The sequence below is a fragment of the Kitasatospora albolonga genome, from assembly GCF_039535905.1.
Lineage (GTDB): Bacteria > Actinomycetota > Actinomycetes > Streptomycetales > Streptomycetaceae > Kitasatospora > Kitasatospora albolonga.
The window spans coordinates 1-55,663 of the sequence record NZ_BAAAYB010000157.1; the positions used below are offsets into that span (position 1 = coordinate 1).

General features: G+C 73.2%; 54 protein-coding genes and 3 pseudogenes (1 of these 57 cut by a window edge). 19 read left to right on the plus strand and 38 right to left on the minus strand.

The window, feature by feature from the left end; genetic code table 11:
* The coding region (locus ABD946_RS40555) for an outer membrane protein assembly factor BamB family protein (protein ID WP_345290730.1) at positions 1–668 on the minus strand (668 nt) is incomplete at its 3' end.
* A 355-nt stretch (positions 669–1,023) separates the two neighbouring features.
* On the opposite strand from ABD946_RS40555, the gene ABD946_RS40560 reads away from it, so the two are divergent.
* The gene (locus ABD946_RS40560) at positions 1,024–1,191 is read left to right on the plus strand and encodes a hypothetical protein (RefSeq protein ID WP_345290804.1); all 168 of its coding nucleotides are present in this window, start codon (positions 1,024–1,026) and stop codon (positions 1,189–1,191) included.
* 391 nt (positions 1,192–1,582) lie between these two features.
* On the opposite strand, the pseudogene ABD946_RS40565 reads toward ABD946_RS40560, so the two are convergent.
* The 5 genes and pseudogenes from ABD946_RS40565 to ABD946_RS40585 all read right to left on the minus strand — a co-directional run.
* Positions 1,583–1,756 (minus strand): annotated as a pseudogene (locus ABD946_RS40565) (4a-hydroxytetrahydrobiopterin dehydratase); the annotation flags it as partial.
* A gap of 35 nt (positions 1,757–1,791) precedes the next feature.
* Positions 1,792–2,549: pseudogene (locus ABD946_RS40570) on the minus strand (sulfite exporter TauE/SafE family protein).
* 171 nt (positions 2,550–2,720) lie between these two features.
* Positions 2,721–3,755 carry an SPFH domain-containing protein gene (locus ABD946_RS40575; RefSeq protein WP_345290731.1) on the minus strand — a complete coding sequence of 345 codons (1,035 nt, stop codon included), beginning with the start codon at positions 3,753–3,755 and terminating at the stop codon, positions 2,721–2,723.
* Positions 3,756–3,765: 10 nt separating this feature from the next.
* Entirely contained in the window at positions 3,766–4,188 is a 423-nt protein-coding gene (locus tag ABD946_RS40580; RefSeq protein WP_345290732.1) for an NfeD family protein, read from the minus strand.
* A 134-nt stretch (positions 4,189–4,322) separates the two neighbouring features.
* Entirely contained in the window at positions 4,323–5,114 is a 792-nt protein-coding gene (locus tag ABD946_RS40585) for an ABC transporter ATP-binding protein (RefSeq protein ID WP_345290733.1), read from the minus strand.
* 123 nt (positions 5,115–5,237) lie between these two features.
* Here ABD946_RS40585 and ABD946_RS40590 point away from each other — a divergent pair, with 123 nt between their 5' ends.
* Together ABD946_RS40590 and ABD946_RS40595 are read left to right on the plus strand one after the other, a co-directional pair.
* Complete coding sequence (locus ABD946_RS40590; protein ID WP_345290734.1) at positions 5,238–6,038, plus strand: hypothetical protein; 801 nt, start codon at positions 5,238–5,240, stop codon at positions 6,036–6,038.
* A gap of 93 nt (positions 6,039–6,131) precedes the next feature.
* The gene (locus ABD946_RS40595; protein ID WP_345290735.1) at positions 6,132–7,892 is read left to right on the plus strand and encodes a glycosyl hydrolase family 28-related protein; all 1,761 of its coding nucleotides are present in this window, start codon (positions 6,132–6,134) and stop codon (positions 7,890–7,892) included.
* A gap of 31 nt (positions 7,893–7,923) precedes the next feature.
* On the opposite strand, the gene ABD946_RS40600 is transcribed toward ABD946_RS40595, so the two are convergent.
* From ABD946_RS40600 to ABD946_RS40610, 3 genes are all read right to left on the minus strand, one after another.
* The gene (locus ABD946_RS40600; protein WP_345290736.1) at positions 7,924–8,571 is read right to left on the minus strand and encodes a response regulator; all 648 of its coding nucleotides are present in this window, start codon (positions 8,569–8,571) and stop codon (positions 7,924–7,926) included.
* A complete protein-coding gene (locus ABD946_RS40605; protein ID WP_345290737.1) occupies positions 8,564–9,715 on the minus strand; it encodes a GAF domain-containing sensor histidine kinase in 1,152 nt (383 codons plus the stop codon). Before ABD946_RS40605 ends, ABD946_RS40600 begins: the two co-directional genes overlap by 8 nt.
* A 144-nt stretch (positions 9,716–9,859) precedes the next feature.
* A complete protein-coding gene (locus ABD946_RS40610) occupies positions 9,860–12,268 on the minus strand; it encodes an FHA domain-containing protein (protein WP_345290738.1) in 2,409 nt (802 codons plus the stop codon).
* A 173-nt stretch (positions 12,269–12,441) separates the two neighbouring features.
* On the opposite strand from ABD946_RS40610, the pseudogene serB reads away from it, so the two are divergent.
* Positions 12,442–13,690: pseudogene (gene serB / locus ABD946_RS40615) on the plus strand (phosphoserine phosphatase SerB).
* Positions 13,691–13,863: 173 nt separating this feature from the next.
* Here serB and ABD946_RS40620 read toward each other — a convergent pair.
* The 3 genes from ABD946_RS40620 to ABD946_RS40630 form a co-directional block, all read right to left on the minus strand.
* Entirely contained in the window at positions 13,864–14,394 is a 531-nt protein-coding gene (locus tag ABD946_RS40620; protein ID WP_345290739.1) for a SixA phosphatase family protein, read from the minus strand.
* Positions 14,395–14,467: 73 nt separating this feature from the next.
* Complete coding sequence (locus tag ABD946_RS40625) at positions 14,468–14,590, minus strand: SGM_5486 family transporter-associated protein (RefSeq protein ID WP_345290740.1); 123 nt, start codon at positions 14,588–14,590, stop codon at positions 14,468–14,470.
* A 44-nt stretch (positions 14,591–14,634) separates the two neighbouring features.
* A complete protein-coding gene (locus ABD946_RS40630; RefSeq protein ID WP_345290741.1) occupies positions 14,635–15,897 on the minus strand; it encodes an MFS transporter in 1,263 nt (420 codons plus the stop codon).
* Positions 15,898–15,982: 85 nt separating this feature from the next.
* Here ABD946_RS40630 and ABD946_RS40635 point away from each other — a divergent pair, with 85 nt between their 5' ends.
* Positions 15,983–16,651, plus strand: coding sequence for a FadR/GntR family transcriptional regulator (locus tag ABD946_RS40635; protein WP_345290742.1), 669 nt, complete (start codon positions 15,983–15,985; stop codon positions 16,649–16,651).
* Between the two features lie 171 nt (positions 16,652–16,822).
* Here the strand turns inward: ABD946_RS40635 and fabI are convergent, their stop codons facing one another.
* Positions 16,823–17,593, minus strand: a complete 771-nt coding sequence (fabI, locus tag ABD946_RS40640; RefSeq protein ID WP_345290743.1) for an enoyl-ACP reductase FabI — start codon at positions 17,591–17,593, stop codon at positions 16,823–16,825.
* A 2-nt stretch (positions 17,594–17,595) separates the two neighbouring features.
* Positions 17,596–18,315: a 3-oxoacyl-[acyl-carrier-protein] reductase gene (gene fabG, locus ABD946_RS40645; RefSeq protein WP_345290744.1), complete on the minus strand. Its 720-nt coding sequence runs from the start codon at positions 18,313–18,315 to the stop codon at positions 17,596–17,598.
* A gap of 374 nt (positions 18,316–18,689) precedes the next feature.
* Here fabG and ABD946_RS40650 point away from each other — a divergent pair, with 374 nt between their 5' ends.
* The 4 genes from ABD946_RS40650 (at position 18,690) to ABD946_RS40665 (ending at position 23,479) form a co-directional block, all read left to right on the plus strand.
* Complete coding sequence (locus tag ABD946_RS40650; protein ID WP_345290745.1) at positions 18,690–19,820, plus strand: MBL fold metallo-hydrolase; 1,131 nt, start codon at positions 18,690–18,692, stop codon at positions 19,818–19,820.
* 126 nt (positions 19,821–19,946) lie between these two features.
* Positions 19,947–21,500, plus strand: a complete 1,554-nt coding sequence (locus ABD946_RS40655) for a TldD/PmbA family protein (RefSeq protein WP_345290746.1) — start codon at positions 19,947–19,949, stop codon at positions 21,498–21,500.
* Positions 21,500–22,912 carry a metallopeptidase TldD-related protein gene (locus tag ABD946_RS40660; protein WP_345290747.1) on the plus strand — a complete coding sequence of 471 codons (1,413 nt, stop codon included), beginning with the start codon at positions 21,500–21,502 and terminating at the stop codon, positions 22,910–22,912. The genes ABD946_RS40655 and ABD946_RS40660 overlap by 1 nt, the downstream gene beginning before the upstream one ends.
* A gap of 15 nt (positions 22,913–22,927) precedes the next feature.
* Complete coding sequence (locus ABD946_RS40665) at positions 22,928–23,479, plus strand: RNA 2'-phosphotransferase (protein WP_345290748.1); 552 nt, start codon at positions 22,928–22,930, stop codon at positions 23,477–23,479.
* Positions 23,480–23,497: 18 nt separating this feature from the next.
* On the opposite strand, the gene ABD946_RS40670 is transcribed toward ABD946_RS40665, so the two are convergent.
* On the minus strand, positions 23,498–23,764 hold the full coding sequence (locus ABD946_RS40670; RefSeq protein WP_345290749.1) for a GlsB/YeaQ/YmgE family stress response membrane protein: 267 nt from the start codon (positions 23,762–23,764) through the stop codon (positions 23,498–23,500).
* 199 nt (positions 23,765–23,963) lie between these two features.
* Between ABD946_RS40670 and ABD946_RS40675 the strand changes: the two genes are divergently transcribed.
* Positions 23,964–24,293, plus strand: a complete 330-nt coding sequence (locus ABD946_RS40675) for a DUF3099 domain-containing protein (protein ID WP_345290750.1) — start codon at positions 23,964–23,966, stop codon at positions 24,291–24,293.
* Between the two features lie 219 nt (positions 24,294–24,512).
* Positions 24,513–24,770, plus strand: a complete 258-nt coding sequence (locus tag ABD946_RS40680) for a hypothetical protein (protein WP_345290751.1) — start codon at positions 24,513–24,515, stop codon at positions 24,768–24,770.
* Positions 24,771–24,852: 82 nt separating this feature from the next.
* Here ABD946_RS40680 and moaA read toward each other — a convergent pair whose 3' ends face one another.
* From moaA to ABD946_RS40700, 4 genes are all read right to left on the minus strand, one after another.
* Positions 24,853–25,842 carry a GTP 3',8-cyclase MoaA gene (moaA, locus tag ABD946_RS40685; RefSeq protein ID WP_345290752.1) on the minus strand — a complete coding sequence of 330 codons (990 nt, stop codon included), beginning with the start codon at positions 25,840–25,842 and terminating at the stop codon, positions 24,853–24,855.
* Positions 25,843–25,982: 140 nt separating this feature from the next.
* A complete protein-coding gene (locus ABD946_RS40690; protein ID WP_345290753.1) occupies positions 25,983–27,608 on the minus strand; it encodes a solute symporter family protein in 1,626 nt (541 codons plus the stop codon).
* Positions 27,605–27,961 carry a DUF485 domain-containing protein gene (locus tag ABD946_RS40695; protein ID WP_345290754.1) on the minus strand — a complete coding sequence of 119 codons (357 nt, stop codon included), beginning with the start codon at positions 27,959–27,961 and terminating at the stop codon, positions 27,605–27,607. Before ABD946_RS40695 ends, ABD946_RS40690 begins: the two co-directional genes overlap by 4 nt.
* 201 nt (positions 27,962–28,162) lie before the next feature.
* Complete coding sequence (locus ABD946_RS40700) at positions 28,163–29,206, minus strand: zinc-dependent alcohol dehydrogenase family protein (protein WP_345290755.1); 1,044 nt, start codon at positions 29,204–29,206, stop codon at positions 28,163–28,165.
* Between the two features lie 175 nt (positions 29,207–29,381).
* Between ABD946_RS40700 and ABD946_RS40705 the strand changes: the two genes are divergently transcribed.
* The 3 genes from ABD946_RS40705 (at position 29,382) to ABD946_RS40715 (ending at position 32,180) form a co-directional block, all read left to right on the plus strand.
* Positions 29,382–30,371 (plus strand): DEDDh family exonuclease, encoded by a 990-nt coding sequence (locus ABD946_RS40705; protein ID WP_345290756.1) that lies wholly within the window; start codon positions 29,382–29,384, stop codon positions 30,369–30,371.
* Positions 30,372–30,578: 207 nt separating this feature from the next.
* On the plus strand, positions 30,579–31,391 hold the full coding sequence (locus ABD946_RS40710; RefSeq protein ID WP_345290757.1) for an SURF1 family cytochrome oxidase biogenesis protein: 813 nt from the start codon (positions 30,579–30,581) through the stop codon (positions 31,389–31,391).
* Between the two features lie 27 nt (positions 31,392–31,418).
* Entirely contained in the window at positions 31,419–32,180 is a 762-nt protein-coding gene (locus tag ABD946_RS40715) for an SDR family oxidoreductase (protein ID WP_345290758.1), read from the plus strand.
* A gap of 135 nt (positions 32,181–32,315) precedes the next feature.
* On the opposite strand, the gene ABD946_RS40720 is transcribed toward ABD946_RS40715, so the two are convergent.
* From ABD946_RS40720 to ABD946_RS40760, 9 genes are all read right to left on the minus strand, one after another.
* Entirely contained in the window at positions 32,316–32,939 is a 624-nt protein-coding gene (locus ABD946_RS40720) for an Asp23/Gls24 family envelope stress response protein (RefSeq protein ID WP_345290759.1), read from the minus strand.
* Complete coding sequence (locus ABD946_RS40725; protein WP_345290760.1) at positions 32,936–33,481, minus strand: DUF6286 domain-containing protein; 546 nt, start codon at positions 33,479–33,481, stop codon at positions 32,936–32,938. Before ABD946_RS40725 ends, ABD946_RS40720 begins: the two co-directional genes overlap by 4 nt.
* Positions 33,471–33,788, minus strand: coding sequence for a hypothetical protein (locus ABD946_RS40730; RefSeq protein ID WP_345290761.1), 318 nt, complete (start codon positions 33,786–33,788; stop codon positions 33,471–33,473). The genes ABD946_RS40725 and ABD946_RS40730 overlap by 11 nt, the downstream gene beginning before the upstream one ends.
* Positions 33,785–33,976, minus strand: coding sequence for a hypothetical protein (locus tag ABD946_RS40735; protein WP_345290762.1), 192 nt, complete (start codon positions 33,974–33,976; stop codon positions 33,785–33,787). Before ABD946_RS40735 ends, ABD946_RS40730 begins: the two co-directional genes overlap by 4 nt.
* 23 nt (positions 33,977–33,999) lie before the next feature.
* Entirely contained in the window at positions 34,000–34,476 is a 477-nt protein-coding gene (locus tag ABD946_RS40740; protein ID WP_345290763.1) for an Asp23/Gls24 family envelope stress response protein, read from the minus strand.
* Between the two features lie 308 nt (positions 34,477–34,784).
* Positions 34,785–35,591, minus strand: coding sequence for an enoyl-CoA hydratase/isomerase family protein (locus ABD946_RS40745; RefSeq protein WP_345290764.1), 807 nt, complete (start codon positions 35,589–35,591; stop codon positions 34,785–34,787).
* 260 nt (positions 35,592–35,851) lie between these two features.
* On the minus strand, positions 35,852–36,085 hold the full coding sequence (locus ABD946_RS40750; RefSeq protein WP_345290765.1) for a helix-turn-helix domain-containing protein: 234 nt from the start codon (positions 36,083–36,085) through the stop codon (positions 35,852–35,854).
* A 357-nt stretch (positions 36,086–36,442) separates the two neighbouring features.
* Positions 36,443–38,041: an ABC-F family ATP-binding cassette domain-containing protein gene (locus ABD946_RS40755; RefSeq protein ID WP_345290766.1), complete on the minus strand. Its 1,599-nt coding sequence runs from the start codon at positions 38,039–38,041 to the stop codon at positions 36,443–36,445.
* A 312-nt stretch (positions 38,042–38,353) separates the two neighbouring features.
* Complete coding sequence (locus tag ABD946_RS40760; RefSeq protein WP_345290767.1) at positions 38,354–39,262, minus strand: PQQ-binding-like beta-propeller repeat protein; 909 nt, start codon at positions 39,260–39,262, stop codon at positions 38,354–38,356.
* A gap of 187 nt (positions 39,263–39,449) precedes the next feature.
* Between ABD946_RS40760 and ypfJ the strand changes: the two genes are divergently transcribed.
* Positions 39,450–40,337, plus strand: coding sequence for a KPN_02809 family neutral zinc metallopeptidase (gene ypfJ / locus ABD946_RS40765; protein ID WP_345290768.1), 888 nt, complete (start codon positions 39,450–39,452; stop codon positions 40,335–40,337).
* A gap of 130 nt (positions 40,338–40,467) precedes the next feature.
* Positions 40,468–41,541: a glycoside hydrolase family 26 protein gene (locus ABD946_RS40770; protein ID WP_345290769.1), complete on the plus strand. Its 1,074-nt coding sequence runs from the start codon at positions 40,468–40,470 to the stop codon at positions 41,539–41,541.
* On the opposite strand, the gene ABD946_RS40775 is transcribed toward ABD946_RS40770, so the two are convergent.
* The 9 genes from ABD946_RS40775 to ABD946_RS40815 form a co-directional block, all read right to left on the minus strand.
* Positions 41,518–42,681, minus strand: a complete 1,164-nt coding sequence (locus ABD946_RS40775) for a GNAT family N-acetyltransferase (protein ID WP_345290770.1) — start codon at positions 42,679–42,681, stop codon at positions 41,518–41,520. The genes ABD946_RS40770 and ABD946_RS40775 overlap by 24 nt on opposite strands.
* Positions 42,678–43,385: a YveK family protein gene (locus ABD946_RS40780; protein ID WP_345290771.1), complete on the minus strand. Its 708-nt coding sequence runs from the start codon at positions 43,383–43,385 to the stop codon at positions 42,678–42,680. The genes ABD946_RS40775 and ABD946_RS40780 overlap by 4 nt, the downstream gene beginning before the upstream one ends.
* Before the next feature lie 102 nt (positions 43,386–43,487).
* Positions 43,488–44,678, minus strand: a complete 1,191-nt coding sequence (locus ABD946_RS40785; protein WP_345290772.1) for a glycosyltransferase — start codon at positions 44,676–44,678, stop codon at positions 43,488–43,490.
* Entirely contained in the window at positions 44,675–45,490 is an 816-nt protein-coding gene (locus ABD946_RS40790) for a polysaccharide deacetylase family protein (protein ID WP_345290773.1), read from the minus strand. The genes ABD946_RS40785 and ABD946_RS40790 overlap by 4 nt, the downstream gene beginning before the upstream one ends.
* A complete protein-coding gene (locus tag ABD946_RS40795; RefSeq protein ID WP_345290774.1) occupies positions 45,480–47,159 on the minus strand; it encodes a lipid II flippase MurJ in 1,680 nt (559 codons plus the stop codon). The genes ABD946_RS40790 and ABD946_RS40795 overlap by 11 nt, the downstream gene beginning before the upstream one ends.
* A complete protein-coding gene (locus ABD946_RS40800) occupies positions 47,156–48,493 on the minus strand; it encodes an O-antigen ligase family protein (protein ID WP_345290775.1) in 1,338 nt (445 codons plus the stop codon). The genes ABD946_RS40795 and ABD946_RS40800 overlap by 4 nt, the downstream gene beginning before the upstream one ends.
* Before the next feature lie 34 nt (positions 48,494–48,527).
* Positions 48,528–50,018 (minus strand): sugar transferase, encoded by a 1,491-nt coding sequence (locus ABD946_RS40805; protein ID WP_345290776.1) that lies wholly within the window; start codon positions 50,016–50,018, stop codon positions 48,528–48,530.
* A gap of 333 nt (positions 50,019–50,351) precedes the next feature.
* On the minus strand, positions 50,352–51,530 hold the full coding sequence (locus ABD946_RS40810) for a glycosyltransferase (protein ID WP_345290777.1): 1,179 nt from the start codon (positions 51,528–51,530) through the stop codon (positions 50,352–50,354).
* Positions 51,531–51,831: 301 nt separating this feature from the next.
* Entirely contained in the window at positions 51,832–52,272 is a 441-nt protein-coding gene (locus tag ABD946_RS40815) for an SRPBCC family protein (protein WP_345290778.1), read from the minus strand.
* A gap of 92 nt (positions 52,273–52,364) precedes the next feature.
* On the opposite strand from ABD946_RS40815, the gene ABD946_RS40820 reads away from it, so the two are divergent.
* The 3 genes from ABD946_RS40820 (at position 52,365) to ABD946_RS40830 (ending at position 55,053) form a co-directional block, all read left to right on the plus strand.
* The gene (locus ABD946_RS40820; protein ID WP_345290779.1) at positions 52,365–53,234 is read left to right on the plus strand and encodes a HipA family kinase; all 870 of its coding nucleotides are present in this window, start codon (positions 52,365–52,367) and stop codon (positions 53,232–53,234) included.
* A 107-nt stretch (positions 53,235–53,341) separates the two neighbouring features.
* Positions 53,342–54,085 (plus strand): hypothetical protein, encoded by a 744-nt coding sequence (locus tag ABD946_RS40825; protein WP_345290780.1) that lies wholly within the window; start codon positions 53,342–53,344, stop codon positions 54,083–54,085.
* Positions 54,086–54,096: 11 nt separating this feature from the next.
* Positions 54,097–55,053 (plus strand): transporter substrate-binding domain-containing protein, encoded by a 957-nt coding sequence (locus ABD946_RS40830; RefSeq protein ID WP_345290781.1) that lies wholly within the window; start codon positions 54,097–54,099, stop codon positions 55,051–55,053.
* Positions 55,054–55,119: 66 nt separating this feature from the next.
* Here ABD946_RS40830 and ABD946_RS40835 read toward each other — a convergent pair whose 3' ends face one another.
* Positions 55,120–55,663: the final stretch of a vanadium-dependent haloperoxidase gene (locus ABD946_RS40835; RefSeq protein WP_345290782.1), read on the minus strand. The gene runs 974 nt beyond the window's last position; 544 of the gene's 1,518 nt are visible here — the last part of the coding sequence; its start codon lies off the right edge, out of view — the gene reads right to left on this strand; the stop codon is at positions 55,120–55,122.

The following is a 55,663-nucleotide window of genomic DNA, read 5'->3' on the forward strand; positions in this document are numbered from 1 at the left end:
AGTGCGCCCCGGGTGGCTTCGAGGCGGCCGCCGTCGGTGCTGAGCGGGATCTCGGTGGCCGGGTCGCCGCTGTCGCCCCAGGCGAAGATCCGGTCGTCGGCGGGGGCGCCTCCGGTGGTGAGCACCACGGCCGGTTCGGCGGAGAGCACGGTGACGGTCTTGGGCTGGTTGTTGAGCCCGCGCCACCAGTGCACCTTGCCGTCGGCGGCGTTGAGCGCGACGGCCTGGTCGTTGGGGTTGCTGTCGGCACAGGTGCTGTGGAGCAGCACCCGGTTGCCGGCGGCGGTGCCGCTCAGGGTGCAGAACTGGCCCTGCCCGGCGTACGCCCAGAGGTCCTTGCCGTCCGCGGCGGCCCAGGCGGCGGCGCGGTCGTCGCCGACCACCACGATCCGGTCGGCCAGTACCGCGGCGTGGGCGGTGTAGTTGTCCTTGGCGTCCGAGACGGGCTTGGTCCAGGCGTTCTTGCCGGTCTTGGTGTCGACGGCGGCGAGCAGGGTGCAGGGGCTCTTGGGGTCGGCCGAGGTGCGGAACAGCGCGGCGCCCAGGCCGTCGGAGTTGACGGTGGGTGAGAGGGCCGCAGGGGACGGCGCCGTCGGCGGGCGGGGTGACCGTCCAGGTGGGCTTGCCGTCGGCGAGCGCGTAGGCGTGCACGCCGGTGGAGTCGGCACGGACGACCGCGTCGCCGGTGATCCAGCTGCCGAGCAGGGTGTCGTCGGCGCCGGCGGCCGGTGGTGTTGGCCGGCTGGGCGGTCCAGGACTTGGCGTGCGCGACGCTGAAGGTCTTCGGGGGCGGCGGCGGGGCCGGCCGCGGCGGTCTCCTCGTCCTGGTCGCCGGTGACCGTCAGCGCGGCGGCGGACCAGCACGCCGAGGGCGGCGACGCCCGCGCCGGCGCGGATCAGCAGGGCGCGCCTTGCCGGGGGCGTGCTCGCCGGAGAGGGCGGAGCCGACCAGCTCCTTGACCCGGTCGACCGGTGAGCGGCGGAGGTCCTGCCGGTGCCCTTGGCCGGGCCCTTCCCGAACCCTTGCCCGACCCCTTGGCGGCGGCGCGGGCCGCGCGGCGTCCCTGCGTCGGCAGGGCGACGGCCGCCGCGGCGGCGGGCGCCTCCGGCGACGGCGAGGGCGACGGCACGGACACGGCCGCAGGCGGCACCGCGGGCTCGAAGGCCGGTGCGGCCGGCGGCTCCTGGTAGTCGTCGGCGCGTACGGCGAGGGGTCGTAGTACTGCTGATGACCCGCGTACTGCTCCTGCGGCTGGTACTGCGGCTGCTCCTGGGTCGGGTACCAGCCCGGCTGGTAGTCGTAGCCGACCGGGTCCTGCCCGGCGGGGCCGGGGTAGTCCTGGGCCATGCGATCCGTCCGTCCGACTGCGTGGTGCGGGTGCCAGCATCTCACGCCCTCGGGGGCATCCCGCCCGGAACCGGCGCTTTTCGGGCATCCGGGCGGCGTGCGACGGGGCGTCAGAGGGCGCGCAGTGCCTGGTCGATGCGGGCGGCCATGGTGAGGTCGAGGGCGGTGAGGCCAGCCGGCGCTGTGGGTGGAGAGGACGAACCGCAGGGTGCGCCAGCGGATGTCGATGTCCGGGTGGTGGTCGAGCTGCTCGGCGGCCAGGGCCACGGTGTCCACCACGGCGATGGCGGTGGGGAAGCTCGCGGTCTCGGCGGTGCGGACGATGCTGCCGCCCTCCCGGGTCCACTCCGGGAGGGCGGCCAGGCCCTCGGTGATCTGAGCCTCGGTCAGCAGGGTGCGATCGGTCATGCCGTCAGGCTACGCAGGGCGGCACGAGGGCGCGGTCAGGTGAGGAGCATCCGGGTCACGGCGACCAGGCCGACCACGACGATCAGGGCGCGCAGCGCGACCGGCGAGAGGCGGCGGCCGACCTTGGCGCCGACCTGGCCGCCGATGGTGGAGCCGACCGCGATCAGGGCGACCACCAGCCAGTCGATCTCGGAGGTGAAGAGGAAGAAGACCGCGGCCACGCCGTTGACGACCATGGCGAGCACGTTCTTGATGCCGTTGAGCTTCTGCATCGGATCCTGGAGCAGCATGCCGAGCATGGCGATCAGCAGCACGCCCTGGGCGGCGCCGAAGTAGCCGCCGTAGATGCCGGCCAGGAAGACGCCGGTCAGCAGGACCGGGCCGATGCCGCGGGGTTCGCGTCCCGGGTGCGGGCGGCCATCGCGCGGGCGACGCGTGGCTGGATCACGACCAGGACCAGCGCGAGCAGGATGAGCACCGGCACGATCGCGTCGAAGGCGGAGCCGGGCAGCTCGATCAGCAGCCAGGCGCCGAGCAGGCCGCCGAGCAGCGAGGCGGTGCCGAGCCGGAGCAGCTGGGGGGCGGTGCCCTTGAGCTCCTCCCGGTAGCCGATGGCGCCGCTGAGGCTGCCGGGCACCAGGCCGATGGTGTTGGAGACGTTGGCGGTGACCGGTGGCACGCCGAAGGCGAGCAGCACCGGGAAGGTGATCAGGGTGCCGGAGCCGACCACGGTGTTGATGGTCCCGGCGGCGACCCCGGCGAGCAGGACCGCGAGGTCCTCCCAGAGCGTCATGCGTGTTTTCCCCTCCCTGGTCCGGTCCACGGCACTCGGGCGGCTCGCAGCCGGACGTCCGGACGATTCGTCCGCCGATCATGCATCAGGGCGGGGCCCGGCGGATAGTGCCGTCCGATACGCGAACGGGCCCGCTCCCCGGCAGGGGAACGGGCCCGTCGGCGGTGCGGCCTACTCGGGGTCGAGCTTGGGGTACTCGCGGCTGGGCTCCACCCGGGGGCGGGCGGCGCCCTTCTCGGTGTCGACCGGGCGCGGGCCGGCGGTCGGCGGGACGGAGGGGCGGTCGACCGGGACGGAGGTGGCCGCCGGGGCCGCGCCGCTGCCGTTGGCGTTCGGGTTGAGGCCGGTGAAGGCGCCGCCGAGGCCCTTGAGCGCGTCGCCGACCTCGCTCGGGATGATCCAGAGCTTGTTGGAGTCGCCCTTGGCCAGCTCGGGCAGGGTCTGCAGGTACTGGTAGGCCAGCAGCTTCTGGTCGGCGTCGCCGTCGTGGATCGCCTCGAAGACGGTCCGGATGGCGGCGGCCTCACCGTCGGCGCGGAGCACCGCGGCCTGCGCCTCACCCTCGGCCTTGAGCACCTCGGCCTGCTTGTCGCCCTCGGCGCGGAGGATGGCGGCCTGCCGGGCACCCTCGGCGGTGAGGATCGCCGCGCGCTTGTCGCGGTCGGCGCGCATCTGCTTCTCCATCGAGTCCTGGATGGAGGTCGGCGGCTCGATCGCCTTGAGCTCGACGCGGTTGACCCGGATGCCCCACTTGCCGGTGGCCTCGTCGAGGACGCCGCGCAGCCCCGCGTTGATCACCTCACGGGACGTCAGGGTGGACTCCAGGTCCATCGAGCCGATGATGTTGCGCAGCGTGGTGACGGTGAGCTGCTCGATCGCCTGGATGTAGCTGGCCACCTCGTAGGTGGCGGCCCGGGCGTCGGTGACCTGGTAGTAGATCACCGTGTCGATGTTCACCACCAGGTTGTCCTGGGTGATCACCGGCTGGGGCGGGAAGGGGACGACCTGCTCGCGCAGGTCGATCCGGTTCCGCACCCGGTCGATGAACGGGACGACGATGTTCAGGCCGGCGTTCAGCGTGCGGGTGTAGCGGCCGAACCGCTCCACGATGGCTGCGCTGGCCTGCGGGATCACCTGGATCGTCTTGATCAGTGCGATGAAGGCCACCACGACCAGGACGATCAGGACGATCAGGACGGGTTCCACTCGTTCTCCCCTAGACGACCAGGGCGGTGGCGCCCTGGATTTCGACGACGTCGACCTGCTGCCCCGGCTCGTAGACGCTGCCGGGGTGCAGGGCACGGGCCGACCAGATCTCGCCGTTCAGCTTGATCCGCCCTCCCTGCCCGTCGACCTGCTCCTGCACGATGGCGGTGGCCCCGGTGAGCGCATCGACGCCCGTCCTGAGCTGCGGCCCCTTCTCCAACTGGCGGCGCACGATCGGCCGGACGAACACCAGTTGGGCGGCCGAGGTCCCGACGAAGATCAGGAACTGCCCGGTCACGCCGATGCCGAGGGCCGAGGCCCCCGCGGTGATGCCGGCGCCGACCGCGAACATGGCGAACTCCGGCATCGCGGTGAGCACCAGCGGTATGCAAAGTCCGACTGCGGCCAGGAGCCACCAGATCCAGCTGTCCACGGGTCCATCCTAGGGAGGCGAGGTCTCTCCCGGCGGAAAGTTCCCGCAGGTGGACGGGCGGAAACCGGCCGCATGTGCGACCGGCCCCGGTTCAGTCCGTGTTCCGTGCGTTCAGCGCCGTTCAGCAGCCCCGGTCAGCCCAGCGGGAGGCCCTGGGCGGCCCAGCGGTCGCCGTGGCGCTCCAGGGTGAGCGGGAGGCCGAAGCAGAGCGAGAGGTTGCGGGCCGTCAGCTCGGTGTCGATCGGGCCGGCGGTGAGGACCTTGCCCCGGCGGATCATCAGGACGTGGGTGAAGCCGGGGACGATCTCCTCCACGTGGTGGGTGACCATCGCCATCGCCGGGGCGAACTCGTCCTGGGCCAGCGCGCCGAGACGGCGGATCAGGTCCTCGCGGCCGCCGAGGTCCAGGCCGGCCGCCGGCTCGTCCAGCAGCAGCAGCTCGGGGTCGGTCATCAGGGCGCGGGCGATCATGGTGCGCTTGCGCTCGCCCTCGGAGAGGGTGCCGAACTTCCGCTCCACCAGGGCCGACATGCCGAGCCGGTCGAGCAGCGCGAGGGCGCGGTACGAGTCGGTGTTCTCGTACTCCTCGTTCCAGGTGGCGGTCATGCCGTAGGCGGCGGTGAGCACGGTCTGCAGCACGGTCTGCTGGGCGGGGAGCTTGTCCAGCAGGGAGGCGGAGGCCAGGCCGATCCGGGCGCGCAGCTCGAAGACGTCGACCTCGCCGAGCTTCTCGCCGAGCACGGCGGCGGAGCCGGAGGTGGGGTGCAGGTAGGTGGAGGCGACCTGGAGGAGGGTGGTCTTGCCCGCTCCGTTCGGGCCGAGGATGACCCAGCGCTCGCCCTCGTTGATGGACCAGGAGACCTGATCGACCAGCGCGCGCCCCTCCCGGACCACGGATACGTCCACCAGTTCCAGCACGTCGCTCATGCCTACGCCTTCCCCAAAGCAAGAAAAATTGGGCGGTGTCCGAGGGCCCCGGGCGCCGGGCCCTCGGGATTGCTGTCCAAACCTACGCCACGCGGATGGCCGTACTTTCCGTAGGCTGGCCGGATGCCTGCCTTTGCCGCCGACAATCCGTACGAAGAGCCGCGCTCCGGGCGCCTGGCAGCGTGGGGCAATGCGCTGCTGACCGGCCACACCTCCCCCGACCACGCGGCCACCGCCGTGGCCGGGGCCGACGACAGCCACCGGGTGACCGGCCTGCCCGGCGACGCCGAGGGCGAACTGCACGGGCTCACCTGGGCCCTGGGGCGGCTGCGGGTGCTCGGGGCGACCGGGCTGCGGCTGGCCCTGCCGGTCTCCGGCCACCCGCTCGGGCTGACCGGCCCGGCCGGGTTCAACGACGCCGCGATGGTGGCCGGCGAGGCGGTGCTCGTGGTCGGCCTGCCGATCGGCTTCGTGCCCGAGGTGGAGGTCTACGGACCCGCCGGCGACCAGGGCGTCCGGGTGCTCTGGCGCTGCTCTGCGGTGAACGACGCGCCTCCGGCTGACGTGCCGTCACTGCACGAGGCCGAGCGCGAGCTGGCCGACGGGCTGCGCGAGACCACCCTGATGCTCACCAAGCTGGACGTGGCCGGCGCCGGCCCGCAGGCGCTGCGGGCGCTGGACCAGTGGCGCCGCCGGGGCCACACCGAACTGCTGGCGCCGGGCTACCCGCCCCGGGCGGTGCGGGTGCTGGAGTCGGCCCGGCAGATCTCCGCACTGCTCTGGATCGCCCTCGGGCACGGCGACGGCGCGGCCGTCTCCGCCTCCGAGATGGCCGCCCGCCGGGAGGTGCTGGCTCCCCTCGGCCGCACCACGCGGCGGGCCAAGGCGGCGGCGTACAACGCCCTGGTGGACGAGCGGGGCTGAGACCGGCCGGCTGGCCCGAAAGCGGTCGACACCCCGTCAGGTGTGCGTGGCAGACTCCCCCGGCGATCACCGATGACCTCCGGGGGGACCTCCATGCACGCGACCCGACGCAAGCTCCTGTTCGCGGCGGCCGGGGCGGGCGCGGCCGGCCTGGCCGCCGCCTCGCCGGCCGCCGCGGCCACCGCCGCCGCCCCGTGGCTCGACGTGACCGCCGCGCCCTACGGCGCGGCCGGTGACGGCAGCACCGACGACACCGCCGCGGTCAACTCGGCGCTGGCCGCGTGCCCGGTCGGCGGCGTGGTGCTGCTGCCGCCCGGCGTGTACGCCACCTCGGCCCCGCTGGTGGTGCCGCCCGGTGTCACGCTGCGCGGCAGCCACGGCACCCACCTGGACCTGCTGGCCTGCTCGGTCCGGCCGCTGGCCTCGTTCACCGGCGACGCGGTGATCCGCTTCGTCGACCGGGCCACCGGCGGCTACCCGGTGGTGAGCAACGAGCAGCGGCTGACCGAGGTGACCGTGGACGGCTCCCGGCTGCCGGCCGGGAACACCGTGGCCGGCATCCGGGCCCTCGGCCACGTGCACGGCGTGGTGCTCCAGGACGTGGCCGTGTTCCGGGTCGGCGGCAACGGCGTCACCGCCTCGTACAACTCCTCCGGCATCGCCTACAGCTGGCGCGGCACCCGGGTGGTGGCCAACGCCTGCGGCGGCTTCGGTTTCAACCTCTCGATGACCGACTGCACCTGGATCGACCTGGAGGCGATCGGCTGCGGCAAGAGCGGCTTCTACGTCAACAACGCCGCCAACTCGCACTTCGTCAGCTGCCGGGCGGAGTGGAACGGCCACCACGGCTTCGAGTTCACCGGTGCCTGGACCACCGGCAACGGCGCGGGCGGCTGCTCGGCCACCAACCTCTCCACCGACCGCAACGCGTACAACGGCGTGCTGGTGAACGCCACCGGCACCGGCCCGCTGGTGCTCAACGGCCTGATGCTCCGTCGGGACGGCCGCAACGGCGGGGCCGGGGGCGGCGGGTACGCCGGGTTCCAGGCGCTCGGCACCACCCTGCCGGTGGCGGTCTCCGGCCTGGCGGTCTTCCCCGGCACCGACGACGGCGGCGCCAACGCCTCCACCCCGCAGTACGGCCTGGCGGTGACGAACTCCTCCTTCGTCTCCGTCTCCGGCGGCTACCTCCAGGCCGCCGAGGCCCCGGTGCTGGACGGCGGCGGGAACGGGCTGCTGCGGCTGGACCCGGGCCTGGGGCTGGCCACCGGCCCGACCTCCGCCCCGGTGACGGCGGACCGCAACCGCTGGGGCGCCACCGCCGCGTACGGCGTCGCGGTGGCGCAGGACGACCGGACGGCGCTGGCGCTGGACAACAGCGGCTCCAACGTCAACCAGCCGTTGGTCCGGCTGCAGACCGGCACCGCCGCGAGCAACGTGCTCAAGGCCGCCGTGGCCGGCGAGGCCCGGACCCGCTTCGCGCTGGGCGCCTCCGGCCGGATGGAGTGGAGCGACGGCGCGGCGGCGGCCGACACCGTGCTCCAGCGCTCCGGCCCCGGGGTGCTCCGTACCGACCAGGCCCTGAGCCTGGGTCAGGGCCTGCGGGTGAGCGAGGGAGGGAGCAGCGCGCGGATGGGCACGCTGACCCTGAACGGGACCGCCGAGGTGACGGTGCCCACGACGGCCGTGACGGCGCGCAGCCGGGTCTTCCTGACGGCGCAGTCGGCGGCGGGTTCGAGCGCCACCCCCGGGGTCGCGTACGTCTCCGGGCGGACGGCCGGGGTGTCCTTCGCGGTCCGGGGGACGGCCGGGGACGCCTCGGTGGTCGCCTGGCTGGTGGTCGAGCCCGCCTGACGGCCCGTCAGCCAGCCCGTCAGCCGACCCGTCAGCCGGCCGCGTTGCGGACCGCCCAGAGGGCGGCCTGGGTGCGGTCGGCCAGGTCGAGCTTCATCAGGATGTTGCTGACGTGGGTCTTCACGGTCTTCTCGGACAGGTGGAGCGCCCGGGCGATCTCGCGGTTGGAGCGGCCGTCGGCGATGTGCGAGAGCACCTCGCGCTCGCGGTCGGTGAGGCTGCCGCCGCGGCCCTGCGGGGCGCGCGGGGTGTCGTCGGAGAGCAGGGCGGTGGCCAGCTCCGGCTGGAGCAGGACGTGGCCGGCGTGCACCGAGCGGATCGCGCCGGCCAGCGCCTCCGGGTCCACGTCCTTGTAGACGTAGCCGCAGGCGCCGGCCCGCAGGGCGGGCACCATGGTGCGCTGCTCGGTGAAGCTGGTGACGATCAGCACCTTGGCCTCGGAGCCGCCCTCGCGGAGCAGCTTGAGCGCCTCGATGCCGTCCACCGTGGGCATCTTGAGGTCCATCAGCACGACGTCGGGGGCGAGGGCGAGGATCCGCTCCACGCCTTCGGCACCGTCGGCGGCCTCCCCCACCACCTCGATGTCGTCCTGCACCTCCAGGAAGGTGCGCAGGCCCCGTCGGACCACCTGGTGGTCGTCCACCAGCAGGACGCGGATCGGTGACGCGGTGTCAGGCACCGGGGACCTCCAGCTCGATGACGGTGCCCCGGCCGGGGGCGGATTCCAGCGACAGGGTGCCGCCGACGGCAGCCGCCCGGTCCCGCATGGAGACCAGGCCGAGGTGGCGGCCGGCCCGGCGGACGGCGTCCGGGTCGAAGCCCTGGCCGTCGTCGGCCACCCGCAGGCGGGCGCCGCGCGACGGGGTGCCGGTCAGGGTGACCGCCACGGCCCCGGCGCCGGAGTGGCGCAGTGCGTTGTGCAGCGCCTCCTGGGCGACCCGCAGCACCGCCGCCTCCTGGGCCGGGGGCAGCGCGCGGACGCCGTCGGCGGTGAAGCGGACGGAGGCGGTGTGGGCCCGGTCGAGGACCTGGACCTGGGAGGCCAGGGTCGGCACCAGACCGTCCTCGTCCAGTGCGGCGGGGCGCAACTCGACCACCACGGTGCGCAGTTCGTCGGCGGCCTCGGCGGCCAGCCGGGCCACCTCGGCCAGTTCGGCGCGGGCCCGGTCCGGGTCGCGGTCGACCAGCTTGGCGGCGGCCTTGGCGGTCAGGCGCAGCGAGAAGAGCTTCTGCGAGACGGCGTCGTGCAGGTCGTGGGCGATCCGGGCCCGTTCGCCGGCCAGGGTGAGCTCGCGGCTGCGCTCGTAGAGGCGGGCGTTGCCGAGGGCGATGGCGGCGTGGGCGGCCAGGATGCGCAGCAGCTCCTCGTCGTGGGCGGTGAAGCCGCCCTCCTTGTTGGCCAGGAAGACGGCGCCGAGGATCTCGGTGCCGTCCACGATCGGCACGCCGAGGAAGTCCTTCATGTCGGGGTGGGCGCTGGGCCAGCCCTCGAAGTCGGGGGCGTGCCGGACGTCCGCCAGCCGGGTCGGCTCCATCCGGTGCAGCATCGCGGCGAGCACCCCGTGCTGGCGGGGCAGCGGGCCGATCGCCTTCCACTGCTCGTCGCTGACGCCGTCCACCACGAACTGGGCGAAGCCGCCGTGGTCGTCCGGCACGCCGAGGGCGGCGTACTCGGCGCCCAGCAGGGCGCGGGCCTCGGCGGTGATCCGCCGCAGCACCTCGCGCACCTCCAGGTGGCGGCTCATCGCCAGCACGGCGCTGCTGACGGCCTCGATGCCGCTGAGGTTGGGGTCGCAGGCGGGCTGGTCACACGGTTCCGGCATGGGGCCACGCTACCGCCGGGGCCCGGGCGCGGGCATGAGGCATCGGGTCTAGGTCCATGGTCCCGGTCCGGGCGGCGCGTACCTCCGCAGGTCCTCGGCCGCGCTACCGGAGCTCCGGTACTCCCCCCGGGGCCCGCACGGTGCTCAGCCGCGCTGCATCACCTCGGGCTCGTGGCGGCGCTGGAGCCGGGCCAGCAGCAGGCCGAGCAGGACCGCGAAGGCCACCAGGACCGCCCAGTTGAGCAGCAGCTGCCCCGGCTCGTGAGCCCAGAGGCCGTCCGGTTCGGGGGCGGTCGGGGAGATCCGGCCGAGGTCGAGGGTGGTGGCCCCGGCCGCGACGGCCCAGCGGGCGGGCATCAGCCAGGCGAACTGCTCCAGGCCGGGCTCGTCGTAGAGCCGGAACACCGCGCCGGTGAAGACCAGTTGGACGATGGCGAACATCACCAGCAGCGGCATGGTCTTCTCGGCGGTGCGCACCAGGGCGGAGATGACCAGGCCGACCATCATCGAGACCAGGCCGAGCAGGGTCACCCCGATCCCCAGCTCCAGGGCCGGAGCACCCGTCAGCAGCAGCCCCTCCGAGGGGAGTTCGCGCGCCCCGAAGCCGATCGCCGAGATCAGCCCGCCCTGCACCAGGCTGACGGCGCCGAGCACCACCACCTTGGAGGTGAGGTAGGCGGATCTGGACAGGCCGGTGGCCCGTTCGCGTTCGTAGACCGGCCGTTCCTTGATCAGCTCGCGGACGGAGTTGGCCGCTCCGGCCAGACAGGCGCCGACCGCGAGCACCAGCAGGATCATCCGCGCGCCGCCGTTCACCGCCTTGGGGCCCGCCCCCTCGCAGGCGACCAGACCGCACGGGTCCGGGATCACCGCGCTGACCCCGCCGAGCACCAGCGGCAGCAGCAGCGAGAGCGCCAGGAAGCCCCGGTCGGTGCCGAGCACCGCCAGGTAGCGGCGGACCAGGGTCCACAGCTGCGCGCCCCAGCTGCGCGGGCGGGGCGGCTCGGCGCCGCCGCGCCGTACGGGGAGCGCGGGCAGCGGGGTGGCGATCGAGTCGGCGGAGTACTCCTGGTGGTGCGGGGAGCCCCGGTAGCGGCCGGCCCAGTCGTGGCCGGGGTGGTTCTCGAAGGCCTGGAAGACGTCCGCCCAGCTCGGGTAGCCGAAGAAGTACAGCGCCTCGGCGGGCGGCCCGAAGTAGGCCACCGAGCCGCCCGGGGCGAGCACCAACACCCGGTCGCAGAGCCCGAGTTCGGCCACCGAGTGGGTGACCACCAGGACGGTCCGGCCGTCGTCGGCCAGGGTGCGCAGGGTCTGCATCACCTCGCGGTCCATGCCCGGGTCCAGGCCGGAGGTCGGCTCGTCCAGGAAGATCAGCGAGGGCTTGGTGAGCAGCTCCAGGGCGACGCTGACGCGCTTCTGCTGGCCGCCGGAGAGCGCGCTGATCCGCTGGTCGGCCCGCTGGTCCAGGCGCAGCTCGTACAGCACCTCCTCGATCCGGCGCTCGCGCTCGGCCGCCTCGGTGTCCCCGGGGAAGCGCAGCTCGGCGGCGTAGCGCAGGGCGCTGCGCACCGTCAGCTCGCGGTGCAGGATCTCGGACTGCGGCACCAGGCCGATCCGGGCCCGGAGTTCGGCGAACTGCCGGTAGAGGTCGCGCCCGTCGTACAGCACCTGGCCGGCGTCGGCCGGGCGGTAGCCGGTGAGCGCGCGCAGCAGGGTCGACTTGCCGGAGCCGGACGGGCCGACCACCGCGACCAGGGACTTCTCCGGGACGGTGAAGCCGACGTCGTCCAGCAGGGTGCGGCGCTTGCCCTTGTGCTCCACCTCGACGGTGAGGTGGCGGGCCGAGAAGGTCACCGCGCCGTCGTCCACGTACTCCTGGAGCTGGCCGCCGACCAGGGCGAAGCCGGAGCGGCCGATGGTGAGGCGGTCCTGCTCGCCGACCCGGGCGCGCTGCACCGGGAGGCCGTTCAGGTAGACCCCGTTGTTCGCCCCGAGGTCGACCACCTCCCAGTCGCCGTTCGGGAGTTGGCGCAGCTCGGCGTGGTGGCGGGAGACCAGCAGGTCGGTCAGCACCACGTCGTTGTCCAGGGCCCGGCCGATCCGGATGGTGCGGGTGTACGCGGCCAGGCTGCGCACCACCGTCGGGGGCTCCTGGCGCGGGAACGCGGCGGCCGGGAACGCTGCGGCGGGGAACGCTGCGGCCGGGAAGGCCTGCTTGGGCGCCTCGCCGCGCTTGGTGACGGCCGCGTGCCAGGGCACCTGCGGGGCGGCGAAACTCAGCACCGGGCCGCTGGCCGCACTGCCCAGGCGGACCTCGGTACCGGGCCGGAGCGGTATGCGCCCGGTGCGCTCGTTCCGGTGGTAGGTGCCGTTGGTGGAGCCGTGGTCGGTGAGGTGCCAGCCGTCGCCCTGGTGGCCGATGGTGGCGTGCCGCCAGGAGACCCGGGCGTCGTCGATCCGCAGGTCCGCCGCCGGATCGCGTCCCACCGAGTACGAACGCGCCGGATCGAGGACCACCCTCCGCCCGCCGACCACCACTTCGAGCTGTGCCACGTCCCGCTCTTCCCCCCGCCGGTCCCGACCCCTGACGGGGCGCCATCTTTCCAGTACCCCGGTGCGGGCGCTGTCAGCCGGTCACTGTTCCCCCACCGTTCGTCCGCGCGTTGGTCCAGAGGGCGGACGCCGTTGCGGGCGCGGTCAGGCGGCCCGGTAGCGTGGGAGGCACCATGAACGCTGCGCCCCTCCCCCCGCTGCCCCGGTCGTACGACGATGAGCGCACCTTGCTGGTCAAGGTCTTCGGCAAGGACCGTCCCGGGATCACCTCCGGACTGTTCAGCACGCTCGGCGCGTTCGGCGTGGACGTCATCGACATCGAGCAGATGGTCACCCGGGGGCGCATCACGCTCTGCGCCCTGATCGCCACCCCCCCAGGGCGGCCCCGGCGCGGAGGGCGCGCTCCGCTCGACCGTCCACCGCTGGGCGGAGGAGCTCAAGCTCCAGGCCGAGATCATCTCCGGCACCGGCGACAACGCCCCGCGCCGCGAGGGCCGCTCCCACGTCACCGTGCTCGGCCACCCCCTGACCGCCGCCGCCACCGCCGCCCTGACCGGCCGCATCACCGACGCCGGCGGCAACATCGACCGCGTCTTCCGCCTCGCCAAGTACCCCGTCACCGCCGTCGAACTGGCCGTCTCCGGCGTGCCCACCGAGGAGCTGCGCTCCGTCCTGGTCACCGAGGCCGCCGCCCAGCGGGTCGACATCGCGGTCGTCCGGGCCGGGCTGCAGCGGCGGGCCAAGCGGCTGGTCGTCATGGACGTGGACTCCACCCTGATCCAGGACGAGGTGATCGAGCTCTTCGCCGCGCACGCCGGCTGCGAGGAGGAGGTCGCCACGGTGACCGCCGCCGCGATGGCCGGCGAGCTGGACTTCGCCGAGTCGCTGCGGGCCCGGGTCGCCCTGCTGGCCGGCCTGGACGCCGCCGTCACCGAGAAGGTCCGCACCGAGGTCCGCTTCACGCCCGGCGCCCGCACCCTGGTCCGTACGCTGCGCCGCCTCGGCTTCCAGGTCGCCATCGTCTCCGGCGGCTTCACCCAGGTCACCGACCACCTGGTCGAGCAGCTCGGCCTCGACTACGCCGCCGCCAACACCCTCGAGGTGGTCGACGGCAAGTTCACCGGCCGCGTCACCGGCGAGATCGTCGACCGCGCCGGCAAGGCCCGCTGGCTCGCCCGCTTCGCCGAGCAGGCCCGCGTCCCCCTGGAGCAGACCGTCGCCATCGGCGACGGGGCCAACGACCTCGACATGCTCAACGCGGCCGGCCTCGGCGTCGCCTTCAACGCCAAGCCCGTCGTCCGCGAGGCCGCCGACACCGCGGTCAACGTCCCCTGGCTCGACGCCGTCCTCTACCTGCTGGGCATCACCCGCGAAGAGGTCGAAGCCGCCGATGCCCTGGACGGCACCCCGACCGAGGACTGACCGCCTCCGGCGGGGCGGGGAAGGGGCAGGCGGACGAAGGGCCTCACCCCCGAAGAAGCGGAAGCGCCGACGCCCTGGACGGCACCCCCACCGAGGACTGATCCGGCGGACGATCGAACCGTCGCACGTCAGGGGCCCCGACCGTCGGAACGGTCGGGGCCCCTGACGTCGCGTCAGTCCTCGTGCGGGGTGTGGAAGGTGTCGAGGGTGGCGATGCCCGGTTCGACGGTCTTCCAGGGGGTGGTGAAGGAGAGGACGGCGATGGCGGCGGTGGGGAAGCCGCCTCGGGTGAGGCGGGTGAGGGCGTCGGGGTCGCCCTGGTCGCCGGCGAGGATCTGGGTGAGGCCGAGCACGCCCGGGTTGTGGCCGACCAGGATGAGGTCGTGGTGGTCGTCCGGGGTCTCCTGGAGGACGGCGATGATCTCGCCGGGGCTGGCCTCGTAGATCCGGTCCTCGTAGACCGTCTTGCGGGGGCGCTTGGGCAGCTCGTGGGCGGCGAGCTTCCAGGTCTCCCGGGTGCGCAGGGCGGTGGAGCAGAGCACGTAGTCGGGATTGATGCCGGAGTCGGTCAGCCACCGGCCGGCGTCCGGGGCCTGGTGACGGCCCCGGTCGGCCAGCGGCCGCTCGTGGTCGTCCACGCCGTTGGGCCAGTCGGCCTTGGCGTGGCGGAGAACGATGATCCTTCGGAGGGTGTCGGCGCTCATACCCAGAGCTTTCCAGAAAACCCCCGGTCGGGCGCGGCGCTCCCCGTGCCCACCACTCCTGGGGGTGGCGGCGTCAGCCCATGTCGTTGGCGAAGCTGGCGAGGATCGCGATCACCACGACGAGGGCGGCGATCAGGCCGAGGAGCTGGAGGAGCTTCTTCTGACCGTTCGGGGGGTTCGGTTCGAGGACGGGCATGGGAGGAGTCTCGCATCCGCTTACGGCGGTGGACTCCCCCGGGGTCAGCCCTCGTCCTCGACGTGGCGGGCCTTGCCGGCCCGGATGCCGAAGGCCATCTGCGGGACCAGCAGCAGGGCGAGGAAGCCGAGCGGCAGGTACCACTGGCCGGTGCTCTGGTAGATCGAGCCGACCAGGATCGGGCCCGGGATGGAGATCAGGTAGCCGAGGCTCTGGGCGAAGGCGGAGAGCTGGGTGACGCCGCCCGGGGTGCGGGCGCGCAGGCCGATCATGGTGAGGGCGAGCGGGAAGGCGCACATCGAGAGGCCGACCAGGATCGCCCAGAGCCAGGGGACGGTGCCGGCGGCGAGGGCCAGGCCGGTGAAGCCGGCGATGCCGCACAGGGCGAGGACCACCACGAAGAGGCCCTGCTCGCCGCGGCGGGCGGCCAGGTTGGGGAGGACGAAGGAGGCGGGCACGCTGATCGCCATCACCAGGGCGAGCAGCACGCCGGCGGTGCCGGCCGAGACCCCGGCGTCCTTGTAGATGGTGGGCAGCCAGCCCATGGTGGCGTACGCGCTGGTGGCCTGGAGGCCGAAGAAGGCGCCGAGGGCCCAGGCGGTGCGGCTGCGGGTGATCGGGAGCCTGGTGGTGGCCGACGGGGTCGCCGTGGCGGAGGCCGCCGAGCGGCGGGTGTCGCGGCGGAGCAGGAGCGTGACCAGCCAGAGCAGCACGGCCGCCACGGCCAGCAGGCCCCATACGCCCAGGCCCTCGCGCCAACTGCCGCCGAGGGCGGTGGTCATCGGGACGGTGAGGGCGGCGGCGGCCGCGGTGCCGACCGAGAGCGCCATCGAGTAGAGGCCGATCATCGGGCCGACGTGGTTCGGGAAGTACCGCTTGATCACCACCGGGATCAGCACGTTGGCCACCGCGACGCCGGCCAGGGCGACGGCGGTGAGCAGCAGGAAGACCGCCGTGCCGCCCGCGAACGAGCGGGCCAGCACGCCGAGCGCGATGGCGCCGAGGCCGGCCGTGACCACCACCACCGGGCCGAGCCGCCGGGCCAGCGCGGGGGCGGCCAGGCCGAAGACGGCGAAGCAGAGCGAGGGGACGGCGGTGAGCAGGCCGGCCACCGTGGCGCTCATGTGCAGGTCGGAGCGGACCTGGTCGAGCATCGGGCCGAGGCTGGTGACCACCGGGCGGAGGTTGAGCGCGGCGACCGCGACGGCCAGGGCCAGCAGCCAGCCGAGGCGGTGGGCGGCGGGGCGGGGAGAGGTGCGTACGGCGGTGGTGGTCGCCTCGGCTTCGGTGGTCTTGGCGGTCTGCATGCGCCCCATCATAGAATGATGGGATGAATTTTGGGCACCCCGGTATCCTGAAGGGGTCCCGCACGAAGAACTGACAGGGAGTCCGATGGCGCTGTCGACCACCCGCCGCACCCCGCTCTCCGACCAGGTGATCGCCCAGCTCCGGGCTCAGATCACCTCCGGCGAGTGGCCGGTCGGGGCCCGCATCCCGACCGAGTCCGCGTTGGTGGAGCAGCTGGGGGTGGCCCGGAACACCGTCCGGGAGGCCGTCCGCGCGCTCGCCCACAACGGGCTGCTCGACATCCGGCAGGGCTCGGGGACGTACGTGCTCGCCACCAGCGAGCTGGCCGGGGTGATGCACCGTCGCTTCGCGGACGCCGACCAGGAGCAGGTGGCGGAGCTGCGGGCGGTGCTGGAGACCTCGGCGGCGGGGTTGGCGGCGGTCCGGCGCAGCGAACGGGATCTGGAGCTGATCGGGACCGCGCTGGAGCGGCGGGAGGCGGCGTGGCACTCCGGTGAGACGGAGGACTTCATCCAGGCCGACGCCGCGTTCCACCAGGCGGTGGTGGCCGCCGCCCACAACGACGTGCTGGCGGCAGTGTACGCGGACCTCGGCGAGGTGACGCGGGCTCACCTGCGGCACGACGTCGGGCCGGAGCTGATCGCCGAACGGTACGTCAGCCACGACGGGATCCTGGCGGCGGTGCGGGAGCGCGACGCCGCGAAGGCCTCGGTCGAGGCGGGGCGGGCGATCGGGGTCTGCAGCGACGCCTGACGCTTCGCACGAGGGCAACCACGCACGAACCGAAGGGGCGCGAGGAACTGCGCGCGGCGGGAGAAGCTGAGCTTCACTTCTCCCGCCGCGCGCAGTTCCTCGCGCCCCTGGTGTGCTTGACCTAGGTGCACATGGCTCGCGCCTGGTAGTGCTTGATCTAGGTGGCTACGCTCACGCGCCGATGGCGTGGAGGCCGCCGTCGACGTGGACGATCTCGCCGGTGGTCTTGGGGAACCAGTCGGAGAGGAGGGCGACGACGCCGCGGCCGGCCGGCTCGGGGTCGGAGAGGTCCCACTTGAGGGGGGAGCGGGTCTCCCAGGTGGCGGCCAGGTCGCCGAAGCCCGGGATGGACTTGGCGGCCATGGAGCCGATGGGGCCGGCCGAGATGAGGTTGCAGCGGATGTTGCGCGGGCCGAGGTCCCGGGCGAGGTAGCGGCTGGTCGCCTCGAGGGCGGCCTTCGCGGGGCCCATCCAGTCGTACTGCGGCCAGGCGAACTGCGCGTCGAAGGTCAGGCCGACCACCGAGCCGCCGTCCTGCATCAGCGGGAGCAGCGCCGTGGTGAGGGACTTCAGCGAGAACGCGGAGACGTGCATGGCGGTGGCCACGGACTCCCACGGGGTGTGCAGGAAGTTGCCGCCGAGGGCGTCCTGCGGGGCGAAGCCGATGGAGTGGACGATGCCGTCCAGGGTCGGCAGGCCGGCCTCGCGGACCTTGTCGGCGATGCCGGCCAGCTCCTCCTCGCTGGAGACGTCGAGCGGCAGGACGGTGACCGGCTTCGGGAGCTTCTTGGCGATGCGCTCGGTGAGGCTGGGGCGGGGGAACGCGGTGAGGATGACCTCGGCGCCCTGCTCCTGGGCCAGCTTGGCGGTGTGGAAGGCGATGGAGGACTCCATCAGCACACCCGTGATGAGGATGCGCTTGCCCTCGAGGATTCCACTCATGTTCAGTGACCCATGCCCAATCCGCCGTCGACGGGAATGACGGCTCCGGTGATGTACGCGGCCTCGTCGGAGGAGAGGAAGCGCACGGTAGAGGCGATCTCGCCGGGAGTGGCGTAGCGGCCCAGCGGCACGCCCGCGACGATCTCCTTGCGGCGCTCCTCGCTGAGCACCGCGGTCATGTCGGTGTCGACGAAGCCGGGGGCGACCACGTTGACGGTGATGTTGCGCGAGCCGAGCTCGCGGGCCAGGGAGCGGGCGAAGCCGACCAGGCCGGCCTTGGAGGCGGCGTAGTTGGCCTGGCCCGGGGAGCCCAGCAGGCCGACCACCGAGGAGATGAGGACGACCCGGCCCTTGCGGGCGCGCAGCATCTTGGCGGAGGCGCGCTTGACCACCCGGAAGGTGCCGGTGAGGTTGGTGTCCAGGACGGAGGTGAAGTCCTCCTCCGACATCCGCAGCAGCAGGGTGTCCTTGGTGATCCCGGCATTGGCGACCAGCACCTCGACGGGGCCGTGGGCGGCCTCGACCTCGGTGAAGGCGGCGTCCACCTGCGCGGCGTCGTTGATGTCGCAGCGGACGGCGATCGCCTCGAACTTGGCCAGCTCCTCGGGCAGCTCGCCCGAGCGGCTGGTGATCGCGACCTTGTCACCCGCCTCGGCGAAGGCCAGGGCGATGGCAAGACCGATGCCCCGGTTACCTCCGGTGACGAGAACCGAGCGGCTCACGGACACACCTCTTCTCCTTGGTTGACCGGCGGCCCCGGTCCGGCACGTGGGGTGGCGGGTGGGCCGCGGCGGTACGCGGTGCGCGACGCGGTGCGCGCGTACGCAGTGTGACGCTATCGGTCATTTCCGGCCAGGGGCGAATCGGTCTCCCACAGGTCCACCCGGCCCGAACTGTCGCCTTCCGACAATGGGCACGGACACCGGGGCGGCCGGTGCTGACGTTGTGCGACGGCTCGGCCACCCGCGGCTCAGTGGACCCGCCAATACCGGGGCGAGGGCGCCGGAACGGGAACAACCGGGCCGGTCGCCGCCGTTGCCCACACGGGCCGCCGTCGGCCGGCCCGTCGCCACGGACCGAGAGAGCGTAGAACCGGATGAGCAAGGAACGATCGGGCAGCCGCAAGACCCTGCTGCTGGCCGCCCTGACCGCCGCGGCCGGGGCCGCCGCCTGGACCTTCCGCGAGGTGCCCGTCGCCTTCGGCCGCCGGCCCGACCCGGCCGACCCCCGGGTGCGGAACTCCCCGCAGTACCGCGACGGCGTCTTCCACAACGCCCCGTCCGAGCTGGCCCGCCCCTCGGTGGGCTCCCCGGCCGACACAGGGACGCTGCGCCGGATGCTGTTCGAGCGCGAGGGCCTGCCGACCGGCCCGGTGCCGCTGGCCCGGTTCGACGGCGGCCCGCACCAGGAGGTGACCGAGGGCGTGCAGCTGACCTGGTTCGGCCACGCCTCGGCGCTGGTGGAGATCGAGGGCAGCCGGGTGCTGCTGGACCCGATCTGGAGCGACCGCTGCTCGCCGTCCCAGCACGTCGGCCCGAAGCGGCTGCACCCGGTGCCGGTGGAGCTGGAGGACCTGCCGCCGGTGGACGTGGTGCTGATCTCGCACGACCACTACGACCACCTGGACATGCCGACCGTCCAGCGGCTGACGAAGAGCCAGTCCGCGCCGTTCGCCGTGCCCCTGGGCATCGGCGGCCACCTGCGCAGCTGGGGCGTGCCGGAGCACCGGATCATCGAGCTGGACTGGGACGAGACCTGCACCCTCGGGGACCTGACCGTCACCCTCACCTCCGCGCACCACTTCTCCGGCCGCGGCACCACCCGGAACACCACGCTCTGGGGCTCCTGGGTGATCGCCGGTCCGAGCCGGAAGGTCTACTACACCGGGGACTCGGGCTACTTCGAGGGCTACGCGAGGATCGGCGAGCAGCACGGCCCGTTCGACGCGGCGCTGGTGCAGATCGGCGCGTACGACACGGCCTGGGCCGACATCCACATGACCCCGGAGGACGCCGTGCTGGCCCACCGCGAGCTGCGCGGCGGTCTGCTGGTGCCGGTGCACTGGTGCACCTTCCGCCTGGGCCTGCACCCGTGGGCCGAGCCGGTCGAGCGGCTGCTGGTGGCGGCCAAGGAGCACGCGGTGCCGGTCGCGGTGCCGCGCCCGGGCCAGCGGGTGGACGTGGACAGCCCTCCGGAGCTGGACGGCTGGTGGGAGACGGTGGCCTGACACGCCGTCCACTGACCCGCCGTTAATCTGCTGGCCCCAAAACCCTGAGCGGTCCATGATGCGGTACGGGGTGCCTCGTGAGCGGGGCGCCCCGACCCTCCGTTCGTCCCCGACTCAGGGAGCCCGATGCCCCCGACGCCCAGCGCCGGCCGCACCCAAGGCCGTGCCGTCGACCCGCTGTTCCTCGCCTATCCGCTGCGCACCCTCGCGGACGCCGCGCTGAGCCGAGCGAAGCAGCTCGGCGTCTCGCACGCCGACTTCCGCCTGGAGCGGGTGCGCTCCGCCTCCTGGCGGCTGCGCGACGCCCGCCCCTCCGGCTCCTCCGACACGGTGCAGCTCGGCTTCGCCGTCCGGGTGCTGCTGGACGGCGCCTGGGGCTTCGCCGCCGGGGTGGACCTGACCCCGGAGGCCGCGCAGCGGGTGGCCGAGCAGGCCGTCGCGGTGGCGAAGCTGTCCGGCGGCATCAGCCGGGCGGCCGGCGGCACCGACCTGGTGGAGCTGGCCGAGGAGCCGGTGCACGCGGACGTCACCTGGGTCTCCTCGTACGAGGTGAACCCCTTCGAGGTGCCGGACGCCGAGAAGACCGCGCTGCTGGCCGACTGGAGCGGGCGCCTGCTGGCCGCCGACGGCGTCTCGCACGTCTCGGCCAGCCTGCTGACGGTGCAGGAGAACAAGTTCTACGCGGACACCGCGGGCACCGTCACCACCCAGCAGCGGATCCGGCTGCACCCCACGGTGGAGGCCACCTCGGTCGACGAGCGCACCGGCGCCTTCGACTCGATGCGCTCGATCGCGCCGCCGGTCGGCCGGGGCTGGGAGTACCTGCTCGGCACCGGCTGGGACTGGGACGCCGAGCTGGCCGAGATGCCCGTCCTGCTGGCCGAGAAGATGAAGGCCCCGAGCGTCACGGCCGGCCACCTGGACCTAGTGATCGACCCGTCCAACCTCTGGCTGACCATCCACGAGTCGATCGGCCACGCCACCGAGCTGGACCGCGCGCTGGGCTACGAGGCCGCCTACGCGGGCACCTCCTTCGCCACCTTCGACAAGCTGGGCTCGCTGAAGTACGGCTCCGAGCTGATGCACGTCACCGGTGACCGCACCGCCGAGCACGGCCTCTCCACCATCGGCTACGACGACGAGGGCGTCGCCACCCAGTCCTGGGACCTGGTCAAGGACGGCGTCCTGACGGGGTACCAGCTGGACCGCGCGATGGCGAAGCAGAAGGGCCTGGGCCGCTCCAACGGCTGCGCCTTCGCCGACTCCCCCGGCCACGTCCCGGTGCAGCGGATGGCCAACGTCTCGCTCCAGCCGGTGGCCGGCGGCCCCGACACCGCGGGCCTGATCTCCCAGGTGGAGAACGGCCTCTACATCGTCGGCGACCGCTCCTGGTCGATCGACATGCAGCGGTACAACTTCCAGTTCACCGGCCAGCGCGCCTTCGCCATCCGCAACGGCGAACTCGCGGGCCAGGTCAAGGACTTCGCCTACCAGGCCACCACCACCGACTTCTGGGGCTCGATGAGCGCCGTCGGCGGCCCCGAGACCTACGTGCTCGGCGGTGCGTTCAACTGCGGCAAGGCCCAGCCCGGCCAGGTCGCCGCCGTCAGCCACGGCTGCCCGTCCGCGCTCTTCCGCGGCGTCAACGTGCTCAACACCCAGCAGGAGGCGGGTCACTGATGCCCATCGTCCACCCGCACGAACTGGTCGAGCGCGCGCTCGAACTCTCCGAGGCCGACGGCTGCGTGGTCATCGCCGACGAGGAGACCACCGCCAACCTCCGCTGGGCCGGCAACGCCCTGACCACCAACGGGGTCACCAAGGGCCGCCGGCTCACCGTGATCGCCACCGTGGACGGCGCCGAGGGCACCGCCTCCGGCGTGGTGGCCGCGGAAGCCGTCACCCTGGACGAGGTGGAGGCGCTGGTCCGCTCCGCCGAGGCCGCCGCCCGCGCGGCCGGCCCGGCCGAGGACGCCCAGCCGCTGCTGCCGTCCCGGGAGTCCTCCGCGGCCCCTCACCAGAAGAGCTTCACGGCTCCCCCGGCCGAGACCTCCATCGAGGTCTTCACCGCCTTCGCGCCGGCGCTCGGCGAGGCCTTCGCCCGGGCCCGCAAGGAGGGCCAGCTGCTCTACGGCTTCGCCCGCCACGAGGTGGTCTCCAGCTACCTGGGCACCTCCACCGGCCTGCGGCTGCGCCACGACCAGCCCACCGGCACGGTCGAGCTGAACGCCAAGACCGAGGACCTGTCGGCCTCCTCCTGGGTCGGCGCCGCCACCCGGGACTTCACCGACGTGGACGTGGCCGCCCTGCACGCCGAGGCCACCAAGCGCCTCGGCTGGGGCCGCAAGAGGATCGACCTGCCGGCCGGCCGGTACGAGACCCTGCTGCCGCCGACCGCCGTGGCCGACCTGATGGTCTACCTGAGCTGGTCCTCCGGCGGCCGGGACGCGTCCGAGGGCCGGACGGTCTTCTCCAAGGCCGGCGGTGGCACCCGGATCGGCGAGCGGCTCAGCGAGCTGCCGCTGACGCTCCGTTCGGACCCGGCCCAGCCCGGCCTGGAGGCGGCGCCGTTCGTGCTGGCGCACTCCTCCAACGGCGACAGCTCGGTCTTCGACAACGGGCAGCCGCTGACGGCCACCGACTGGATCAAGGACGGGGAGCTGGCCCACCTGCTGACCACCCGTCACACCAGCGGCCTGACCGGCCTGCCGCTCACCCCCGCGATCGACAACCTGGTGCTGGAGACGGCCGACCAGGACGCCGCCCCGACCCTGGACGAGATGATCGCCCGGACCGAGCGGGGCCTCCTGCTCACCTGCCTCTGGTACATCCGCGAGGTCGACCCGGCCTCGCTGCTGCTCACCGGGCTGACCCGGGACGGCGTCTACCTGGTGGAGAACGGCGAGGTCGTCGGCGCGGTGAACAACTTCCGCTTCAACGAGTCCCCCGTGGACCTGCTGGGCCGCATCACCGAGGCGGGCAAGACCGAGCCCTGCCTCCCCCGTGAATGGGGCGACTGGTTCACCCGGGCGGCCATGCCGCCGGTCCGGGTGCCGGACTTCAACATGAGCTCGGTCAGCCAAGCGAGCTGAGGAGTAGCGGTAACGATGGACGAGAAGCGCGGCGTACGGGTCTCCAAGACCCTCTCCCGGGTCCTGCGGCACGACCCGGCCTCGATCGGCATCACGCTGGACGAGGCCGGGTGGGTCCCGGTGGACACGCTGCTCGACGCCCTGCGCCGGAAAGGCACCCGGATCACCCGGGACGAGCTGGACCACGTGGTGGCGACCAACAACAAGAAGCGCTTCGCCTTCTCGGAGGACGGCTCGGCGATCCGGGCCAGCCAGGGGCACTCGGTGGCGGTCGACCTCGGTCTGGCCGCCGCCGAGCCCCCGGCGGTGCTGTACCACGGCACCACCGGGGCGCACCTGGACGCGATCTTCCGCGAGGGCCTGCGCCCGATGAGCCGTCAGGACGTGCACCTGTCGGCGGACACCGAGACGGCCGTGCGGGTCGGTTCCCGGCACGGCCGTCCGGTGGTGCTCACGGTGGACGCGGCGGCACTGCACGCGGCCGGCCACGAGTTCCGGATCTCCGCGAACGGCGTCTGGCTGACCGACGCCGTGCCGCCCGGCTACCTCGGCCGGCTGCCGGCCTGAGGCCGCGTCAGGCGCCGGTCAGGACTTCTTCCGGGAGCTCCAGACCGGCGCCACCACCACGATCAGCAGCACCGCCGCACCGAGCTGGAAGGCGTGCCGCCACCAGTCGAAGCCCCGGGTGTCGGCCACCCCGAACAGGTGCGCCACCAGGTTCCCGATGATCGCCCCGACCATGCCGAGCACCATGGTCAGCCAGAGCGGGATGTCCTGCTTCCCGGGGATCAGCAACCGGGCGATGCCGCCCAGGATCAGACCCTCGATCAGCGCCGAGATGATCGCCCACATAGTCAGCTCCCGGAGGCCGCGGCCGCCGACCCTCGGCGGTGCTCCTCCCCGTGGATCACAGTTTTTGCCCCGTACGGCCCACCCGCACCCCGGGTGGGCCGTTCCCGTGCCCCCACCCTCCTGTACGGGCGTGGGCGGGCGTACCGTGAGATGGCCGCACCGGGCCGGAGTGCGGGGGCTGACGAGGGCGGTTAGAGGCATGGGCAAGCGGGACGAGGTCTTCCGGATCACCCGGGCGCGGAGCAGTCTGAGCGAGGACGTCCGCGGGCGCCAGCGCCGGTACGTGATCTCGATGCTGGCGCGCACCCTCTGCGTGCTGCTCGCGGTGGCGATGTGGAACGTCGAGCGCTTCGTCGCCTACGGCGCGCTGGCCGGCGCGGTGCTGCTGCCGTACTTCGCGGTGCTGATCGCCAACGCGGGCCGGGAGAAGGCCCCGGGCTTGCCGAGCACCTTCGCGATCCCGGCCGACACCCCCCTGATGCTCGGCCCCGGCGGCTCCGGTGGCGGCGGCGACCAGGCGCGCAGCTGAGGCTCATGCCCGGTTTGACGGCTGTTCAGCCGATTTGCCGGACAGAAAGCTCAGAACAAGCTCAGATTAATCTCGACGGAACCTAGCCACGCGGGCCGCCTGGCGTGACATACTGCGTACGCGCTCCGCATCCCCCGTCGGAGCGACTGACCGACGCCGGGCGGCTCCCCCCGTGGCTGCCCGGCGTCGTCGTGTTCGGGTACTGGGAACGGCAGCTCCATGGACAGCCCCTCGATCAACCTCTTCGGCCCGGCTGACGGCCCGGAGGGTCCGCCGGTCTGCTCGGCGAAGGGCTGCCGTCAGCCCGCCGTCTGGGTGCTGGTGTGGAACAACCCGAAGCTGCACACCCCGGACCGCAAGAAGACCTGGCTCGCCTGTGAGGACCACCGGGAGAGCCTGGGCCAGTTCCTCGGCGTGCGCGGGTTCCTGAAGGACACCGTCGCCCTCGCCGACTGGCAGGAGCCCGAAGGGGCCTGACGCCCCCTCAGCCACCGATGGCGACCGCAGCGTCAGTCACCGATGGCGACTGTGCCGTCAGCCGCCAATGGCGACCGTTCCGTCAGCCGCCAATGGCGGACATCGGCCGGTCGGGCTGGAGGAAGTCCGGGTCGTCGATCCCCGCGCCCGCCTTCTTGCCCCACATCGCCGCCCGCCAGAGCGCGGCCAGCTCGGCGTCGCCGGAGCCGTCCCGCAGGGCGGTGCGCAGGTCGGTCTCCCCGGTCGCGAAGAGGCAGTTGCGGACCTGGCCGTCGGCGGTCAGCCGGGTGCGGTCGCAGGCCCGGCAGAACGGCCGGGTGACGGAGGCGATCACGCCCACGGTGGCCGGGCCGCCGTCGACCAGCCAGCGCTCGGCCGGGGCGGCGCCGCGGATCGAGGAGGGCTCGGGGGTGAGCTCGAAGCGGGTGCGCAGCTGCTCCAGGATCTCCTCGGCGGTGACCATCTGCGACCGGTCCCAGCCGTGCTGGGCGTCCAGCGGCATCTGCTCGATGAAGCGCAGCTGGTAGCCGCGCTCCAGGCACCAGCCGAGCAGGGCGGGCGCCTCGTGCTCGTTGACCCCGCGCATCAGCACCGCGTTGAGCTTGACCGGGGTGAGCCCGGCGGCCTCGGCGGCGGCCAGACCGTCCAGCACGTCGTGGTGACGGTGACGGCGCGTCAGGGTGTGGAACAGCTCCGGGTCCAGGGTGTCCAGCGAGACGTTCACCCGGTCCAGGCCGGCCGCCTTGAGGGCGGTCGCGGTCCGGGCCAGGCCGATGCCGTTGGTGGTGAGGGAGAGCTCGGGGCGGGGCTCCAGCGCGGCGCAGGCGGCCACGATGCCCACCAGGCCGGGGCGGAGCAGCGGCTCGCCGCCGGTGAACCTGACCTCGCGGACGCCGAGCTCACGGACCGCGAGGGAGACCAGGCGGACGATCTCCTCGTCCGTCAGCAGCTCGCTCTTGCCGAGCCACTGCAGACCCTCTTCGGGCATGCAGTAGGTGCAGCGGAGGTTGCAGCGGTCGGTCAGGGAGACCCTGAGGTCCACGGCCTGCCGGCCGTAGGTGTCGAGGAGCACGGTGCTCGGCCCCCTTCCCTGGAGCGCGACTGGCCCGGCCGCCGGTGTCGGCGGGCCGGGCCAGCTTAACGCCGCGATCCCTCGCGGCCGCTCCGTATCCGGTGGGCGGGACCGACCGGCTGCGACTAGGTCAGCTCCTGTCAGTGTGCTCCCAGTCCGGTGAGCGAGCGGACCTCCAGTTCGGCGGCCTTGGCCGGGTCGGCCTGCTCCTTGGACAACACGGTGCCGAGCCAGCCGGCCAGGAAGCCGATCGGGATGGACACCAGGCCCGGGTTCTCCAGCGGGAACCAGTGGAAGTCGCTGTGCGGGAAGAGCGAGTTCTTGCCGCCGGAGACCACGGTGGAGAAGAACACCAGGGTCACCGAGCTGATCAGGCCCGCGTAGACCGAGCTGACCGCACCGGTGGTGTTGAAGCGCTTCCAGAACAGCGAGTAGAGCAGGGTGGGCAGGTTGGCCGAGGCGGCCACCGCGAAGGCCAGCGCCACCAGGGCGGCGGTGTTGAGCTTGTCGGCGAAGAGGCTGAGCACGATCGCCACCGCGCCGATGCCGATCGCGGCCAGCTTGGCCGAGCGGACCTCCTCCTTCTCGTCCGCCTTGCCCTTGCGGATCACGTTGGCCCACAGGTCGTGGGCGAAGGAGGCCGAGGAGGCCAGGGTGAGACCGGCCACCACGGCCAGGATGGTGGCGAAGGCGACGGCCGAGATGACGGCCAGCAGGATCGCACCGCCGGTGGTCCCGGCGCCGCCGCCGAGGTTCTCGGCCAGCAGCGGGGCAGCGGTGTTCCCGGCCGCGTTGGAGGCCTTGATGGTCTTCGGTCCGACCAGGGCGGCGGCACCGAAGCCCAGGGCCAGGGTCATCAGGTAGAAGCCGCCGATGATGCCGATCGCCCAGAGCACCGACTTCCGGGCCGCCTTGGCGGTGGGCACGGTGTAGAAGCGGACCAGGATGTGCGGCAGGCCCGCGGTGCCGAGCACCAGGGCCAGGCCCAGGCTGAGGAAGTCCAGCTTGCTGGTGCCCGTCGCCCCGTACTTGAGGCCGGGCTCCAGGAAGGCCGAGCCCTTGCCCGCCTGGTCGGCGGCGGCCTGCAGCAGGTGCGAGACGTTGAAGTCGAACTTGGCCAGCACCAGGACGGTCATCAGCGCGGTGCCCGCGATCAGCAGCACGGCCTTGACGATCTGCACCCAGGTGGTGCCCTTCATGCCGCCGATGGCGACGTAGATCACCATCAGGGCGCCGACCGCGACGATGGTCCAGCGCTTGGCGCCGTCCCCGCTCACCCCGAGCAGCAGGGCGACCAGCGAGCCGGCGCCGACCATCTGGGCCAGCAGGTAGAAGATCGACACCACGATGGTGGAGATGCCCGCCGCGGTGCGCACCGGGCGCTGGCGCATCCGGAAGGCCAGCACGTCGGCCATGGTGTAGCGGCCGGAGTTGCGCAGCGGCTCGGCCACCAGCAGCAGGGCGACCAGCCAGGCCACCAGGAAGCCGATGGAGTACAGGAAGCCGTCGTAGCCGAAGAGCGCGATGGCCCCGGCGATGCCGAGGAAGGAGGCGGCGGACATGTAGTCGCCGGAGATCGCCAGGCCGTTCTGGAAGCCGGTGAAGCCGCGGCCGCCGGCGTAGAAGTCGGCGGCGTCGTTGGTCTGGCGGCCGGCCCAGATCGTGATGCCCAGGGTGGCGAGCACGAAGAGGCCGAACAGCGTCATGGTCAGGCCGCGGTGCTCGGTGGCCGCGGTGGCGAGGTGGGTGGTGGCGAGGGCGTTCATTCGGCGGCCTCCCGCGGGCTCACGACGGTGGCGCGCTCGCGGATCGCGGCGGCCTTCGGGTCGAGTCGGCGGTCCGCGTACCGGGCGTACCAGGCGGCGATGCCGAAGGTGGAGGCGAACTGGAGCAGGCCGAGCAGCAGGGCCATGTTGATCGCGCCGAAGAGCTTGATCGCCATGAAGTCGTGGGCGTAGCTGGAGAGCAGCACGTACAGCAGGTACCAGAGCAGGAAGCCCGCCGTGACCGGGAAGACGAACCCCCGGAACGCCCTCCTCAGGGCGGCGAACTCCTCGCTCTGTTCGATGAGTTGGACTTCCGTGGGCGTCGCGTCCTCGGCGGTCGATGGGGTTTCCACTCGGCGTCTCCTGTGATGTGTCGGCGGCACAGTGGGGAACGAATGGACGTGAGGGGCGTCACAGTCGTGATGCCGCTGCATGGTAGGGCCTGCTGAGGCGGGCACGACAGACCCCGGGCCGAGGTTGGGCCGCACAACATCAAGAAGGCGGCACCGCCGCAGCGGTACCGCCTTCTTGATGGTGCGTCAGGCGCCGGCGCCTCAGAAGCTGATCCGGACCTTCAGCGCCTCGCGGTCCTCCATCGCCCGGTAACCCTCGGGGACCTCGTCCAGGCCGACGGTGCGGTCGAAGACCAGACCGGGCTCGATCCTCCCGGCCAGCACGTCCGCCAGCAGCTCGGGGATGTACGCGCGGGCCGGGGCGACACCGCCGCCGAGCCGGACGTTGCGGTTGAACATCTGGCTGATGTCCACGCCCGCGCTGCCGCCGTGCGGCACGCCGACGTAGCCGACCCCGCCGCCGTCCCGGGTGATCGAGATCGCGGTGCGCATCGACTCCTCGGTGCCGACCGCCTCCAGCACGGCGTGCGCGCCCTGACCGCCGGTCAGCTCGCGGACGGCCTCGATCGCGGCCTCGCCGCGCTCGGCCACCACGTCGGTGGCGCCGAACTTGCGGGCGATCGCGGTGCGGGCCTCGTGCCGGCCGAGCGCGATGATCCGCCCGGCGCCCAGCCGCTGGGCCGCCAGCACCCCGCACAGGCCGACCGCGCCGTCCCCGACCACCGCGACGGTGGAGCCGGGGCGCACGCCCGCGGCCAGCGCCGCGTGGTGGCCGGTGCTCATCACGTCGGAGAGCGCCAGCAGGTGCGGCAGCAGCGCCTCGTCGGTGGCCGCCTCCTTGGGCAGCCGCACCAGCGTGCCGTCGGCGAACGGCACCCGGACGGCCTCGCCTTGGCCGCCGTCGGAGCCCGGCTCGCCCCAGAACCCGCCGTGCGGACAGGAGGTCTGCAGGCCCTCCCGGCAGTAGTCGCAGACGCCGTCGGACCAGACGAAGGGGGCCACCACCAGGTCGCCCGCCTTCACCGTGGAGACCTCGGAGCCGACCGCCTCGACCACGCCGAGGAACTCGTGCCCGATCCGCTGGCCGGGCTGACGCTTCGCCACGCCGCGGTACGCCCAGAGGTCGCTGCCGCAGATGCAGGCGTTGAGCACCCGGACCACCGCGTCGGTGGGCCGGCTGACCTGCGGGTCGGGCACCTCCTCGATCCGGATGTCGTGGGGGCCGTGGATGACGGTGGCGCGCATGAGGGGTCTTCCTTCGTGCTGGTGTTCAGGTGGTGCCGTCCGGTAGGACGTTCTTCCTCCCCCACGGTATTCCTGATGGATCCCGATGTCGGGTTCGCCACTTTCCGCGCCCCCACCGCCGCTGAACGGGCCGTTCGGCCATCGGTGTGGGCGCGCGCCCTTAAAGTGGTTCTCCATGTACGCGATCCAGCCCCCGGACGACGAGCCCTCCTGGGCCGCGCCGTTCCCGGCCCAGCGCACCCCCGAGGACGGCCCCGGCTTCGCCGTGGTCGACGTCGAGACCACCGGCCTCGGCCGGCAGGACCGGGTGATCTCCGCCGGTGTCTACCAGCTGGACGCGCACGGCGAGGTGACCGACCACTGGTACACCCTGGTCAACCCCCAGCGCGACCCCGGGCCGACCTGGATCCACGGCCTCACCAGCGCCGCCCTGGCCGACGCCCCGACCTTCCCCGAGGTGGCCGCCGAGTTCGCCGAGCGGCTGGCCGGGCGGGTGATGGTCGCCCACAACGCGCTCTTCGACTGGAACATGATCTCGCGCGAGTTCTCCCGCGCCGGGCTGCGCGCCCCGGTCGAGCAGCGGATCTGCACCATGGTGCTCTCCCGCGACCTCGGCCTGCCGCTGCCCAACGGCAAGCTGGCCAGCCTCGCCGCCCACTTCGACGTCCAGCAGCGCCAGGCCCACAACGCGCTCGACGACGCCCGGGTGCTGGCCGAGGCCTTCCGCCCCAGCCTGCTGCTGGCCCGTCAGTTCGCCATCCCGCTCCCGCTCACCACCTGCGTCGCCGTCACCGACTTCGACGACTCCCCCGCCCCGGCCTCCGCCGGGCGCTCCTACGGCTCCTCCTACCGCCCCGGCCGCAAGCGCCCCGCCTGCCCCTACCCCAACCCGGGGCGCTGGGTCGACGGCCGCCCCCTGATGCAGGGCATGCGGGTCGCCATCACCGGAGACACCGCCACCGACCGCGAGCTGCTGGAGGACCGCGCCATCGAGGCCGGCCTCCACATCGCCTCCTCCGTCAGCCGGCTCACCAGCCTCCTGGTCACCAACGAGGCCGACAGCTGGAGCGGCAAGGCCCGCAAGGCCCGCGAGTACGGCACCCCGGTCATCGGCGAGGACGCCTTCCTCCACCTCCTCCGCGAGGTCGCTCCGCACGAGGCGTAGGACCGGGGCACGTGGTCGAGCGGCCGGGGGCGCGAGGAACTGCGCGAGTCCGGAAGGCGGACCGGCGTGGGATCGGGGCAGGCGAGCCAGTTGCACGTGGTGCCGTTCCCCCGCGCGCAGTTCCTCGCGCCCCTGGGTCGCTGCCCTGCCGACCCACTTGCGGACCCCGGTGTGTGATCGCGGTGTGAGTGCGCGTAGTTTGCCGATGTGTACCGTTTTCTGCTGTCCCGGCGCTGGGCGCTCATCGCCCTCCTCGTGCTGCTGCTGATCCCGACCATGGTCCGGCTGGGCTTCTGGCAGTACCACCGCCACGAGGCCCGGGTCGCCCGGAACGAGCTGATCGCGCAGAGCCTGACCGCCCCCGCCGTCCCCTTCGACTCGTTGTCGCGCCCCGGTGCGGCCGTCCCGAAGGACCTCACCTGGCGGACCGTCAACGCCACCGGCCAGTACGACCCGGCGGCCGAGTTCGTGATCCGCAACCGCACGGAGCCCGGCGGCAGCAGCATCGGCTACTTCGTGATCACGCCCCTCCGGCTGGCCGACGGCGCCGGCACCGTCCTGGTCAACCGCGGCTGGGTGGACTCGGCCGGGGACGCCACCAGCTACCCCACCGTCCCGGCCCCGCCCGCCGGCCAGGTGAGCGTCACCGGCCGGCTGCGCGCCGACGAGTCTGCCGAGAGCAAGAGCCTCAAGGCCCGCGGCAAGCTGCCGGACCGTCAGTACCAGCTGATCAGCAGCACCGAGCAGGCCGAACGCCTGGGCACCCCCGTGCTCGGCGGCTTCGTCGAGCTCACCACGTCCTCCCCCGCCCAGGGCGACTCGCCGCTGCTGCTCGCCGAGCCCGACCACTCCTCGATCGGCCCGCACATGGCGTACGCCGTGCAGTGGTGGCTGTTCGCCGGCCTGCTGCCGGTCGGCCTGGTGGTGCTCGCCCGCCGCGAGGCCCGCGAGCGGGCGGCCACCGCCGCGAAGGCCGCCGGGACGGCGGACGTGAACGCACCGGAACCGGTCACTCCCTGACGCTCCGTTTGCGGCAGGATGTGCCCCATGGATCTCGGACTTCAGGACAAGGTGTACGTGGTCACCGGGGCGACCCGCGGCCTCGGCTTCGCGACGGCGCGCGAGCTGCTCGCCGACGGCGCCCAGGTGGTGATCAGCGGCCGCACCAAGGAGGCGGTGGAGACGGCGGCCAACGCCCTGGGCGCGCCGGGCCGGGTGCTCGGCGTGGCGGCCGACAACGCGGACCCCGGGGCGGCGGCCCAGCTGGTCCACGCGGCGGTCAACGAGTTCGGGCGGCTCGACGGCGTCCTGGTCAGCGTCGGCGGCCCTGCGGCCGGGACGGTGCTGGAGACCACCGAGGCGCAGTGGCAGTCGGCCTTCGAGTCCGTGGTGCTCGGCGCCCTGCGGATCGCCCGCACCGCCGCCGCCTCGCTCACCGAGGGCGGGGTGATCGCCTTCGTGCTCTCCACCTCGGTCCGTCAGCCGGTGCCCGGCCTCGGCATCTCCAACGGCCTGCGGCCGGGCCTCGCGATGGCCGCCAAGTCGCTGGCCGACGAGCTCGGCCCGCGCGGCATCCGCGTCCTGGGCCTGCTGCCCGGCCGGATCGCCACCGACCGCCTGCGCGAGCTGGACGCCCTGAGCGGCGACCCGGAGGCGGCCCGGGCGCGGGCCGCCGCCACCATCCCGCTCGGCCGCTACGGCACCCCGGAGGAGTTCGGCAAGGTCGCCGCCTTCGCGCTCTCCCCCGCCGCCTCGTACCTGACCGGCGTGATGATCCCCGTCGACGGCGGCGCCCTGCGCGCCCTCTGAGCCCGCGACCGGCCGCTCCGCCGCAGGGGCAGCCGTCGTCCCGGGCCCTCTCCCGGGCCGTCTCCCACCCGCCGACGGGCAGGACGAGCCGCCTCGTCCCCCGTCGGCGTGCGGGCAGAGGCCCCGTGCGGGTGCTCAGGTCACCCGGGGTCTGGTCCCGGCCCGCCTGGGCGGGGCGGGCGGCCGGACCACGCGTAGCCGCAGCTCGGCCGGGAGGTCCCGGGCCAGCGTGGTGCGGGCGTGGGCGAGCGGTCCGTCGTGCAGGTGCTCCAGGGTCGCGGCCGGGTCGGCGTCCGGGGTGAGCCGGACGGCGGCGCACAGCCGCAGCCGCTTCGGGGTGCCGGTCAACCGGGCCCGTACCCGGGCGACTTCGGGCAGGGCGATGGTCTCGGTCTCCACCGCGTCGGCCAACGCCTTGGCCCGCAGCCGCAGGGTGAGCCCGGGGGCCGCGACGGGCAGGGTGACGGCCGTGGGGCCGCTGCGGCGGGCCTGGGCGAACAGCCACCACAGCCCGCCGGCCACCGCGAGCCCGAGCACCGCGAAGACCACCGGCCACCACCAGGCCTCACCGGACCACCTGGTCCGCGAGGCGTCGCTGAACACCGGCTGGTCCGGCGAGGTCAGCGGCCACCAGGACGGCGGGGTCCACCCGAGCCGCCCGTAGAGGTCCAGGCCGCCGGCCAGCACCAGCACGCCGCCCGCCAGCAGGGCCGCACCGGCCAGCAGCAGGACCGCGCGGTTGACCGTGGCCCGGCTCATCGGCTCCCCCGTCGGGTCCGTACGTCCAGCCGGTGCTCCCCGGCCAGCGGCACCTGGGCCAGCTCGGCCCGCAACTCCCGCTCCACGGCTGCCGGTTCGGCCGCGCCGTCGATCCGCACCACGGTCCGGCCGCGCCCGGTGCGGACCTTCACGGAGTCCACCCCGTCGATCCGCCGGGCCCACCGGGTGACCAGCGCGGAGACCCCGGCCCGGTCGATCACCGCACCCGGCCGGGTCAGCGGCAGCCAGCGCCGCTGACCGGCCGTCAGCGCCAGCACCAGGCAGCCCAGCCCGAGCAGCACGGCGGCCCCCGCCGCGATCAGCACCACCGGATCGTCCAGGTGACGCCGCGCCAGCTCGTCGGCGGTCTCCGCGCGCCACGGCCGCGCCGTGCGTCCGGCCCGCACCGCCGCCGCGTCGTACAGCAGCGCCCCGGCGACCACCAGCCCGGCGACCACCACCAGCCCGGCCCAGAAGGTCCGGTCCGAGCGCAACCGCCGCGCCCCGGCCGGGGGCCGGTCCCCCGTCAGCTCACCGGCCACGCGGCACCAGCCGCTCCACCACGACCACCACCTCGCCGACGGTCCGCCCGGTCAGCTCCGACAGCCGCTCCTGCACGGCCGCCCGCACCCGCTCGGCCAGCGCCGCCAGATCCGCCGGAAAGGGCAGCTCCACCCCGACCGTCAGCCGCACCTCACCGTGCTGCTCCACCACCGAGGTGCGCTGCACCGTGCCGTCGTCCTCGGCCAGCGCCTGACGCGCCGCCAGCGCGGCGAGCCGGGTGAACACCCGGTCGGCGATCCGCAGCTGGCCGCGCTGGGGCGCCGGCACCGGAACCGCGGTGGTCAACGACGCCGGTCCCGGCCGCGCAGCAGCTCGCTCAGGTCACCCAGTTCGAGGTCACCGTCGATCAGACGGCCGGCCACGAAGCCGACCGCACCGAGCGCGGCCACCAGCAGGAAGGCGGCGAACCCGCCGAAGTACCCGGCGAAGCCCAGGGCCATCCCCACCACCAGCCCGATCAGGCCGAGATTCACGCCGTTCCCCTTCGCTCTCCGGTCTACTGCACCCTGGCCCGACGGCCGCTCTCGGCCTCGGCCTGCTCCTGCTCGTCCTCGTCCGGCTCGTCGGGCAGGTGGACGTCGTTGACGGCGATGTTCACCTCGACCACCTCCAGGCCGGTCATCTTCTCCACCGCCGCGACGATGTTGGCCCGGACCTCGGCCGCCAGCTTGGGGATCACCACGCCGTACTCCACCACCAGGGCGATGTCGATCGCGGTCTGCTTCTCCCCCACCTCCGCCTTGATCCCCCGGCCCACGCTCGACTTCCCGCCGGGCACCCGGTCCCGCATCGCCCCGAAGGTCCGGGAGAACCCGGACCCCAGCGCATGGATCCCGGTCACCTCGCGGGCGGCCATGCCGGCGATCTTCTCGACCACGCCGACGGCCAGGGCGGTGCGGCCACGCTCCTCCGCCGCCGCGGGCTTCGCGGTGTCGTTCTTGGCCAGGGCGGCGGGCGTCGGGCTCTCGGGCATCAGTGGGCTCCTCGCGGTACGGATCCAGCTATATCGCAAACCAGCCCAACTCTGACATTCCGCCACGGGTCGCGCCCGCTCTGAGGACCGTACGGCCCAGTGGTCCCCGCTCGCGCCCCGGTTGGCGCCCCTCAGGGGCGCGAGGAACTGCGCGAGTACGGAAGGCGGCTCAGCGCTTGATCGGGGCATGCGAGCCAGTTGCACGTACTGCCGTTCCCCCGCGCGCAGTTCCCCGCGCCCCCGAGGGCGTAACCACTACCGAAAAGGGCCCGCCCCCGGGGTGGGAACGGGCCCTTCGTGAGGGGGCGTCAGTCGCCGAGGCCGGCGAGGTCGCGGAGGCGGCGGGCCTGGGCGGCGCGTTCGGCGGTGCGCTGCTCGTCGTAGGTGCGGGTGGCGGCACCCTGGAGGAGGGCCTTGGTCTCGATGACGGCGCTGCGCGGGGCGGCGAGCAGCGCGGCCGCGAGGTCGCGCGCCGCGGCGTCGAGCTCGGCGGCGGGGACGGCGAGGTTGGCCAGCCCGGTGGCCACGGCCTCCTCCGCACCGACCTGCCGGCCGGTCGCGCAGATCTCCAGGGCCCGGGCGTAGCCGACGAGTTCGGTGAGCGGCTTGGTGCCGGCCAGGTCGGGGACCAGCCCGAGGGAGGTCTCCTTCATGCAGAACCGGACGTCGTCCGCGACCACCCGGATGTCGCAGCCGAGCGCCAGCTGGAAGCCGGCCCCGACCGCGTGGCCCTGGACGGCGGCGATCGAGATCAGGTCGGGGCGGCGCCACCAGGTGAAGGCGTCCTGGTAGGAGGCGATGGTCTCGTCGAGGTCCTTGTCGTCCGCGGCGGCGAGCTGGAGGAAGTTCCGCTCCCCGGGGATGCCCTCGGGAGTGAACATGGCCCGGTCGAGCCCGGCGGAGAAGGAGGGGCCCTCACCCCGCAGCAGCACCACCCGGACGGTGCCGGGCAGGCTGCGGCCGATGGCGGTGAGCGCACGCCACATGGCGGGCGACTGGGCGTTGCGGCGGTCCGGGCGGCAGAGCGTCACCACGGCGGTGTCGCCCTCGACTTCGAGCCGGATCCCGGCCTGCTCCAGGAGTTGCGGGTCGAGGTCGACGGCGGGGCTGGTCATGAGCGGTACCTCCGGCAGCGGGGTGACTGGCTACCGGAGAGTAACAAAAACCGGCACCGCCGGACAGTGCCCGTTCGGGGCCGCCCGCGGTGCCGGGAACGACGATCGGCGGTCCGGGATTCCGGCCGCCGATTCGTCTGGAGCTGGGAGCTGAGTGGTGATGCGTGCGCGTGTGCGGCGATCAGCCGCGTGGTCCTACGGACGTGCCGGCGCTCGGGTCAACTGGCGCTGCCTTGCCGGACCACTGGCCCGACGGTCCGTCAGGAACCGGAAGTCGCAGCGGTCTTGCCCTTGCCTCGGGTGGCACCGCCACGGCCCCGGAGATTGACCCCGGACTCGCTGAGCATGCGGTGCACGAAGCCGTAGGAACGGCCGGTGGATTCCGCGAGCGCGCGAATGCTCGCTCCGGAGTCGTACTGCTTCTTGAGATCGGCCGCGAGCTTCTCACGCGCGGCACCAGTCACCCGGCTGCCCTTTTTCAGAGTCTCGGCCACCCGTGCCTCCTCGTAACTGTGCTGCTCGGTCAGATTCCCATGATCACCCATAGCCAGGCTCCTGGCCACCCATTCGACAAGGTCGATACCGGGAAAGCGCAGTCTGCCGGTCGTGATCGCAGCGCACAAGGGCGCTCACCAAGAGTGCTCGCGCCCCCTCGGACGGCACACGAGGGGATGGGGTGAAGAGAGAAAGAGCTGATCAGCACGGGCGGGCGGGGGGATGAACACCGCCCGGACACGAGTGGAACTCCTCAAACGGAATCCGGGAGTCTCCCATTCCCGGATTCCGTCAGAGACCGGCTTTTCTACGTCGGATTAGTGAGGAGGCGTCTACTCGGCCCCTCACCCGGGCACTCAGGCCAGCGAGACCAGGTCCGCGTAGTCGGCGCTCCACAGGTCTTCGACGCCGTCCGGGAGCAGGATGATCCGCTCCGGCTGGAGCGCCTCGACCGCGCCCTCGTCGTGGGTCACCAGGACCACCGCACCGGTGAAGGTGCGCAGCGCGCCGAGGATCTCCTCGCGGCTGGCCGGGTCGAGGTTGTTGGTGGGCTCGTCGAGCAGCAGCACGTTGGCGGAGGAGACCACCAGGGAGGCCAGCGCCAGACGGGTCTTCTCGCCACCGGAGAGCACCCCGGCCGGCTTGTCGACGTCGTCGCCGGAGAACAGGAAGGAGCCGAGGATCTTCCGGATCTGCACCAGGTCGGTGTCGGGGGCGGAGGAGCGCATGTTCTCCAGCACGGTCCGCTCGGGGTCGAGGGTCTCGTGCTCCTGCGCGTAGTAGCCGATCTTCAGGCCGTGGCCCGGGATCACCTCGCCGGTGTCCGGCTGCTCGACGCCCGCGAGCATCCGCAGCAGGGTGGTCTTGCCCGCGCCGTTGAAGCCGAGGATGACCACGCGCGAGCCGCGGTCGATGGCCAGGCCGACGTCGGTGAAGATCTCCAGCGAACCGTAGGACTTGGAGAGGCCGCTGGCGGTCAGCGGGGTCTTGCCGCACGGGGCCGGGTCCGGGAAGCGCAGCTTGGCGACCTTGTCGGAGACCCGGGCCTGCTCCAGGCCGGAGAGCAGCTTCTCGGCGCGGCGGGCCATGTTCTGCGCGGCCACCGTCTTGGTCGCCTTGGCGCGCATCTTGTCGGCCTGGGCGTTGAGGGTGGCGGCCTTCTTCTCGGCGTTGGCCCGCTCGCGCTTGCGGCGCTTCTCGTCGTCCTCGCGCTGCTGCTGGTACTGCTTCCAGCCCATGTTGTAGATGTCGATGGCGGCGCGGTTGGCGTCCAGGTAGAAGACCTTGTTGACGACCGTCTCGACCAGGTCGACGTCGTGCGAGATGACGATGAAGCCGCCCTTGTAGGTCTTCAGGAAGTCGCGCAGCCAGACGATCGAGTCGGCGTCGAGGTGGTTGGTCGGCTCGTCGAGCAGCAGGATGTCGGAGTCCGAGAAGAGGATCCGGGCCAGCTCGACGCGGCGGCGCTGACCACCGGAGAGGGTGTGCAGCTCCTGGCCGAGGATGCGGTCCGGCAGGCCGAGCGCGGCGGCGATGGTGGCGGCCTCTGCCTCGGCGGCGTAGCCGCCCTTGGTGAGGAACTCGGTCTCCAGGCGGGCGTACTTCTTCATCGCGTTGTCGCGGGTGGCGCCCTTGCCGTTGGCCATCCGCTCCTCGTTCTCGCGCATCTTCTTGAGCACGGTGTCGAGGCCGCGGGCGGAGAGGATGCGGTCGCGGGCGAGGACGTCCAGGTCGCCGGTGCGCGGGTCCTGCGGCAGGTAGCCGACCTGGCCCGAGCTGGTCACGGTGCCGGCGGCGGGCAGGCCCTCGCCGGCCAGGACCTTGGTGAGGGTGGTCTTGCCGGCGCCGTTGCGGCCGACCAGGCCGATCCGGTCGCCGGGGGCGATCCGGAAGGAGGCGGACTCGATGAGGACGCGGGCACCGGCACGCAGTTCGAGCGCGTTGGCAGCAATCATGGCTGTGGGTACTCCTGGGACTGGCGGGGGCAGCGGACGGCGGGCATCTGGCGGGCGCTGCGCGCGCTAATGCCGGGAGGGAACAGCCATGCGGGCCAGTCTACCGGCAGCCCGGAGGAACCCCGGAAGGATTAAACCTCCGGAGCCGAGGTGCAGCCGGCGTGAGTGGTTGCGCACCGCAGGGGCGCGGGGAACTGCGCGCGGGGGGACGGCAGCGCGTGCAACTGGCTCGCCTGCCCCGATCTGGCCCTGGTCCGCCTTCCGATTCGCGCAGTTCCTCGCGCCCCGATGGCCCCTTCGGGGCCACCGGGGTCAGCCGGTGGGGCAGCCCGGGCGGGGGTGGAGGGCGGCGAAGTCGGTGGTGCAGGCGGATTCGGGGGTGGTGAGGCGGGTGTCGTAGACGCGGGTGCCGAGGACCGGGCCGTCCTCCAGCGAGACGCGCTGCTCGTCCAGGCGGCGCAGCTGCACGTTGGGGCCGACGCCGAGCTGGAAGCCCCGGCCGTTGAGCTTGAAGCCGGTCACGCCGCCGGGCAGCTGGCCGCCCGCGCTGGTGCTGCCGGTGCAGGAGCGCGGTACCAGGACCGCGTAGTCGGTGTGCACGGCCCGCAGCGGGTCGTACGAACAGCCGGACAGCGGACGGGAGTTGAACCGCAGGTCGCCGTCGCTGTCGCGGAAGCCCATGGTCAGTGCCGGCGTCACCACGGCAACCCAGCCGCCGTCCGGGTCGTTCACCGGCTGGAGCGCGGCGGCGGCGCGGCGGACGGCGGTGGCCAGCTTCTCGGCCTCGGTGCGGCTGCCGGTCTCCTTGAGGTCACTGCCGGCCAGCCACTCGTCCAGGCCGGGGACGGCCCGGTGCCAGCGGACCTCGTGGTCGCTGGGCCGGACGGAGGTGACCATGCCGTCGTCCCAGACCACCACGGCGTTCTCGCCGACCATCGACAGGTGCAGGGCGGTCGCGCCCTCGCGGCGGTAGGACCAGAGGTGCTCGGCGGTCAGCCGGTCGTAGGCCTCCAGGCCGGGGCCGACCTTGAGCTCCAGGGCACCGGAGTCGCGGGGCTGGGCGCCCACGGGGCTGGCGTCCACGGCGCCCGGCTTGACCAGGACGTCGCCGAACGGGACGGGCTTGTTGGCGTGTGCCGCGGCGCCCGCGCCGAGCACCACGAGGACGGCGACGGCGGGCAGCACGGATCGTCGGACGGGGGCAGGCAGCTTCCAGGACACGGGCGGAGCGTACCCGGGCCGGACCGGGTCCGTCAGCCAGGCTCGGCCGTCCACCCGGAAGACTGACGGGTTCTCCGAGGTCCGCCCGGCACCCTCCGGACCTGGGACTCTCGGCGGGCGGGCGCCCTCACCCGGGGCTAGGGTGCGACTGCGGTCACCCGACGGACTGTTACAGAGGTGGTACTCGATGCAGTTTGACGACCAGGCGGATCTGGACACCTCTCAGGTCCAGGACCGGCGCGGGATGTCGGGCGGCGGGAAGATAGCGGTGGGCGGCGGGGCGGTCGGCCTGATCGGGCTGGTGCTGGCCCTGCTGCTGGGGATCGATCCGGGCAGCGTCGGGCTCACCGACGGCTCGACGGGCACCTCCGGCGGGGCCACCACGGCCAGCCAGGTGGACGACACCTGCAAGACCGGCGCGGACGCCAACCGGCGGCAGGACTGCCGGATCGTCGCCGTGGTGAACAGCGTGCAGGACTTCTGGCGCCAGGAGTTCACCCGGCGGGCCGGGGCCTACTCCCCCGCCCAGACCGTGCTCTTCACCAACCAGGTGAACACCGCCTGCGGGGCGGCGAGCTCCGCGGTCGGCCCGTTCTACTGCCCGGGCGACCGCAAGGCCTACTTCGACCTCGGCTTCTTCAACGAGCTGAGCACGCGCTTCGGCGCCAAGGGCGGCCCGTTCGCCGAGGCCTACGTGGTGGCGCACGAGTACGGGCACCACATCCAGAACCTGACCGGGCAGATGAAGAAGGTCGGCAACGACCGGCAGGGCGCGGACAGCGGCTCGGTGAAGCTGGAGCTGCAGGCGGACTGCTACGCCGGAGTGTGGGCGTACAACGCGACCCGCACGCCGCTGGCCACCACCGGGCGCCCCCTGATCACCTCGCTCACCGAGGCCGACATCGCGGCCGGGCTGGACGCGGCGGCCGCCGTCGGGGACGACCGGATCCAGCAGCAGGCCCGCGGCCGGGTCAATCCGGAGACCTGGACCCACGGCTCCTCGGCCCAGCGCCAGCAGTGGTTCACCACCGGGTTCCGGACCGGGGACATGGCCAAGTGCAACACCTTCGGCTGATCCGTCCGGACGGACCGCCCGCGACCTACCACTATCGAGTGACATGAGGCTTTTCTGACGGTCTGTGGGATTACCGTCGTGCGTGCGGGCCTGCCCGGGCCCGTCGGCACGTCCCCCGAGGAGAAGACCCATGCGAATCGGCCGCCTCACGCTGGCCGCCGCCGCGCTGCTGCTGGTGACCACCGCGAGCGTCCCCGCCGGCACCCCGCTGAGCCAGACCGAGCGGCACGCGTGGCTCTCCTCGGACGCCATCGAGCCGCGCGGCGCGGCGCCCCGTCCGAACGTCCAGCGGGCCAGGCACGAGCCGCCGTTCGGCGCCTTCGTCGGCTCCTGGGACAACTACATCCCCAACATCGCCCGGATGGCCACCTGGCTCAAGGGCGCCAACATGCAGGTCGGCCACACCTACCTGGCGGGGAACGGCTGGAACGACGTCGAGGGCGAGACGGTGGTGCTCGGCCTCTGGTCGCAGTGGAAACTGGCCGACCCGCAGCGCAAGTTGGTGCTCGGCGTGCCGATGCTGGTGCCGAACGAGAACAACACCCCCGACCCCGAGGTGGCCCGGCTGCTGGCCCGGGCCAACAAGGGCGAGTTCGACCAGCACTTCCTCAAGCTGGCCCGCAAGCTGGTCGCGCTCGGCGGCCACGACACCGTCATCACCCTGGGCTGGGAGATGAACGGCATCACCTACACCAGCCGCTGCAAGCCCGACCCGACCGCCTGGAAGGCGTACTGGCGGCGGATCGTGACGGTGATGCGCTCGGTGCCGGGGCAGCACTTCCAGTTCGACTTCAACCCGACCCGGGGGCTGGACGCGATCCCCTGGACCAGGTGCTACCCCGGCGACGACGTGGTCGACATCATCGGCATGGACAGCTACGACCAGCCGGCCGGCGCCACCTTCGACGAGTACGTCTCCGAGCCCTACGGCCTGCAGGACCAGGTGGAGTTCGCCGCCAAGCGCGGCAAGCCGGTCTCGTACCCGGAGTGGGGGCTGTTCCGCAACGGCGACAACCCCGAGTTCGTCCGGCGGATGGTGGACTGGATCCGCACCCACGACACCGCCTACCAGACCGTCACCGACTACTGCCCGCACGGCTTCTGGCAGTGCGACCGGAACCCGCGCTCCAGCCGCGTCTACCGCGACCTGATGACCGGCTCCAAGGGCGCCACCGCCCCGTCAGCCGCGCATCCGGGCCAGTAGCGCCCGCTTCAGCCCCGGCATCCGGGTCCGCAGCTGGTGCACCAGCGCCAGCCGGACCCGGACCCGGACGGCCCGGGCCGCGGCCCAGGGCGCCAACCTTCCCGGCCCCAGCACCAGCCGCTGGTTGGTGCGCTGGTCCGGGCGCCACCGCTGCTTGTACGGCTCCTGGCCGCGCAGCAGGCTGAGCACCGGGATGTCCGCCGCCCGCACCTCGTCCAGCGCGGCCCCGAACAGCAGCCCGGCGATGTCCACCCGCTCGCGCAGCACCGGGGTGGCCCCGTACATGTAGAGGCCGCCGAAGGACGGGCAGAGCAGCACCAGGTTGACCGCCACCAACTCCCCGTCCAGCACGAAGCGGTGGAGCGCGGCCCGGCCCGAGGCCACCAGCCCCCGGGTCGAGTCGGTGAGGTGGGCGGCGAAGCGCTCGGTGCGGTGCTCGGGGGTGATCCCGCGCTCCTGCCACTGCTCGAAGTGCAGCCGCAGCAGCTCCCGCACCACCTCCGGGACCTCCTCGGCGGCGGTGGTGAGCACCTGGACGCCGACCTCGGCGTTCTTGCGCAGCTTCACCCGGCTGCGCTGTGCGGTCTTGCCGGGGAGCCGCTTGAGCAGCTCGTCCATCGGCACCGCCGGCAGGTACTGGCAGAGCGAGTCCTCGAAGCGGTGCCCGCGGCCGCGCCAGTGCCGGTACACCTGCTGGACGGCGGCCTCCGGGTGCACCTCGCGCAGCTCCAGGGAGTGCCACGGGCGGTGCAGCGGGAGGGCGGCGGCCAGTTCGGCGGCGGCCCGGTCGGCGCAGGAGTCGTCCAGCAGGACGTCGGTGAAGTCCACCAGCCCCGCCCCGAGGTTGGTCAACCCCCCGAACGGGCCCCGGCGTTGCAGCGCCGCCGCCCCGACCAGCCGCTCGTCCCGGCGGACCAGGATCAGGACCAGGCCCCCCGGGGTGCCGTACTGGCGCCACCAGGAGGCCAGCCAGCAGGCGGCCTGGAACGGGGTCGCGGTGGCACAGCGGGCGGCCAACCCGTCCCACTCGTCGGCCAGTTGCTCGAGGGCGTCGTCCTCGCGGCGGATCTCGGCACTCCACCGGGGGGTGCCCGATCCGGTCTGGCTGGGGAGGCTGATGCCGGAGATCTCGGTGGTCATCGCCGGCTCCCCGCCTGCTGCGGCTCCTTGCCGGCGGCCTTCTTCTCGCCGTCCTCGGCCCGGCGCTTGGGCACGTCGAGGGAGTGGGCGACGGTGCGCTCGGAGTCCTCGGGGGTGACCGGTTCGGCCGGGGCCGGGGCCGGGGCCGGCTCCTCGGTGGCGGGGCGGGGGCGACGGGTCATCATCACCAGGGCGCCGAGCAGCAGGCCGCCGGCCGTGCCGACCCCGGTGTCCAGCGCGGCGGAGGGGGTGGCCGGGCGGTCCGGCTCGGCGGCGGTGGCCAGCGGCACCAGCCGGACGCCGGTCTCCTTGCTGCTGGTGTTGGCGAAGGCGATCAGCGACTTGGCGACCGCGTCGGCGGCCCGGGCGGCGTCGGCCGCGCGGCGGCCCGTGCCGGTGATCTCGATCACCGGGGCGTCGGGCGAGGTGGTGCCGCGGACCTGCTGCTCCAGCTCGGTGACGGAGCGGCCGGTCTCCGCGACCGCCCCCACCAGCACCTGCGGCTGGCCGGCCAGCCGGCCGTACGCCTGCGCGAAGTTGACGGCCGTGGCACTCTCCCCCGGCCCCTGCGGCACCACCACGACGTAGGAGTTGGCGGCGTAGCTCGGGTGCGAGACCACGGCGTAGCCGGCCCCCGCGACGGCGCCCAGCGGCACCGCGACGGCGATCGGCCACCAACGGCGGGCTCGGCTCAGAACGGACATGTGGTTACTCCTTCGAGGGTGGTCACCCCGGGGGCGCGAGGCTGTGACATGTGCGGCTCCGCCGCGTGGGCGCGCGGCGTCAGGGCAGCGCGTGCATCTGGCTCACCGAGCCCGGCTGAACGCTGGTCCGCCTTCCGAATCGCGCAGTTCCTCGCGCCCCTGGGCGCGCGTCACTTGGTCGTAGACCGTCCCCAGCCGCTCCGCGATCGAGGCGATGTCGTAGTGGCGGACCGCGTCCGGGATCGGGAGGGGGGCGCTGCGGCGGGACCAGAGCTCGCACAGGGCCGTGGTGTACGCGGCGGCGGTCTGCGGGAGGCGGGCCGCCTCGGGGGCGGCGGTCGGCGGGAGGTCGTCGAGGGCGGGGCAGGCGCTGTGGCGGACGGGGAGCCCGGCGGCCAGGCCCTCGAGGACGGTGAGGCCGAAGGTCTCCTCGGCCGAGGGGGCGGCCAACGCGTCGACGGTCGTGAGGAGTTCGGGCACGTCGCCGCGTTCGCCGGTGAGCACGATCCGGTGCCGGACGCCGAGATCGGCGGCCTGCCGCAGCAGGGCGTCCCGCTCGGGGCCGGCGCCGACCAGGAGCAGCCAGGGCTCCCGCAGCGCGGGGTACTCGGAGGCCAGCCGGGTGAGCTCGGCGAGCACGGTGACCAGCAGGTCGAACCGCTTGCCGGGCACCAGCCGCCCGACCGCGCCGATCACCCAGGCGGTCTGCGGCAGGCCGAGCTCGGCCCGGAGGTTCTGCCGCAGGGCGAGGCGGGAGGCGGTGGGCAGGGCGTAGCGGGCGGCGTCGATGCCGTTGGGCAGCAGCGCCACCCGGTGCTCGGGGACCCCCCAGTCGGCGAGGGTGGCGGCGACCTGCCGGGAGACCGCGACGGTGGTGGTGCCGAGCCGCTCGGCGGCCAGGTAGAGGGACTTGACGCCCCGGGTGACGGGGCGGCCCTCGATCACGGTGGCGTGCAGCGAGTGCTCGGTGGCCAGCACGGGGCGGACCCCGGCCAGCCTGGCGGCGAGGCGGCCGTAGAGCATGGCCCGGTACAGGTGGGTGTGCACCAGGTCGTACCGGCCGTGCCGGATCAGGCCGGTGAGACGGGGCAGCACGCCGAGGTCGCGGTTGCCGCGCATCCGCAGGTCGTGCACGGTGACGCCGTCGGCGCGCAGGGCCTCGGCCACGCTGCCGGGGTTGGTCAGGGTGGCCACCTCGCACTCGTACCGCGGCGGGAGGTGGCGGACCATCAGTTCGAGCTGGCGCTCGGCCCCGCCGGAGGCCAGGCCGGTGATCACGTGCAGGACCCTCACCGGACCGACCTCCGGGGGCTGCGGCGCAGGCCGGTGACCACGTCGCGGAACCGGTGGCGGCCGCGCTTGGCCCGCAGCCGCCATGCGCCGTCCCGGTCGCCGACGTAGCTCCGGGGCAGGGCGAAGCGGCCGGTGAGCCCGCCGTGCGCGATGGCGCAGGCGTAGTCGTAGCCGGCGTCCCGGACCGCCAGGGTGGCCGCCAGGTCCACCGCGCCGTACGGGTAGCAGAAGCCGGTGACGGGGCCGCCGATCAGCTCCTCGACGGCCCGCCGGCTCTCCCTGGTCTGGACGGCCAGCGCCTCGGCGGAGAGGCCGGGCAGGGCGCGGTGGCCGAGGCCGTGGGAGCCGATCTCCCATCCGGCCCGGGCGAGATCGGTCACCTGGTCGACGGTGAGCAGCTGCTTGCGCGGGCCCTCGATGTCCCAGCCGTTCTCGGTGCCGAGCAGGTCGGGCACCACGTAGGCGGTGGCGGTGAAGCCGTACTGGTGCAGCACCGGGACGGCGTGCCGGGCGAAGTCGGCGTAGCCGTCGTCGAAGGTCAGGCCGACCAGCCGGTCGGCCCGGCCCGCCGCGCGGGCCCTGAGCAGTTCGCGGACGCTGACGCCGCGTCGGTTGGTGCGGTGCAGCCACTCCATCTGGGCGGCGAACCGGCTGGGGCTGACGGTGAGGAGGTACGGGTCCTCCTCCTCGTCGGCCACCGAGTGGTACATCAGGATCCACGGTGCGGTCCGGCCCAGGCCGGCCGGGGGTTTCGGCCTGCCGGAGCGGGCCTGCGCCGGCAGGCGCAGGTGCTGGGCTGAGTCAACGTCCATGGGGCTTCCCTTCTGCGGGCGAAGGTTGGAGGGCCTTGGTGGCGGCCAGGAGGGGGGCGCGCACCTCGGGGGCGCCGAGGGCGGCGGCGAGGGCGGCGAAGACGGTGAGGACGGTCAGACCGCCCAGCAGGGTGGCCAGCAGCGGGTCCCGGACCAGACCGTCGATCAGCCAGCCGAGGACGGCGGCGCCCAAGGCGGCCGCCAGCAACCGGGCCTGACCGCTGATCACCTTCGGCACCCGCAGCGCGATCCCGCGCAGTAGCAGGCCGCGCATCAGCAGCGCCGCGGTGGTGGTGATCCCGGCCGCGTTCCCGGCCGCCAGGCCGAGGCCTCCGTACCGGGGGGTGGCGGCCAGGCCGACCGCCACCGTGACCACCAGGCCGAGCGCCATCGCACCGACCGGGTACCAGTCCAGCCGGGTGACCCGGAAGCTGGCCGGGTCCTCGTCGGCCCGGCGGACCACCGGGCGGACCGAGAAGTACGGACGGACCATCACCCCGATCAGGGCCTGGGCCGGCAGGCCGAAGCTGTAGACCCGGATCACCGCGGCGGTGGCGGCGGTGTCGTGGGCGGTGAAGGCTCCGCGCTCGAACAGCAGCGCCACCACCGACGGGGCGCAGGCCATCATGAACGCGGTGCCCATCAGGACCAGCGCCGTGGCCTGGCCGATGTCCTTCTCCACCCGGTCCCGGGCCGCCCCCAGGTCACCGGCGGCCAGCGCGCGGGCCACCACCGGGAAGGTCACGGTGCAGATCAGGATGGCCGCCGTCATGGCGAGTTGGGAGATCTTGGCGGCGTAGTTCAGGTGCGAGATGGTGCCCGGGGGCAGGCCCGAACCGAGGTGCCGCTCGATGAACACCTGGGACTGCCGGGTGAGGGTGAAGCCCGCCACCGGCAGCATCGCCAGCGGGATCAGCACCAGCCCGGCCGTCCCCCGGCGGGACTTGCGGCGCTTGGCCCCGCGGAGCTTCTTCAGGAACGGGCCGACCAGCACCGCCGCCATCAGCACGCTGCCGGTCGCCACGCCGATCGCGGCGGACTTGACGCCCCAGACGGTGTGGCCGGTGAGCAGGATGCCGAGGATGGCGAGGTTGTAGGCGACGTAGATGCCGGCCGGGGCGGTGAAGCTGTGGTGCGCCCGGAGGGCGGAGCCAAGGTAGCCGGCCACACCGAACGGGAGGATGGTCAGGGCGGTGATCCGGGTGCAGCTGACGGCGAGCGCCGGGTCGGCCAGGCCGGGGGCCAGGAAGCCGACCAGGTGCGGGGCGCCTACGGCGACGGCGGCCGAGAGGCTGCAGAGCGAGAGCAGCAGCCAGGGCAGCGTGGCGCGGACCAACTGGCGGACCGGGTCCGGGCCGTGGGGACGCTCCTCGCGCAGCACCAGGGCCAGGCTGAACGCCGGGACCATCAGGAAGGCCATCGCGTCCTCGATCAGCAGCGGCGCGGCGGTCTCGGGGACGGTCCAGGCGACCAGGAAGGCGTCGGTGCCCTGGTTGGCGCCGAAGTAGCGGGCCAGCAGGAGGTCGCGGAGCAGGCCGAAGGCGGAGCCGGCGGCGGTGAGCAGTGCGGTGACCCCGAAGGCCCGGGCGAGGAAGTCGCGGCGGGGCGGCGTGCTCTCCGTCCGCGGCGCGGGGACCTCGGCGACGGCCAGTTGCTGATCGGTGCTCACCGCTGCGCCGCCTCCCCGGGGAACGCCGCCCGGATCGCCAGGCCGAGGATCACCGAGGTCAGCACGGTGGTGGTTCCCCCGATGTCCGCGTACAGGAAGTCGACGACCACCCACGCCAGCAGTCCGAGCGCCGCCAGCCGCACGCCGCGGGGAACGGCCGACGCGGCGCCGCTCCCGCCGGAGGCGTCCGGGCCGGCGTTGCGGAGGCAGTTGAGGAGGAGGGTCAGGAAGAGGGCCAGGTAGGCGAGGGCGCCGATCAGGCCCTGTTCGCTGAGGACGAGGAAGTACATGTTGTGGGGGGAGAGGAGGGGCTCGCGGGTGAAGCCCATCTGGGAGTCGGCGGCGTCGCTGCCGGAGGAGAGGCGGATCGGGGCGTGGCTGTCGCGGAGTTGCTGGAAGGCCTTGGGGCCGGCTCCGGTGGTGGGGTGGTCCTGCCAGATGCGGACGGCGGTGCCCCAGAGGTCGTAGCGGTCGGTCACGGACTGGTCGGGGGCGGAGGAGACCGAGCCGATGCTGGTGAGCCGGTCGGTGACGCCCGCGCCGCCGAGGCCGAGGCCGCCGATCGCGACGACGCCGAGCGCGAGGGCGATGACCGCGCCGCGCAGGGCGAGCCGGGCGTCGGCCCGCAGCAGCAGGACGGCGACGGCGACGGCGGTGGCGATCCAGCTGCCGCGGCTGAAGGAGACCGCGAGCGGGAAGAGCAGGAACGCGGCGGAGGCGTACAGCGAGAGCCGCAGGCCGCGCCGCCCGCCGGGCCCCCGCTCGCCGAGGGCGAGCGCGAGCGCGGCGATCAGGCCGAAGCTGACCACGGTCGACATCGCCATGACGTCGAGCGCACCGAAGGTGCCGATGGCCCGGATCGGCTGCCCGGTGTAGGAGGCGCCGGTGCCGGTGAGGAACTGCTTGGCGCCGACCACGCCCTGCACCAGGGCGGCCAGCACCAGGGAGCCGAGCACCAGTTGCTGGTCGGTCCGGTCCCGCAGGGAGCAGAGCACGGCGGCCGGCACCAGGACGAAGACCTGGACCAGGCGGACGAAGCCGGTGACGCTGGTGGAGGGGTCGATGGAGTGCACGGTGGCGACCCCGGCGGCCACCACCACCGCGCCGAAGAGCACGCAGACGGTGCGGTTCAGCGCCGGGAGCCGGCCCCGCAGGAGGGCGAGGCCGGTCACCGCGACCAGGGCCAGCGAGGCGAGGTCGGCGGCGGTGACGTGGACGGCGGCGGTGACGTCCTTCTCGCCGGTGGGCACGCAGACCAGCAGCACGGTGGCCGCGGCCAGCAGGCTGGGCCGCTGGAGCCGGTGGGTGCGGGCCGTCAACCGGGCGGGTAACACCCGGTGGTGAGGAAGGGTCAGGGCCACCTGGTCGTCAGCTCCCGTCCGGATGCAGCATGAGGGCGGCGGTACGGAAGAGCAGCTTGACGTCGAGCCAGAGGCTCCAGCTCTCGATGTACCGGTTGTCGAAGCGGGCCCGGTCCTCGATGGAGGTGTCGCCGCGCAGGCCGTTGACCTGGGCGAGGCCGGTGAGGCCGACCGGGACGCGGTGGCGGTCGGCGTACTCGGGGTAGGCCTGGCCGAACCGCATGACGAAGTACGGGCGTTCGGGGCGCGGGCCGACCAGGCTCATGTCGCCGCGCAGCACGTTCCACAGCTGCGGCAGCTCGTCCAGCGAGCTCTTGCGCAGGAAGTGGCCGACCGGGCTCATCCGGTGGTCCTGGGAGATGTTCCAGTGGGTGGCCGACTCGTGCTCGTTGGCCGGGCGCAGGGTGCGGAACTTGAGGACGGTGAAGACCCGGCCGTCCAGACCGGTGCGCTGCTGGCGGAAGAGCACGCCGGGGCCGGTGTCCAACCGGACGGCGAGGGCGACCGCGCCGAGCAGCGGGGAGACCAGCAGCAGGCCGAACCCGGCCGCGGCGACGTCGAGCATGCGCTTGGCGAGCCAGCCGGGGCGCTGCATGGCCGGGCGGCCGACCTGGAGGCAGGGGAAGCCCCAGAGGTGGTCCTGGTCCTTGCTGCGGACCGCGCCGTACTCCCGGAGGGAGGGCACCAGCCAGACCTCGCAGCCGAGTTGGGCGGCCTTGCGCAGGCTGGCGGCGGTCTCGGGGTCGTCGGTGGTGCTGTCGGTGGCGATCACGTGCCGGATGCGGTGACGGCGGATCACCCGGCCGATCTCCTCCCGGCTGCCGAGCACCGGCAGCTTGGCGTCCTCGGCCAGCAGCACCGGCTCGGAGTCCAGGAAGCCGAGCGGGCTGAGGCCGTAGGAAGGGTGCTCGGCGAGGGCGGCGGCGACCTTCTGGCCGTGCTGGCCGGCGCCGAGCACCAGGGTGGGGCTGGGCCGGCGGCGGCGGCCGCGGCGCAGCAGCCGGTAGACCAGGGCCCGGCCGGTGGCGGCGACGGGCAGGAAGACGGCCAGCAGGGCGAGCAGCCGCAGCGGGGAGGCGGGGCTGTCGGGCCAACCCTCCAGGCAGGCGGCCAGGGTGACGGCGAAGGCGGTGGCGACGGTGGCCCGGGCGGCGAGCGCGGGGAACTCGTCCAGCGCGGAGAGGGTGAGCCGGTTGCGGTAGAGGCCGCCGGCCAGGTTGAGCGCCAGCAGGAAGGGCAGCACGGCGGCGGCCGCGTGCAGCGGGTCGGTGAGGGCGATGGCGGCGGCCAGGGCCAGGCAGTCCACGGTGACCAGGGCGGCCGGGCGGACGATCCGGAACGGGGCCCGGCGGCGGTACCGCCGACTGATCGGCGGGGCGGGCCGGGAGGTGGCCGGTCGTCGTGGCGGTCGCCGCTCCAGGAGCTCGGTGGCGACCCGGCGGGAGGGGGGCGGCACCGGGCGGCCCGGCCGAGGCACACTCTCGTGGTCAATGGTCATCAGCGCACGAACTCCCCTGCTGTGTACCCGTCTTGACGGGACACCCGGACCCGAGTCGGACCGACGAGGTAATCCCGGCCGACGGATGCGGTCCAGGTAGCGCCTGCTGCCACGGGCGGCTATTCGGGTATTTCCGAGTACGGCGCTCAGAAATGACAGCGAAGCAGGCAAAATCAGACAATACCGAACGCTGGCTTGGTTCCAGGAAGCTGACTTGCCATTTCATTCCACCCGCCCATTAATAAGACTTTCGGATTTTGAATCCTCGGCCGCCTGGTCGAGATGCGAACACGGCAGCACCCTCGCGGCGAGCATTCACGGTCTGAGAAACGATCAGAACCGCCCGGGGACACGGGTGTCGGACTCCTCGGCGAGCCTCGGCGCGGGGACCTCCTCCCGGAGGAGGGTTCGATAGAGGTCCCCCACCTGCCGGACGACCCCTCGGACATCGTGATGATCGGACATTCGTTCCCGGGCGATCAGACCGAGGCGTTCGCATTCGATCGGATCGCTCAGCGCACGCACGACCAGTCGGGCGAGCGCGGCCGGGTCCTCCGGCTCCACCAGCCCGTGCGCGAGGAGTTCCGGCGGCAGGCTCTCGCGGGCCCCGGGCACGTCCGTCAGCAGCACCGGGCGGGCGGTGGCCATCGCCTCCAGCGGGGCCAACGCCATCCCCTCCCAGCGCGAGGGCAGCACCACCAGATCGGCGGCGGCCAGCCAGGGCCGCGGGTCGGCGACGTCCCCGGCCAGCCGGACGGAGGAGGGCTCGGGCAGCTCGCGGACGGCTGCGGCCAGCGCGTTGGCCTCCGGGCCGCCACCGACCAGGGCCAGCCTGGCCTGCGGCAGCGCGGAGACGACGGCGGGCCAGGCGGCCAGCAGCACGTCCTGGCCCTTCTGGCGGCAGAGCCGCCCGACGCAGACCGCCAGCGGCGCGGCCGGGTCGAGGCCCAGCGACATCCGGGCGGCCCGGCGCGCGGCGGAGTCCGCGGGGGCGTGGTGGCGCAGGTCCACGCCGTTCGGCACCACCTGCCAACGGGCCGTCAGACCGGCGGCCTCGCCGTCGGCCCGCTCCTGCCCGCTGACGCAGAGCACCGCGTGCGACCACCGGCGGGCGGCCAGCCGCTCCCAGCGCAGGGTGGCCGCGGCCACCGCGCCCGTGACGGCGGCGAAGGACCAGGCATGCGGCTGGAAGACGGTGGGCACCGAGCCGCGCACCGCCAGCCGTCCGGCCAGACCGGCCTTGGAGCTGTGCAGGTGCAGCACGTCGGGGTTGGTGCCGCGGACGATCCGGCGCAGCCGCCAGGCCTCCCCCGCGGTGCCCGGCCCGGGCGAGCGCCCGGCCTCCCAGTCCAGCACCAGCGCCCCGGCGGCCGCCGCCTCGGCGGCCAGCCTGCCCTCGGGCGGGCAGGCCACCAACACCCGGCAGCCGGCCTCGCGTTGACCTCGGACCAGGTCGACCACGACGCGGGCGACGCCGCCGTCGACGGGCTGGGAGACGTGAAGGATAGTCATCGGCACGGCGGCGAGCCTAGGTTCGCCGCCGCACCGGTCCGGGGCACCATCACCCGTACCGGTGACAACGACCACCCGTACGGGGAACGGCGGGCCGCCGTCTGCGGGCGAAGGTGGTCACCCCGGGGCGCGGGCGTCAGTGGTCACCCTGGGGGCGCGGGGCCCTGCTGATCGGCGGCTCCGCCGCGGGGCGCGCCGGGGAACGGCAGCACGGGCAACTGGCTGACGTGCCCCGACCTCGCCCCGGGCCGCCTTCCGGACTCGCGCAGTTCCTCGCGCCCCTGAGGTCGCTGCGCTGCCCTCAGGCGGTCTCGGTGGCGAGCTTGACGAGGATCTGGTCGTGGATCCGGTTGAGGCCCTTGGGTGCGAAGGTGCGCTCGAAGAAGCCGCCGATGCCGGTGGCGCCGGTCCAGGTGGCCCGGACGGTGACCTTGCTGCCGGTGCCCTCGGGGGCGACCGTCCAGGTGATCACCATCGAGGAGTTGGCGTCGGTCTCCACCAGGGTGCGCCCGCCCGGCTCGGTGACGGTGAACAGGCAGTCCCGGACGCGCTTCTCGGTGGCCTGGAGCTTCCAGTGCACCTGCGTCCCGGCCCCGCGCCCGCCCGCCCGCACCTCGTACTCGCTGTACTGCTCCGGCAGCAGCTTCGGCCGGATCACCGCGTAGTCGGCGAGCGCCTCGAACACCCGCTCCGGAGCCGCCCCGGGGAGGACCCGCTCGGTGGTGGCCTGCACCTGTCCCATCTCTGTACTCTCCTCTTCCGTTCCCTCGCACAGCAGCGGTACCGCCGCCGGCCCAAGCCAATCACAGCGGGCACCGGGTTAGGCTGGCCGGTGTGCTGACCGAGGTGACCGCTCTCCGCTACCTGGACCCGCTGCGCGCCGGGGGCTCCGTGCCCGGCATCGTCGAGACCGACGACCTGGGCACCTACGTGGTCAAGTTCGCGGGTGCGGCCCAGGGACACAAGGCGCTGGTGGCCGAGGTGATCGTGGGTGAACTGGCCCGCCGACTCGGCCTGCGGGTGCCCGAACTGGTGCTGGTGGACTTCGACCCGGCCGTCGCCGCGCACGAGCCGGACCAGGAGATCCAGGACATCCTGCGGGCCAGCGCCGGGCACAACCTCGGCATGGACTACCTGCCCGGCGCCCGGGACTTCACGGACGGCCTGCTGGAGGTCGACCCGGTGGAGGCGGGCCGGATCGTCTGGCTGGACGCGCTCACCGCCAACGTGGACCGCAGCTACCGCAACCCCAACCTGATGGTGTGGCACGGGAAGCTCTGGCTGATCGACAACGGCGCGGGCCTGGTCTTCCACCACCGCTGGTCCGGCGCGGCGGCCTCGCTGCTCAAGCGCTACGACCTCAGCGAGCACGCGCTCGGCCGGTACGCCCCGGACGTCAAGGCGGCCGACGCCGCGCTGGCCCCGCTGGTCACCCCGGAGCTGCTGCGCGAGGTGGTCGCCCTGGTACCCGAGGAGTGGCTGGCGGACGAGCCGGGCTTCGACTCCACCGAGCTGCTGCGCGAGGCGTACGTCTCCCAACTGGCGGCCCGGGCCGCCGAGTCGGCGGCCTGGCTGCCGGAGGACTTCCCCACCCCCGAGCAACTGGCGCACACCGCCGCTTCCAGGGCCGCGGCCACCCGGGCGGGCCGCCCGGCCTGGCTGCAGGACGTCCCGGACCTGAGCGGCAAGCCGCAGACCCGCTGACGGATCGTCATACTCCTCAACACCCGTTCTGCGTAGGCTTTTTCAAACACTTCATCAATCCTCGAATACGTGTGCACACCGGCCGTGCCGCCGCCATACTCGTGGCCATGCCACCGACCTCGAACGGGGTTTCCGGGCCGGCCGCTCCCCCACCGCCGCCCGCCGGCCCCGCCTCCGGCGCACCCGCACCTCCCGCCACCCCCGCACGCCGGTCCAAGCTCCGCGAATCGGCCGGCGCCGTCCTCGCCGCACTCGTCCTCGCCAGCGCCGCCCTCGGCGTCTGGCGGGCCGTCGCGCTGGGTGCCGACGGCCTGGCCGCCGGCACCTTCATCCTGGCCGCCGCCACCCTGCTCTCCAGCAGCGTGATCGCCTTCAACCGCTGGACGCTGCGCCCCGGCTACGCGGTCGCCGCGCTGCTCATGGCCACCACCCTGACCGTCTCGATCGGGATCGCGGGGCAGCACTACTTCGCCAACCAACCGGTCGACGTGACCAGTCAGATCGACTGGCCAGCCGACCGGAACGAGCCCACCGTCACGGCCACCGCCCGGCTGGCCGTACCGAAGAACCTCAACAGCCTGGACATCAGCGTCGCACTGGTCGACCGGTATCCCGGACTCGGCGACTGCGGTGCCTCCACCTTCGACGTGCTGCGGCTCGGCGACGTGGTGCCGGCGAAGGACCGGAACAGACCCGGTGAACCCACCAAGGCGAGGAGCGGCGACACCGTCACCGTCCGGATCCCGCCCAAGGTGAAACAGGTGGACCTGCTCCTGACGGTGCATCCGGACCGCAACTGCGAGCTGACGGCGTACATCCAGCTGGCCAAGTTCCACAACTCCGGGAAGTGACGGCCGACTTGTTGCGGAGAATTCTGAGCACCGGAAACGGGCTGGTCCTGGTCCTGCTGCTCTGCGCCTGCGGGCCCGGGACGGGGCGGGTGGACCCCAGTCCCTCCCCCCCTGCATCGAACACGGCCTCGCCCAGCCCCAGCCGGTCGACGCCGAACCCCCAACTCATCGTCGGGTTCAAGAACAACCAGCCCAACCTGAGCCAGCTGCCGGCGGATGCGAGCGAGCCGGTGGGCTTCGAACCGTCCATGGCCAAGGCGGTGCTGAGCGACCTGCTGGGCCGCCAGGTGACGTTCTCCCCGATCAACGTGAACAGCTGGGAAGCCCAGTTGGACAAGGGGAAGATCCAGGTCGCCGTCTCGACGATCTCCTACACCCTGGAGCGGAACGCGACGCACATCTTCGCCGGCCCCTACCTGCAGACCAGCCTCGGGATCATGGTCGGCAAGGACAGCCCGCTGACCAGGGCGGACCTCGACGGACTGAAGAACCTGAACGTCTGCTACGTGGAGAAGACCACGGCCGCCGACGCGGTGAAGAAGCTCCTCGGCCCGGAGGGCCGGGGGGACAAGCCCTTCAACGCGATCCCCCGGCAGAACTCCGACGACTGCCTGACCGCCATCCGCGACCACTCGGACCAGGTCTTCCTGTCGGACGCGGTCATCCTCCTGGGCCGCAGCATCGCCACTCCGGGAAGGGACCTGTACCGGTACATCGACTACGACCCGGGGTCCTCGCCCCAGCTCTACGGCATCGCCCTGCGCCCCGAGGACAGCGCCCTGTGCCTGCAGATCGACCACGCACTCGACCAGTACCTGGGCGACGAGCGGTGGTTCCGCTCGTTCAGCACCTGGTTCGGGTCGGCCGCCGGCGACCGGGCACTGACCGAACACGCGTACAAGCCCAAGCAGACCATCACGGAGTGGTGCAGTCCGAAGAGCAGTCAGCAGCAGCGCCCCGGCAGCTGAGAGCGGCAGAACCCGGGGCCGCTCCGCCGTCGCGGTGCGGCCCCGGGTCACCGAGGCCCGGGTGCGTCAGCCTCCGTTGATGAACCGCTGGGCCTCGGACCAGACCGCACGGGCGACCTGGTGTCCTACTGCGGTGCCTGCCTCGTGGTCGAACTCCCAGTGCACGCCCGCGTAGAGGCGGGAGGTGCCCACCTCGGTGGCGGCGGCGCTGAGGGTCGGCCAGGACAGCCGCACGTCGGTGGCGGGGTGCCCCGGTTCGAACTTCGAGCTTCCGGCCTTGATCACCGCGGAGCCGCCGAAGCGGTCGCTCCCGGTGGCGAGCCTGAGCAGTTCGGCACCGGTGGCGGTGAAGCCGGTGTGCCCGGAGACGTAGGCCGCGAAGGCCGGGGTCGGCAGGTAGGGGCGCCACTGCGAGCCGTCGAAGGTCTGCGTGCCCTGGCCCGGGCCGCCCCAGCCGCGCACCTGCTGCCCGGACTTCTCGTACCGGATCAGGGTGATCGGGCGGGCGTAGTCGAAGGTCCGCTTGGAGTCCCAGATCACCACGCCGGCGTCCGCCTCGGCGAGGCCGAGCGCGAAGTGCGTCTTGACGTCCTCGTCCAGCGAGTGCCGG

Excerpts from the sequence above, each read along its gene's own strand:
- ABD946_RS40585 (WP_345290733.1), bottom strand. The coding sequence starts at position 5,114 with ATGAGCGACGTGCTGGAACTGGTGGACGTATCCGTGGTCCGGGAGGGG.
- ABD946_RS40590 (WP_345290734.1), top strand. The coding sequence starts at position 5,238 with ATGCCTGCCTTTGCCGCCGACAATCCGTACGAAGAGCCGCGCTCCGGG.
- ABD946_RS40595 (WP_345290735.1), top strand. The coding sequence starts at position 6,132 with ATGCACGCGACCCGACGCAAGCTCCTGTTCGCGGCGGCCGGGGCGGGC.
- ABD946_RS40605 (WP_345290737.1), bottom strand. The coding sequence starts at position 9,715 with ATGCCGGAACCGTGTGACCAGCCCGCCTGCGACCCCAACCTCAGCGGC.
- ABD946_RS40620 (WP_345290739.1), bottom strand. The coding sequence starts at position 14,394 with ATGAGCGCCGACACCCTCCGAAGGATCATCGTTCTCCGCCACGCCAAG.
- ABD946_RS40625 (WP_345290740.1), bottom strand. The coding sequence starts at position 14,590 with ATGCCCGTCCTCGAACCGAACCCCCCGAACGGTCAGAAGAAGCTCCTC.
- ABD946_RS40630 (WP_345290741.1), bottom strand. The coding sequence starts at position 15,897 with ATGCAGACCGCCAAGACCACCGAAGCCGAGGCGACCACCACCGCCGTA.
- ABD946_RS40635 (WP_345290742.1), top strand. The coding sequence starts at position 15,983 with ATGGCGCTGTCGACCACCCGCCGCACCCCGCTCTCCGACCAGGTGATC.
- fabI (WP_345290743.1), bottom strand. The coding sequence starts at position 17,593 with ATGAGTGGAATCCTCGAGGGCAAGCGCATCCTCATCACGGGTGTGCTG.
- ABD946_RS40650 (WP_345290745.1), top strand. The coding sequence starts at position 18,690 with ATGAGCAAGGAACGATCGGGCAGCCGCAAGACCCTGCTGCTGGCCGCC.
- ABD946_RS40655 (WP_345290746.1), top strand. The coding sequence starts at position 19,947 with ATGCCCCCGACGCCCAGCGCCGGCCGCACCCAAGGCCGTGCCGTCGAC.
- ABD946_RS40660 (WP_345290747.1), top strand. The coding sequence starts at position 21,500 with ATGCCCATCGTCCACCCGCACGAACTGGTCGAGCGCGCGCTCGAACTC.
- ABD946_RS40665 (WP_345290748.1), top strand. The coding sequence starts at position 22,928 with ATGGACGAGAAGCGCGGCGTACGGGTCTCCAAGACCCTCTCCCGGGTC.
- ABD946_RS40670 (WP_345290749.1), bottom strand. The coding sequence starts at position 23,764 with ATGTGGGCGATCATCTCGGCGCTGATCGAGGGTCTGATCCTGGGCGGC.
- ABD946_RS40675 (WP_345290750.1), top strand. The coding sequence starts at position 23,964 with ATGGGCAAGCGGGACGAGGTCTTCCGGATCACCCGGGCGCGGAGCAGT.
- ABD946_RS40680 (WP_345290751.1), top strand. The coding sequence starts at position 24,513 with ATGGACAGCCCCTCGATCAACCTCTTCGGCCCGGCTGACGGCCCGGAG.
- ABD946_RS40690 (WP_345290753.1), bottom strand. The coding sequence starts at position 27,608 with ATGAACGCCCTCGCCACCACCCACCTCGCCACCGCGGCCACCGAGCAC.
- ABD946_RS40700 (WP_345290755.1), bottom strand. The coding sequence starts at position 29,206 with ATGCGCGCCACCGTCATCCACGGCCCCCACGACATCCGGATCGAGGAG.
- ABD946_RS40705 (WP_345290756.1), top strand. The coding sequence starts at position 29,382 with ATGTACGCGATCCAGCCCCCGGACGACGAGCCCTCCTGGGCCGCGCCG.
- ABD946_RS40715 (WP_345290758.1), top strand. The coding sequence starts at position 31,419 with ATGGATCTCGGACTTCAGGACAAGGTGTACGTGGTCACCGGGGCGACC.
- ABD946_RS40720 (WP_345290759.1), bottom strand. The coding sequence starts at position 32,939 with ATGAGCCGGGCCACGGTCAACCGCGCGGTCCTGCTGCTGGCCGGTGCG.
- ABD946_RS40740 (WP_345290763.1), bottom strand. The coding sequence starts at position 34,476 with ATGCCCGAGAGCCCGACGCCCGCCGCCCTGGCCAAGAACGACACCGCG.
- ABD946_RS40745 (WP_345290764.1), bottom strand. The coding sequence starts at position 35,591 with ATGACCAGCCCCGCCGTCGACCTCGACCCGCAACTCCTGGAGCAGGCC.
- ABD946_RS40755 (WP_345290766.1), bottom strand. The coding sequence starts at position 38,041 with ATGATTGCTGCCAACGCGCTCGAACTGCGTGCCGGTGCCCGCGTCCTC.
- ypfJ (WP_345290768.1), top strand. The coding sequence starts at position 39,450 with ATGCAGTTTGACGACCAGGCGGATCTGGACACCTCTCAGGTCCAGGAC.
- ABD946_RS40770 (WP_345290769.1), top strand. The coding sequence starts at position 40,468 with ATGCGAATCGGCCGCCTCACGCTGGCCGCCGCCGCGCTGCTGCTGGTG.
- ABD946_RS40775 (WP_345290770.1), bottom strand. The coding sequence starts at position 42,681 with ATGACCACCGAGATCTCCGGCATCAGCCTCCCCAGCCAGACCGGATCG.
- ABD946_RS40780 (WP_345290771.1), bottom strand. The coding sequence starts at position 43,385 with ATGTCCGTTCTGAGCCGAGCCCGCCGTTGGTGGCCGATCGCCGTCGCG.
- ABD946_RS40790 (WP_345290773.1), bottom strand. The coding sequence starts at position 45,490 with ATGGACGTTGACTCAGCCCAGCACCTGCGCCTGCCGGCGCAGGCCCGC.
- ABD946_RS40805 (WP_345290776.1), bottom strand. The coding sequence starts at position 50,018 with ATGACCATTGACCACGAGAGTGTGCCTCGGCCGGGCCGCCCGGTGCCG.
- ABD946_RS40810 (WP_345290777.1), bottom strand. The coding sequence starts at position 51,530 with ATGACTATCCTTCACGTCTCCCAGCCCGTCGACGGCGGCGTCGCCCGC.
- ABD946_RS40815 (WP_345290778.1), bottom strand. The coding sequence starts at position 52,272 with ATGGGACAGGTGCAGGCCACCACCGAGCGGGTCCTCCCCGGGGCGGCT.
- ABD946_RS40825 (WP_345290780.1), top strand. The coding sequence starts at position 53,342 with ATGCCACCGACCTCGAACGGGGTTTCCGGGCCGGCCGCTCCCCCACCG.